At 67.5% G+C, this 55,327-nt stretch carries 53 protein-coding genes and 2 tRNA genes (1 of these 55 cut by a window edge); 29 read left to right on the plus strand and 26 right to left on the minus strand.

Annotated elements, in window-relative coordinates:
* From ACXJKJ_RS19215 to ACXJKJ_RS19225, 3 genes are all read right to left on the minus strand, one after another.
* Nucleotides 1-183: zinc-ribbon domain-containing protein (locus tag ACXJKJ_RS19215; protein WP_457391669.1), on the minus strand; the 183-nt coding region annotated here is incomplete at its 3' end.
* Between the two features lie 72 nt (nt 184-255).
* Nucleotides 256-1,428, minus strand: coding sequence for a glycosyltransferase family 4 protein (locus ACXJKJ_RS19220; RefSeq protein ID WP_457391670.1), 1,173 nt, complete (start codon nt 1,426-1,428; stop codon nt 256-258).
* A gap of 73 nt (nt 1,429-1,501) precedes the next feature.
* Nucleotides 1,502-2,584: a DNA topoisomerase IB gene (locus tag ACXJKJ_RS19225; protein ID WP_457391672.1), complete on the minus strand. Its 1,083-nt coding sequence runs from the start codon at nt 2,582-2,584 to the stop codon at nt 1,502-1,504.
* 52 nt (nt 2,585-2,636) lie between these two features.
* Between ACXJKJ_RS19225 and ACXJKJ_RS19230 the strand changes: the two genes are divergently transcribed.
* Together ACXJKJ_RS19230 and ACXJKJ_RS19235 are read left to right on the plus strand one after the other, a co-directional pair.
* Nucleotides 2,637-3,869: a glycosyltransferase gene (locus tag ACXJKJ_RS19230; protein WP_457391673.1), complete on the plus strand. Its 1,233-nt coding sequence runs from the start codon at nt 2,637-2,639 to the stop codon at nt 3,867-3,869.
* A complete protein-coding gene (locus tag ACXJKJ_RS19235; protein WP_457391675.1) occupies nt 3,866-4,750 on the plus strand; it encodes a DUF2334 domain-containing protein in 885 nt (294 codons plus the stop codon). Before ACXJKJ_RS19230 ends, ACXJKJ_RS19235 begins: the two co-directional genes overlap by 4 nt.
* Here the strand turns inward: ACXJKJ_RS19235 and ACXJKJ_RS19240 are convergent.
* Both ACXJKJ_RS19240 and ACXJKJ_RS19245 read right to left on the minus strand, forming a co-directional pair.
* On the minus strand, nt 4,645-4,938 hold the full coding sequence (locus ACXJKJ_RS19240) for a hypothetical protein (RefSeq protein WP_457391676.1): 294 nt from the start codon (nt 4,936-4,938) through the stop codon (nt 4,645-4,647). The two genes, ACXJKJ_RS19235 and ACXJKJ_RS19240, sit on opposite strands and share 106 nt — an antisense overlap.
* Before the next feature lie 61 nt (nt 4,939-4,999).
* Nucleotides 5,000-6,484 carry a sigma-54-dependent transcriptional regulator gene (locus tag ACXJKJ_RS19245; RefSeq protein WP_457391678.1) on the minus strand — a complete coding sequence of 495 codons (1,485 nt, stop codon included), beginning with the start codon at nt 6,482-6,484 and terminating at the stop codon, nt 5,000-5,002.
* Nucleotides 6,485-6,670: 186 nt separating this feature from the next.
* On the opposite strand from ACXJKJ_RS19245, the gene ACXJKJ_RS19250 reads away from it, so the two are divergent.
* The 3 genes from ACXJKJ_RS19250 (at nt 6,671) to ACXJKJ_RS19260 (ending at nt 9,074) form a co-directional block, all read left to right on the plus strand.
* Nucleotides 6,671-6,880, plus strand: coding sequence for a hypothetical protein (locus ACXJKJ_RS19250; protein ID WP_457391680.1), 210 nt, complete (start codon nt 6,671-6,673; stop codon nt 6,878-6,880).
* 142 nt (nt 6,881-7,022) lie between these two features.
* Nucleotides 7,023-8,522, plus strand: coding sequence for a phospholipase D-like domain-containing protein (locus tag ACXJKJ_RS19255; RefSeq protein WP_457391682.1), 1,500 nt, complete (start codon nt 7,023-7,025; stop codon nt 8,520-8,522).
* Nucleotides 8,523-8,579: 57 nt separating this feature from the next.
* The gene (locus ACXJKJ_RS19260) at nt 8,580-9,074 is read left to right on the plus strand and encodes a hypothetical protein (protein WP_457391684.1); all 495 of its coding nucleotides are present in this window, start codon (nt 8,580-8,582) and stop codon (nt 9,072-9,074) included.
* Here the strand turns inward: ACXJKJ_RS19260 and ACXJKJ_RS19265 are convergent.
* The 3 genes from ACXJKJ_RS19265 to ACXJKJ_RS19275 all read right to left on the minus strand — a co-directional run bounded on the left by ACXJKJ_RS19265 (nt 9,017) and on the right by ACXJKJ_RS19275 (nt 11,961).
* A complete protein-coding gene (locus ACXJKJ_RS19265) occupies nt 9,017-9,703 on the minus strand; it encodes an N-acyl amino acid synthase FeeM domain-containing protein (RefSeq protein ID WP_457391685.1) in 687 nt (228 codons plus the stop codon). The genes ACXJKJ_RS19260 and ACXJKJ_RS19265 overlap by 58 nt on opposite strands.
* 219 nt (nt 9,704-9,922) lie before the next feature.
* Nucleotides 9,923-10,657: a SapC family protein gene (locus ACXJKJ_RS19270; protein WP_457354441.1), complete on the minus strand. Its 735-nt coding sequence runs from the start codon at nt 10,655-10,657 to the stop codon at nt 9,923-9,925.
* A complete protein-coding gene (locus ACXJKJ_RS19275; RefSeq protein WP_056198781.1) occupies nt 10,654-11,961 on the minus strand; it encodes a hemolysin family protein in 1,308 nt (435 codons plus the stop codon). Before ACXJKJ_RS19275 ends, ACXJKJ_RS19270 begins: the two co-directional genes overlap by 4 nt.
* A gap of 288 nt (nt 11,962-12,249) precedes the next feature.
* Here ACXJKJ_RS19275 and ACXJKJ_RS19280 point away from each other — a divergent pair, with 288 nt between their 5' ends.
* From ACXJKJ_RS19280 to ACXJKJ_RS19290, 3 genes are all read left to right on the plus strand, one after another.
* On the plus strand, nt 12,250-13,074 hold the full coding sequence (locus ACXJKJ_RS19280) for a symmetrical bis(5'-nucleosyl)-tetraphosphatase (protein WP_457391687.1): 825 nt from the start codon (nt 12,250-12,252) through the stop codon (nt 13,072-13,074).
* A gap of 30 nt (nt 13,075-13,104) precedes the next feature.
* A tRNA-Ser gene (locus ACXJKJ_RS19285) sits at nt 13,105-13,194 on the plus strand.
* Nucleotides 13,195-13,360: 166 nt separating this feature from the next.
* The gene (locus ACXJKJ_RS19290; RefSeq protein ID WP_056198788.1) at nt 13,361-13,786 is read left to right on the plus strand and encodes a PH domain-containing protein; all 426 of its coding nucleotides are present in this window, start codon (nt 13,361-13,363) and stop codon (nt 13,784-13,786) included.
* 14 nt (nt 13,787-13,800) lie between these two features.
* Here the strand turns inward: ACXJKJ_RS19290 and ACXJKJ_RS19295 are convergent, their stop codons facing one another.
* Nucleotides 13,801-14,175 carry a nuclear transport factor 2 family protein gene (locus ACXJKJ_RS19295; RefSeq protein ID WP_056198791.1) on the minus strand — a complete coding sequence of 125 codons (375 nt, stop codon included), beginning with the start codon at nt 14,173-14,175 and terminating at the stop codon, nt 13,801-13,803.
* Nucleotides 14,176-14,278: 103 nt separating this feature from the next.
* On the opposite strand from ACXJKJ_RS19295, the gene ACXJKJ_RS19300 reads away from it, so the two are divergent.
* Nucleotides 14,279-15,223 carry a LysR substrate-binding domain-containing protein gene (locus tag ACXJKJ_RS19300; protein WP_457391689.1) on the plus strand — a complete coding sequence of 315 codons (945 nt, stop codon included), beginning with the start codon at nt 14,279-14,281 and terminating at the stop codon, nt 15,221-15,223.
* 97 nt (nt 15,224-15,320) lie between these two features.
* Here ACXJKJ_RS19300 and ACXJKJ_RS19305 read toward each other — a convergent pair whose 3' ends face one another.
* Genes ACXJKJ_RS19305 through ACXJKJ_RS19320 form a run of 4 tightly spaced genes read right to left on the minus strand, consistent with a single transcriptional unit; the run spans nt 15,321 to nt 18,306 of the window.
* Complete coding sequence (locus ACXJKJ_RS19305) at nt 15,321-16,358, minus strand: amidohydrolase family protein (RefSeq protein ID WP_457391690.1); 1,038 nt, start codon at nt 16,356-16,358, stop codon at nt 15,321-15,323.
* 19 nt (nt 16,359-16,377) lie between these two features.
* Nucleotides 16,378-17,073 (minus strand): type 1 glutamine amidotransferase domain-containing protein, encoded by a 696-nt coding sequence (locus tag ACXJKJ_RS19310; RefSeq protein WP_457324433.1) that lies wholly within the window; start codon nt 17,071-17,073, stop codon nt 16,378-16,380.
* A 15-nt stretch (nt 17,074-17,088) separates the two neighbouring features.
* Nucleotides 17,089-18,000 carry an alpha/beta hydrolase gene (locus ACXJKJ_RS19315; protein ID WP_457391692.1) on the minus strand — a complete coding sequence of 304 codons (912 nt, stop codon included), beginning with the start codon at nt 17,998-18,000 and terminating at the stop codon, nt 17,089-17,091.
* 6 nt (nt 18,001-18,006) lie between these two features.
* A complete protein-coding gene (locus ACXJKJ_RS19320; RefSeq protein ID WP_056198805.1) occupies nt 18,007-18,306 on the minus strand; it encodes a hypothetical protein in 300 nt (99 codons plus the stop codon).
* Nucleotides 18,307-18,440: 134 nt separating this feature from the next.
* On the opposite strand from ACXJKJ_RS19320, the gene ACXJKJ_RS19325 reads away from it, so the two are divergent.
* The 3 genes from ACXJKJ_RS19325 to ACXJKJ_RS19335 all read left to right on the plus strand — a co-directional run bounded on the left by ACXJKJ_RS19325 (nt 18,441) and on the right by ACXJKJ_RS19335 (nt 20,611).
* Nucleotides 18,441-19,349 carry a LysR family transcriptional regulator gene (locus ACXJKJ_RS19325; protein WP_457391694.1) on the plus strand — a complete coding sequence of 303 codons (909 nt, stop codon included), beginning with the start codon at nt 18,441-18,443 and terminating at the stop codon, nt 19,347-19,349.
* A 192-nt stretch (nt 19,350-19,541) separates the two neighbouring features.
* Nucleotides 19,542-19,946, plus strand: a complete 405-nt coding sequence (locus ACXJKJ_RS19330; RefSeq protein ID WP_457391696.1) for a putative quinol monooxygenase — start codon at nt 19,542-19,544, stop codon at nt 19,944-19,946.
* A gap of 170 nt (nt 19,947-20,116) precedes the next feature.
* Nucleotides 20,117-20,611 carry a nuclear transport factor 2 family protein gene (locus ACXJKJ_RS19335; protein WP_457325283.1) on the plus strand — a complete coding sequence of 165 codons (495 nt, stop codon included), beginning with the start codon at nt 20,117-20,119 and terminating at the stop codon, nt 20,609-20,611.
* 29 nt (nt 20,612-20,640) lie between these two features.
* Here ACXJKJ_RS19335 and ACXJKJ_RS19340 read toward each other — a convergent pair whose 3' ends face one another.
* Nucleotides 20,641-21,819: a lipoxygenase family protein gene (locus tag ACXJKJ_RS19340; RefSeq protein WP_457391698.1), complete on the minus strand. Its 1,179-nt coding sequence runs from the start codon at nt 21,817-21,819 to the stop codon at nt 20,641-20,643.
* A gap of 294 nt (nt 21,820-22,113) precedes the next feature.
* Between ACXJKJ_RS19340 and ACXJKJ_RS19345 the strand changes: the two genes are divergently transcribed.
* Nucleotides 22,114-22,410: a hypothetical protein gene (locus ACXJKJ_RS19345; protein WP_457391700.1), complete on the plus strand. Its 297-nt coding sequence runs from the start codon at nt 22,114-22,116 to the stop codon at nt 22,408-22,410.
* Nucleotides 22,411-22,413: 3 nt separating this feature from the next.
* Here the strand turns inward: ACXJKJ_RS19345 and ACXJKJ_RS19350 are convergent, their stop codons facing one another.
* A complete protein-coding gene (locus ACXJKJ_RS19350; RefSeq protein ID WP_457391702.1) occupies nt 22,414-23,277 on the minus strand; it encodes a CPBP family intramembrane glutamic endopeptidase in 864 nt (287 codons plus the stop codon).
* Between the two features lie 176 nt (nt 23,278-23,453).
* Between ACXJKJ_RS19350 and ACXJKJ_RS19355 the strand changes: the two genes are divergently transcribed.
* Both ACXJKJ_RS19355 and ACXJKJ_RS19360 read left to right on the plus strand, forming a co-directional pair.
* A complete protein-coding gene (locus ACXJKJ_RS19355) occupies nt 23,454-23,630 on the plus strand; it encodes a hypothetical protein (RefSeq protein WP_457391704.1) in 177 nt (58 codons plus the stop codon).
* A gap of 415 nt (nt 23,631-24,045) precedes the next feature.
* A complete protein-coding gene (locus ACXJKJ_RS19360; protein WP_457391705.1) occupies nt 24,046-27,516 on the plus strand; it encodes a TIR domain-containing protein in 3,471 nt (1,156 codons plus the stop codon).
* A gap of 225 nt (nt 27,517-27,741) precedes the next feature.
* Here ACXJKJ_RS19360 and ACXJKJ_RS19365 read toward each other — a convergent pair whose 3' ends face one another.
* The 7 genes from ACXJKJ_RS19365 to ACXJKJ_RS19395 all read right to left on the minus strand — a co-directional run bounded on the left by ACXJKJ_RS19365 (nt 27,742) and on the right by ACXJKJ_RS19395 (nt 37,817).
* Nucleotides 27,742-29,553, minus strand: a complete 1,812-nt coding sequence (locus ACXJKJ_RS19365) for a putative bifunctional diguanylate cyclase/phosphodiesterase (RefSeq protein ID WP_457391706.1) — start codon at nt 29,551-29,553, stop codon at nt 27,742-27,744.
* Nucleotides 29,550-30,110 carry a YfiR family protein gene (locus ACXJKJ_RS19370; RefSeq protein ID WP_457391708.1) on the minus strand — a complete coding sequence of 187 codons (561 nt, stop codon included), beginning with the start codon at nt 30,108-30,110 and terminating at the stop codon, nt 29,550-29,552. Before ACXJKJ_RS19370 ends, ACXJKJ_RS19365 begins: the two co-directional genes overlap by 4 nt.
* An 8-nt stretch (nt 30,111-30,118) precedes the next feature.
* On the minus strand, nt 30,119-32,089 hold the full coding sequence (locus tag ACXJKJ_RS19375) for a TonB-dependent receptor plug domain-containing protein (protein ID WP_457391710.1): 1,971 nt from the start codon (nt 32,087-32,089) through the stop codon (nt 30,119-30,121).
* A 125-nt stretch (nt 32,090-32,214) separates the two neighbouring features.
* Entirely contained in the window at nt 32,215-34,128 is a 1,914-nt protein-coding gene (locus ACXJKJ_RS19380; protein ID WP_457391711.1) for a hypothetical protein, read from the minus strand.
* 75 nt (nt 34,129-34,203) lie between these two features.
* On the minus strand, nt 34,204-35,772 hold the full coding sequence (locus ACXJKJ_RS19385; protein WP_457391712.1) for an ABC transporter substrate-binding protein: 1,569 nt from the start codon (nt 35,770-35,772) through the stop codon (nt 34,204-34,206).
* A gap of 54 nt (nt 35,773-35,826) precedes the next feature.
* Nucleotides 35,827-37,032: an HD-GYP domain-containing protein gene (locus ACXJKJ_RS19390; protein WP_457391714.1), complete on the minus strand. Its 1,206-nt coding sequence runs from the start codon at nt 37,030-37,032 to the stop codon at nt 35,827-35,829.
* A 140-nt stretch (nt 37,033-37,172) separates the two neighbouring features.
* Nucleotides 37,173-37,817: a c-type cytochrome gene (locus tag ACXJKJ_RS19395; RefSeq protein ID WP_056198843.1), complete on the minus strand. Its 645-nt coding sequence runs from the start codon at nt 37,815-37,817 to the stop codon at nt 37,173-37,175.
* A 110-nt stretch (nt 37,818-37,927) separates the two neighbouring features.
* Between ACXJKJ_RS19395 and ACXJKJ_RS19400 the strand changes: the two genes are divergently transcribed.
* The 11 genes from ACXJKJ_RS19400 to ACXJKJ_RS19450 all read left to right on the plus strand — a co-directional run bounded on the left by ACXJKJ_RS19400 (nt 37,928) and on the right by ACXJKJ_RS19450 (nt 52,862).
* Nucleotides 37,928-38,782 (plus strand): AAA family ATPase, encoded by an 855-nt coding sequence (locus tag ACXJKJ_RS19400; protein WP_457391716.1) that lies wholly within the window; start codon nt 37,928-37,930, stop codon nt 38,780-38,782.
* A gap of 76 nt (nt 38,783-38,858) precedes the next feature.
* On the plus strand, nt 38,859-39,083 hold the full coding sequence (locus ACXJKJ_RS19405; RefSeq protein ID WP_457391717.1) for a hypothetical protein: 225 nt from the start codon (nt 38,859-38,861) through the stop codon (nt 39,081-39,083).
* A complete protein-coding gene (locus tag ACXJKJ_RS19410; RefSeq protein ID WP_457391719.1) occupies nt 39,080-39,676 on the plus strand; it encodes a GNAT family N-acetyltransferase in 597 nt (198 codons plus the stop codon). Before ACXJKJ_RS19405 ends, ACXJKJ_RS19410 begins: the two co-directional genes overlap by 4 nt.
* Nucleotides 39,673-41,655, plus strand: a complete 1,983-nt coding sequence (locus tag ACXJKJ_RS19415) for a S9 family peptidase (RefSeq protein ID WP_457391721.1) — start codon at nt 39,673-39,675, stop codon at nt 41,653-41,655. The genes ACXJKJ_RS19410 and ACXJKJ_RS19415 overlap by 4 nt, the downstream gene beginning before the upstream one ends.
* Nucleotides 41,656-41,815: 160 nt before the next feature.
* On the plus strand, nt 41,816-43,480 hold the full coding sequence (locus ACXJKJ_RS19420; protein WP_457391723.1) for a serine/threonine protein kinase: 1,665 nt from the start codon (nt 41,816-41,818) through the stop codon (nt 43,478-43,480).
* Nucleotides 43,477-44,712, plus strand: a complete 1,236-nt coding sequence (locus ACXJKJ_RS19425) for an OmpA family protein (RefSeq protein WP_457391724.1) — start codon at nt 43,477-43,479, stop codon at nt 44,710-44,712. Before ACXJKJ_RS19420 ends, ACXJKJ_RS19425 begins: the two co-directional genes overlap by 4 nt.
* A 213-nt stretch (nt 44,713-44,925) precedes the next feature.
* Nucleotides 44,926-46,116 (plus strand): vWA domain-containing protein, encoded by a 1,191-nt coding sequence (locus ACXJKJ_RS19430; protein WP_457391726.1) that lies wholly within the window; start codon nt 44,926-44,928, stop codon nt 46,114-46,116.
* Nucleotides 46,113-47,927: an autotransporter assembly complex protein TamA gene (locus ACXJKJ_RS19435; RefSeq protein WP_457391728.1), complete on the plus strand. Its 1,815-nt coding sequence runs from the start codon at nt 46,113-46,115 to the stop codon at nt 47,925-47,927. The genes ACXJKJ_RS19430 and ACXJKJ_RS19435 overlap by 4 nt, the downstream gene beginning before the upstream one ends.
* Nucleotides 47,928-47,935: 8 nt before the next feature.
* A complete protein-coding gene (locus ACXJKJ_RS19440; RefSeq protein ID WP_457391730.1) occupies nt 47,936-51,820 on the plus strand; it encodes a translocation/assembly module TamB domain-containing protein in 3,885 nt (1,294 codons plus the stop codon).
* A 337-nt stretch (nt 51,821-52,157) separates the two neighbouring features.
* Nucleotides 52,158-52,460, plus strand: coding sequence for a hypothetical protein (locus ACXJKJ_RS19445; protein ID WP_235532010.1), 303 nt, complete (start codon nt 52,158-52,160; stop codon nt 52,458-52,460).
* Nucleotides 52,461-52,538: 78 nt separating this feature from the next.
* Entirely contained in the window at nt 52,539-52,862 is a 324-nt protein-coding gene (locus ACXJKJ_RS19450; protein WP_056198872.1) for a hypothetical protein, read from the plus strand.
* A 4-nt stretch (nt 52,863-52,866) separates the two neighbouring features.
* Here the strand turns inward: ACXJKJ_RS19450 and ACXJKJ_RS19455 are convergent, their stop codons facing one another.
* Nucleotides 52,867-53,214, minus strand: coding sequence for a GFA family protein (locus ACXJKJ_RS19455; RefSeq protein ID WP_056198875.1), 348 nt, complete (start codon nt 53,212-53,214; stop codon nt 52,867-52,869).
* A 101-nt stretch (nt 53,215-53,315) separates the two neighbouring features.
* Here ACXJKJ_RS19455 and ACXJKJ_RS19460 point away from each other — a divergent pair.
* Nucleotides 53,316-53,390, plus strand: a tRNA-Arg gene (locus ACXJKJ_RS19460).
* A gap of 26 nt (nt 53,391-53,416) precedes the next feature.
* On the opposite strand, the gene ACXJKJ_RS19465 is transcribed toward ACXJKJ_RS19460, so the two are convergent.
* Together ACXJKJ_RS19465 and ACXJKJ_RS19470 are read right to left on the minus strand one after the other, a co-directional pair.
* Complete coding sequence (locus tag ACXJKJ_RS19465) at nt 53,417-53,632, minus strand: DUF3563 family protein (RefSeq protein ID WP_457391731.1); 216 nt, start codon at nt 53,630-53,632, stop codon at nt 53,417-53,419.
* Between the two features lie 97 nt (nt 53,633-53,729).
* Nucleotides 53,730-53,861: a hypothetical protein gene (locus ACXJKJ_RS19470; RefSeq protein WP_255355184.1), complete on the minus strand. Its 132-nt coding sequence runs from the start codon at nt 53,859-53,861 to the stop codon at nt 53,730-53,732.
* Nucleotides 53,862-53,937: 76 nt separating this feature from the next.
* Here ACXJKJ_RS19470 and ACXJKJ_RS19475 point away from each other — a divergent pair, with 76 nt between their 5' ends.
* Nucleotides 53,938-54,435, plus strand: coding sequence for a DUF7482 domain-containing protein (locus ACXJKJ_RS19475; protein WP_057295972.1), 498 nt, complete (start codon nt 53,938-53,940; stop codon nt 54,433-54,435).
* A gap of 12 nt (nt 54,436-54,447) precedes the next feature.
* Here ACXJKJ_RS19475 and ACXJKJ_RS19480 read toward each other — a convergent pair whose 3' ends face one another.
* Nucleotides 54,448-55,191 (minus strand): helix-turn-helix domain-containing protein, encoded by a 744-nt coding sequence (locus ACXJKJ_RS19480; RefSeq protein ID WP_457391733.1) that lies wholly within the window; start codon nt 55,189-55,191, stop codon nt 54,448-54,450.
* A 51-nt stretch (nt 55,192-55,242) separates the two neighbouring features.
* Between ACXJKJ_RS19480 and ACXJKJ_RS19485 the strand changes: the two genes are divergently transcribed.
* Nucleotides 55,243-55,327: the 5' end (the start) of an aspartyl protease family protein gene (locus tag ACXJKJ_RS19485; RefSeq protein ID WP_457391735.1), read on the plus strand. Its footprint extends 1,766 nt past the window's final position; the window shows 85 of its 1,851 coding nt (coding positions 1-85); it begins with the start codon at nt 55,243-55,245; the stop codon falls past the right edge of the window.

Consider the following 55,327-nt stretch of genomic DNA (forward strand, 5'->3'; position numbering starts at 1 on the left):
GCCTGAGCGCGGTGCCGCCTCCAGCGCCAGCAACTGGCCCCGAGCGGGGGCATAACCCAGTGGCCGGTGGCAGGCCAGGCATTCGCTGTTGCGGAAGAACACCGGCCGGCCGCAGGCGCAGCTGAACGCCCGCGGCGTCGTCGGCGATGGCACGGCGTGCCGCGTGGCAGCAACGGAGCTCACCAGGCGCTCCAGCACAGCATCAGGCCAGCCGTTACGCGCAGGTCCAGCTCGGCGCTGCGCAGGCGATCGGCATCAAGCCAGGGCGGCATAGCGCGGCACGGTCCGGGCGGCCGCAGCCAGTTGCAGCAGCTGCTGCTCGAAGCGGCGCTGCACGCTGCCCCAGTCGGCCTGGAGGGCGTCCAGCCGCGCTTCCATGCGCAGCAGGCCGTCGGGCGCGGAGGCATCCAGGGCGCGGGTGGCCGCATCCAGGAAGGCATCGGCGGCGTCCAGGCCCTGGCAGACCGGTGCCAGGCAGCCACTGACACCGTCGCGCACATGCTGGGCGGCGGCGCCGGTGTCGAACGCGGCGACGGCCAGGCCGCTGGCCAGGGCTTCGAGCGTCACATTGCCGAAGGTCTCGGTCTGGCTGGGAAAGAGGAAGACGTCGGCGCTGGCGTAGTGGCGGGCCAGCGCGAGGCCCGTCTGCATGCCGACGAAGCGCGCCGTCGAGTGAGTGCGCTCAAGCTTCGCGCGCAGCGGGCCGTCGCCGACCACCACCATGCGCAGCCCCGGACGGCGGGCGCTCAGGCGCTCGAAGGTCTGCAACGCCAGGCTCGCGTTCTTCTCCGGCGCCAGCCGGCCGACATAGAGCATGACGCGGTGATCGTTGCCGATGCGCCATTCGCGGCGCAACCGCAGGTCGCGGCGATCAGGCGAGAACAGCTTGGCGTCGACGCCCCGGCCAAGCACCCGCAGGCGCTCGAAGCCATGGGCGGCGAGTTCACGCTGCAGCTCCGTGGTCGGCACGAAGTTGAGGTCGGCCATGCCGTGCAGGCGCTTCAGATAGCCCAGCACGACGGTCTCCAGCCAGCCCAGGCCGTAGTGGCCGCAATAGGCGTGGAAGTTGGTGCGGAAGTCGGCGCTGCGGGGAACGCCCTCGGCGTGCGCAGCGCGCAGCGCGGCCCAGCCCAGCGGGCCGGGGGTCGTCACATGCACGACATCGGGCGGACCGCCGCATTCGCGCCACAGCGCACGCAGCCCCGCCGACGTGGCCAAGCCGTAGCGCAGCTCGGGATACATCGGGATGGGACCGCCGCCGCAGCGCCATTCGCGCTCGTCACGGCGGCCCGCTTCACCCGGCTGGCGCGGCCGGATCAGCTGCACCTCGTGCCCGACGTCGCGCAGATGCCGCAGGGCGCGCTCGGCCGTCAGGGCCACGCCGTTGATCTCCGGCGGAAAGGTCTCGGTGACATAGGCGATGCGCACGACGCTTCACTCCGGCTGTTGCATTCCGCCGTCATGGCAAGTGGAATGCCCGCCCCTTCCTGGCCCTTGCTGCTCAGGTCGACCGAGCTGCCGCCCGGGAGCGCAGCAGGGCCATCAACTGGCGCTCGGCGGCGCTCAGGCCGGACCGGGCCGAAGGCGCCGCCGCCCACGGCTGAGCGCGCAGCGCGGCGCGGGCCGCCTCATCGCTCAGCGCGTCGCCCAGGGCCAGCACGCGGGGGTGGATGTAAGCCTTGCGGCAAACCGCTGGGGTGTTGCCCAGGCGCTTGGCCACGGCTGCCAGCAGTTGCTGCGGCCGGCAGGGCTCGGCGCCCTCGGCACAGGCCTGCAGCGTCAACTGCAGGGCCAGCACGCTGCCATGCCAGGTGCGAAAGTCCTTGGCCGTCACGCGCCGGCCGGCGGCCTCGGCGAGCCAGGCATTGACGTCCGCCGAGTCGACGGCATGGGTCTGGCCGCCCTCGTCGAGATAGCGGAACAGCTCCTGGCCGGGCAGCTCGCGGCAGCGGCGCACGATGCGGGCGACACGGCGGTCGCTCACGCTGACCGAGTGGCGCACGCCGCTCTTGCCGACAAAGGACAGCCGGATGGCGTCACCCTGCACGCCGGCATGGCGGTTGCGCAGCGTCGACAGGCCGTAGGAGCCGTTCTCGCGCGCATAGGCACTGTTGCCGATGCGCAGCCAGGTGGTGTCCAGCAGGCGCACCAAAGTGGCCAGCACGCGCTCGCGGGTGGGCTCGCCCTGCCCCGCCAGCGCGCGCTGCACGCGTCGGCGCAGCCGTGGCAGCACGGCGCCAAAGCGCAGCAGGCCGTCGAACTTGGTCTGGCCGCGGTCGGCCATCCAGTCGGCGTGATAACGATATTGCTTGCGCCCGCGCGCATCGCGGCCGGTGGCCTGCAGATGGCTGTCGGCATGCGGGCTGATCCAGACCTGCTGCCAGGCCGGTGGAATGGCCAGCTTGCGGATGCGCGCGAGCGTGGCGTCGTCACGGACACGCCGGCCGCGGGCGTCCCGGTATTGGAAGCCGCCGGAAGTCACCGGCTCGCGGCGGATGCCGGGACCCGTATCGCTGAGCCAGCGCAGGCCGGCCTGGCGCGCCTGGCGAACCTCCGGGGCCCGGGATGACGACGGGTTGGGCATGCCGTGCCCAGGCAGGCGACGTGCCAGGCATGCCGATTGCCTCCGCGCCGCAATGCATGCGAACCACGCCGCGCCCGAGCAGCAGGTCCAGGAGACGCGTCCTGGTGCGGGCCCCCATCTGCTGGATGTATCGATGTTCTGGGGCGCCACGGGCGGCGTGCGGCGCGTGTTGACGGCCAAGCATGAGCGGCTGCGCCCGCTGGGCTGGCGGCACACGGTCATCGCGCCCGGCGCCCAGGGTCCCGGCATGGTGGACTGTGGCGGCATGCCCCTGCCCCGCAGCGGCGGCTACCGCATGGTGCTGGGCCGGGGCCGTGCGCTGCGGCAGATCGAATTCGTCGCGCCCGACATCGTCGAATCCGCCGACCCCTATGTACTGGCCTGGGCGTCGCTGGCCGCGGCGGAGCAGTTGCGTATCCCGGCCGTGGCCTTCTGCCACAGCAACCTGCCCCAGCTGGCGGCGCGCCTGGCGGGCGGCCCCGAAGGCACGCGCCTGGGGCGCGGCGCCGAGCGCTGGGCCCGGCGCTATCTGGTCAACCTGTACCGCCATTTCGATCTCGTCATGGCCCCCAGCAGCGGCATGGTGCAGCTGCTGCAGTCCTGGGGCGTGCCGCGCGTGACGCTGCAGCCCCTGGGCGTGGACTGCTCGGCCTTCACGCCCTGCGCGCGCGACGCCGCCTGGCGGGTGCAGTTTTGCAGCGACCACGGCCTGGCGCCGGATACGCGCCTGTTCATCTACACCGGCCGCTTCGCATTGGAGAAGAACCTGCAGCTGCTGGCCGATGCGGTCGCCCTGCTGGGCCGCGGCCATGTGCTGCTGGCCGTGGGCGACGGGCCGGCGCCGCCGCTTGGCGAACAGGTGCTGGTGCTGCCGCCGGAACACGACAGCCGGCAACTGGCTCGTATGGTGGCCAGCTGCGATGCTTACGTGCACGCCGGCGACCAGGAGACCTTCGGCCTGGGTGTGCTCGAGGCCATGGCCTGCGGCACGCCGGTGGTGGTCGCCAGTGCCRGCGGCCTGGCCGAACTGGCGCGCGACGCGGGACTGCTGGTGGACCGGCCGCGGGCCGGCTCCTGGGCCGAAGCGATGGACGCCAGCCTGGACGGCAACCAGGCGGTTCAGCGCCGCAACGCCCTGGCGCGCGCCCAAGCGCAGGACTGGCCGCACGTGATGGCGCAGATGACGCGGCGCTACACCGCCCTGCTCGGCCGCCAGCCCACACTGGTTGCGCCGGCCCGCAACCCGGCTCTGCCGCTGGCCAATCGGCTGGCACGCCAGCGTTGACGGCGCCGACCCGAGCGGCCGGCGCCGTGTGCGTCGTGCTGCACGACGTGTCACCGGCGCGCTGGGACGGCTGCCTGCGCGTGCTGGCTGAACTACGCCGCTGTGCCAGCCATGCCGGCGTGCGGCTGCCGCTGTCCCTGCTCGTGGTGCCCCGCATGCACGGCGATGCGGAAGTGCCGCCGCGCTATCTGCGCTGGTTGCGCGGCATGGCCGGCGCCGGCCATGAACTGCTGCTTCACGGCCTCACCCACAGCGACGAAGGCCCGCCGCTGCGCGGCCTGGGCGACTATCTGCTGCGCCGCCACTACACGGCGGGCGAGGGCGAGTTTGCCGCCCTGTCCCACGCGCAGGCCATGCAACGGCTGCGCGAGGGCCGTACCTGGGCCGGCGACCACGGTCTGCCCATGGACGGCTTCGTCGCGCCGGCCTGGCTGCTCGCCCCACCGGCGCTGCAAGCCGTTGCCGACGCAGGCTTTCGCCACACCTGCACGCTGACCGAGGTCATCGCCCTGCCACACCGGCATGTGCTGCCGGCGCCCAGCCTGGTGTTCAGCACACGCACGGCCTGGCGCCGCGGGCTGTCATTGGCCTGGAACAGCCTGCAGGCGCGCCGCGCCCGCGAGGCGCCGCTGCTGCGCCTGGAGCTGCATCCGGGCGACGCGGATCACCGCGCCGTGGTGCGCTGCTGGACGCGGCTGCTCGACGAGGCCCTGCGCACGCGCACGCCGCTGCGCCTGGCCGAGGCGGCGCAGATGGCGCGGGTGCTAGCGGGGCATCAGCGGGGGCTGCTGCGCGAGCTCAATAGGTGCCACAGCGCAAACACCAGTGTGCCGACCGCCGCCGCAACGAGGGCGGAGCGCACCGGCTCGTCGCGCACATAGCCCACGGTCCGCTCGCGGACCTGCGAGACGCCGGAGCGCATGTTGCGCAGTACCGGCGCCATGGCGTCGCGCGCTTCGCTCACGCCGTCGGCCAGATGGTCCAGGCCGCGCCGCGCGGCGTTCTGCGCCTTCTGCAGGCCATGCCGCGAAGCATCGGCCGCATCGTCAACCCAATCTGCGTGACCCATGGTGCTTCCTTCATCAGAGTGTCGGAATGCAGTTGGGGCAATCCGCGCGCCGTGCCCGCGCTCAGTCGCGCTGCGGGGGGCCGCCGAGATCCGCAGCCGCGCTGCCTTCGGCTGCATATTCCTTCAGCCGGTTGTACAGCGTCTTCAGGCTGATCCCCAGCACCGCAGCTGTGCGTTCCTTGTGGTGGTTGAAGTGGCGCAGCGTGGCCAGCATCAGCGCGCGTTCGGCCTGCGCCACGCTGGAGCCGATGGGCAGGGTGATGAAGGGCATGTCGGCATCGGCGTTCAGCATCTCGGGCAGCCGCGCCGGCGACGGCGGGATACCGACCGGCGGCGCCGCTGGCAGGTCTTGCGGCCCCTGGCCTCCCCAAGTCGAAGTGACTCCCGTCTCTTCGCTGCCGGGCAGCCAGGTCTCATCGATCAGCTCGCCCTGGGCCATCACATAAGCGCGCTGCACGACATTGCGCAGCTCGCGCACATTGCCCGGCCAGGGGTAACCCACCAAGGTCGCCAGCGCCTCGGGCGAGAAGCGGCGCACGGTGCCCTCCTGCTCGCTGATGGCGGCCAGGAAATGGTTGGCCAGCAGCGGGATGTCGGCGATGCGGTCCCGCAGCGGCGGCAGCGCGATCGGGAAGATGTTCAGGCGATAGAGCAGGTCTTCGCGCAACTTGCCCGAGGCCACCGCCTGGTAGGGCAGGCGGTTGGTGGCCGCGACGATGCGCACGTCGGTCTCCTGGCTGGTGGTGCTGCCCACGCGCATGAAGCGCCCGGTCTCCAGCACGCGCAGCAGCTTGACCTGCAGCTCCAGCGGCATCTCGGTGATCTCGTCCAGGAAGAGAGTGCCACCGCTGGCGCGCTCGAAGAAGCCCTGGTGCTGGCGCTCGGCACCGGTGAAGCTGCCCTTCTYGTGGCCGAAGAWCTCGCTYTCSATCAGGTTGGGGCTGATGGCCCCGCAGTTCACGGCCAGGAAGGGGCGCTTGCGACGGCGGCTGAGGTCGTGCACGGTTTGCGCCACCACCTCCTTGCCGGTACCCGACTCGCCCGTGATGAAGACCGACACGCTGGTACCCGCCACGCGCGAGATCTGCTCGTAGATGCGCTTCATCGGCGCGCTGCGGCCCCAAAGATGGCCGAAATGACCGGACTCGTCCAGATTGGCAGTCAGATCCTCCACCTCGGCCTGCAGGGTCGCCGGCTTCATGATGCGCGACAGCACCCCTTGCAACTGCTTGAGGTTGACGGGCTTGACGAGATAGTCGGCCGCTCCCAGGCGCAGCGCCTGGATGGAGGTCTCCAGATTGGCGTGGCCAGTGCAAAGCACGACCTCCGAATTGGCCACCAGCTTGGGGTCGGCCAGCAGGTCCATGCCATTGCCGTCGGGCAGGCGCAGGTCCAGCAGCAGGATGTCGGGCTGCTGCAGCGAGAGCTGCTTGCGCGCATCGCGCAAGTTGTGAGCGACCGCCACGGTGAACTGCTCGCCCGCGATCAACTCGCGCAGGGAGGCGGCTGAATCGTGGTCATCGTCCACTACCAGGGCATGCGGCATCGTTTCCTTCCAGCTTTGTTACGGTGACCCAGGCGCTACGGGAGCAGTCATTTTCAACACATTCCACCCCCGTCAGAAAAACTTTGCCCGGCCGGGGCGTGTATCCACCAGTAATCCCCGTCAGGCATGCCAGCTGCCCTCAGCTGGCCGCCCACCGTAACGTTATGCCCGCCCATGAGCAACCCCTTGTTACAAGACGCTGATTGCCATGATCCCGCCGGTCTCTCGTTGACGCGGTTGCTGGACGCGCTGGCACTGGGTGCCGTGCTCGTGCTGGCCTGGCGAGCCTGCCATGGCCACCACCACCGCCGTCGCAGGGCCCATTCGGCGCGAGCACCGGTCGCCGTGCAAACCTGGGAAGGCGAAGGGGGTCGCCCGACGCCCACCGACGCCTGAGGTCGTGCCGCCAGCATTGCTGCAACTTCTACCGGTTGCTCCGCCCCCTGCAGCCGCTTGACCTCAACGGCCTCCGCAAGCTGGGCCTGGGCGGGCACACCGCCTGCCCTGCAAGCTCAACATTGGTGCATTGGCGGGCCTCATGAAGCAATCTCGCGGCTGGCACCTCGGCGGCTGGGCTTGGGCCCTCGCGGTGGTGTTCTCCCTGGCGGGCACGGTGGCCTGCGGCACCTTGCTGGAACAGGAGCCTCAGGTGCAGCCAGCGTCGGCGCGCCTGACCGCAGACCGCGTCACCCTGCAGGGCCGTGACGGCCCCGTCTCCGATGCCGTCGAGGCCAGGGACCTGGCCCGGGTGCGCGACGAGGGCAATGGCGCGCTGCTGGAACGCCATCTCGGCGCGCTGGCAGCCAGGGGCGACACCCAGCTGCTGCGCGGCAACACGGCCAGGCTGCTGGTCGACGGCCCCGCCACTTTTGCAGCGATGAAGGCGGCCATCGCCGCCGCCCGCCACCGCCTTCTCGTGGAGTTCTACATCATCGAGGACGAGGGCGTGGCCGCCGAGATCGGCGAGCTGCTGCTGCGCAAGGCCGCCGAGGGCGTCAGCGTGGCGCTGATGTACGACAGCCTGGGCTCGATGGGCACGGACGGCGCCTTCTTCGACCGCCTGCGCAAGGGCGGCGTCGCCGTGTGCGCCTTCAACCCGATCAATCCGCTGGAGCGACCGGGCCACTGGGGCGTGCTGCAGCGCAACCACCGCAAGATGCTGGCCGCCGACAGCGACGTGGCCTTCACCGGCGGCATCAACCTCAGCAACGTCTACGCCGAAGGCTCCTTCAGCAGCGCCCGGCGCAGGGGCCCCGCCCGGCCGCCCGAAGGGGCTCCGCTCCCGCCTGGCGGGACAGCGCGCAGCGCGAAGGGTGCGCCAATACAGCCGCCGGCCGACGCCGACAAGCAGGGCTGGCGCGACACCCAGGTGGAGCTGCGCGGCCCCGTGGTGTCGGCTCTGGCCGTGCTGTTCCGCGAATCCTGGGCCCTGCAGGGTTGCCCCGGCGAACTGGCGCCCGCCCCACCGCCCCGCGTGGCCACACCCGGGCAGCGCGTCGTCAAGCTGGTGGCGGGCGATCCAGCCAATGGCATCAACCCCAGCTACACGGCGCTGCTGCACGCCATCGATGCCTCGCAGCGCAGCGTGCAGCTGACCATGGCCTATTTCGCACCCGGGCCCGAGCTCATCCGGGCCCTGTGCGACGCGGCCCGCCGCGGCGTGGCCGTCTCGCTCGTGTTGCCGGGCCGCAGCGACGTCGCCATGGTGCTGCACGCCGCGCGTTCGCGCTATGCCCAGCTACTGGAAGCCGGCGTGCAGATCCACGAAATGACGGAGTCCGTCATGCACGCCAAGACGGCCGTCGTGGATGGCGTTTATTCCAGCGTCGGCTCGAGCAACCTCGACTGGCGCAGCATCGTCGGCAACAACGAGGTCGACGTCATCGTCCTCGGCGACGACTTCGGCCAGCAGATGCAGGCGCTGTTCGCCCGCGACCTGCAGGTATCTCAGCACATCGACGCGACGCAATGGGCCAAGCGCGGCCTGGGCCAGCGCCTGCTGCAGGGCTTTGCCCGCCTGGTGGAGCCATTGCTTTGAGCTGGCATCCCGTTTGCCACAGACCGGCGGGTTTATTCAGCAACTCGGAGTTCTGCGATGACGATTGACCTCATGGGCACTTCCTCCATGACCGAAGCCACCGCCATGGGCGCGGCCGGGCGCTTCCTGAACGACATGCGCCTGGAGCGCGCACGCCGGCCGGGCGGTAGCAGCACGGGCCGGCTGATGCGGCGCAGCCGCACACGCACCGCCGGCATACGCTTTGAATGGGTGACACGCACGATCGGACCGGTGCTGCGCGTCGTGGCCACCTGGACCGACCAGCATGGTCAGCCTCACCACACCTCGTTCTCGGTGCAATGCAATGGCCTGGAAGGGGCGTTGGATCGTGCCATCGCGGCACGCACGTCCTGCGGTGCGCCGCCGCCGGATCGTGAGGATCTGCTGCAGCGCCTGCAGCAGGAATTCGCCACTGCGCCGCTTGCCGCGGAGCAGCTGGCTGGCATGGCGCCAGGGCGGACCTTGCTGACCGCTCAGCTCAACTTGGCCAGCATGGAGGCCTCGGTGGCCTCGTCCCAAGCCAACGGATAAAGGCAACGGGCCTGGGTCAGCAGCTCAGGCCGGCCGCCCCACAGCGCGATCTGCTCGCGCACGGTCGCCAGATCGATGCTCATCAGCACAGCCGGCGCGTTCACGCGCGGGTTGTGCCGGGCCGCCGTGTAGGGCAGCAGGCCCAACCAGCGACGGTAGAAGGCGACGTGGCGCGGGTTGACCTCGATGATGAGGCGCTCGCAACGCGCGCGACGGTGGGCGTGCAGATAGCCGAGGTGAAACACCTGGGCCAGCACCCGCTTGGGCTCGAAGGCATGTTTGTCCACAGCCAGCCGGCCGAATTCGCAGAGCTTGATGCCGGCGGAACGCCATTCGGCCAGCTCGGATTCGAAGAGCAGGTCGGCGTGCAGGCCGCCGGCACCGTCAAAACGCACCGACAGCGTGCCGATGATGTTGTCGCCGTTGCGCGCCGTGCAGATGATGTCGCCATCTTCCTTGCGGCTGGTGTAGGTCTCCCGCTTCACCGCCAGGCCGCGATCGCCGTAACGGCGTTCGACGAGCTCGTAGGCGTCACCCTCCAGCGCTCCGAAATCGCTGTTGAGCTCCAGCGGCGGTCCGCCGAAGGGGTTCAGCGGCGTGCGGCGGCTTTCTTCGAATATGGGCGTCATCGACTACATCCTTGGTGCCCAACGCACCGAGCGGCGGAGTCTAGGGATTGAAATGACGCATTTCATTGAAGCTCACAGACCGATACATCTAAATCGGGGGCGCCAGGGATTTCCCTGTCGCCGAGATATGCGACAACGGCCCCTCGCTGGTAGCCAGGGAGCCGCGGCAAGAAAGAAGGCCACGCGCGGCGTGGCCTCGGGAGCGAAGGCGCTGCGGGATCAGACCACGTACTTGCCCACCAGGCGGTTCATGTTGGTCAACGACAGGCGGTGCATCTCGATCATCGCGATGAGGCCGTTGCGATGCAGCTGTAGCACCTTGTCGTCGGCCAGCTCGGCGTACTTCTTCTCGTCCAGGGCCATGAAACCCTCGACGTCGAGCTTTTCTTCGTTGGGCAAGGTCGCCTCGAAGCGCATGTCCTGCAGCAGGTCCATCTCGACGAGCAGGTTGCAGATCAGGCGGGTGCGCTCGGCTTCCTGCTCAAAGTTCTCCAGGAAGGCCTTGGCGTTCAGCAGGAACTCGGTCGGCTGGCCGTCCTTGAACAGGGCCTCGCCGGTCGTCTCGTTGAAGGCCGGCCACTTCATGTCGTAGCAGACGGCCATGCTGTTCGAGCTTTCGTCCATGCGGGCCATCACGAAGGGATAACGGCGTACATAGGCGGGCACGTAGCCACCGGTCCACTTGTCGCCCTCGACGAAGAGGTTGGAGCCCGCGCGCAGGCCCAGCACGGCCAGAGGCGCGACGGGCTGCTTGCCATCCGGGCCGGGGCTGCCGGCGCGCACGAAGACGATCGGGTATTCCTTGCAGGCGTCGGCAAACTCGACGGCGGCGAGGAAGACCGAGTTCTGATCGGCCACGCGGCTCACGACGGACTGGTCGGTGTCCAGCTTCAGGTTCTTGTGGACGTCACGATCCAGCGGCTGCATTTCGCCGTACATCGGGGGGTTGCTCATGTTTCTCTCTCTCCAGTTTCCTCGGCCAGACGACTGACCAGCACTTTGTCTACACGCTTGCCATCGAGGTCCACGACCTCGAATCTCCACGCGTCCCACTCCACGACATCGGTCGTGCGCGGCAAGCGCCCCAGCAACAGCATGATCATGCCGGCCAGGGTGTTGTAGCGCCCACGGTCCTCTTCGGGCAGTTCCTTCAGCTCCAGGCGGTCCTTCAGCTCGGGCACCGGGATCAGGCCGTCGATCAGCCAGCTCCCGTCCTCGCGCTGCACCGCCCAGGCGTCGCCATCGCTCGGGGCATTGAACTCCCCGGCAATGGCTTCCAGCACGTCACGCACGGCGATCACGCCCTGCACCTCGCCGTACTCATCGACGACGAAGACCAGGGGCGCGTCCGACACGCGGAAATGTTCCAGCAGCTCCATGCCCGACAACGTCTCGGGCACGAACAGCGGCGGCTCCAGGCCCGCCATCAGGTCCAGCGGCAAGCCCTCCAGCATGCCGGCCAGCAGCGCCGGCGCATTGGCCACGCCCAGCACCTCGCCCAGGCCACCGCGGCAGACCGGGTAGCGGTTGAAGCCATGCTCGCGCAAGACGGCCAGCACCTCGGCCGGCGTCGCATCAACCTCCAGCCAGGCAATCTCGGCCCGCGGAATCATCATGGAGCCGACCTGACGCTCGTCCAGGCGGAACACGTTGCGCACCATCTGGTGCTCATGCTCCTCGATGACACCGGCGTCGCGGCCTTCTTCCAGGCTGGCGGCGATCTCCTCTTCCGTCACACCGCGCTGGCCCTTGTTGCGCAAGCCCAGCAGGCCCAGCGTCGCCTCGGTCATGAAGCTCAGCGCCTTCACCAGCGGGCGCGCGGCCATGGAGATGAAGTTCATCGTCGGCGCGACGAGGCGGGCCACCGTCTCCGGGTAGATCTGGCCGATGCGCTTGGGCACCAGCTCGCCGAAGACGATGGTCAGCAGCGTGATGATGATGACGACCAGCGCCGTCGCGGCGATGTCGGTGGCATGCGGGTTCAAGCCGAAGCTCTCAGTCAGCCAGCGCGACAGCGGGCCGGAGAAGGCCGCATCGCCGACGATGCCGTTCAGCACGCCGATACCGGTGATGCCGATCTGCACCGTCGACAGGAATTTGGTCGGGTTGTCATGCAGGTCCATCGCGGCCTGCGCACCGCCCTCGCCACTCTCCACCATCACCTGCAACCGCGCCTTGCGGCTGGCGGTCAGCGCCATCTCCGACATCGCGAACAGGCCGTTGATCAGGATCAGAAAGAGAACGAGAGCGGTATCCATCGAAGGCGCCAGACCCCGGGGAAAACCCCAGGTGGCGCAAGGCAAAAACGAAGCCCGGGAGACTATCAGAAGGCCATGACCAAACCCACCGTGCGATCCCTCGCTTTGGGGTCTGCGCGGCAGAGGGCGTRGCYCGCGCCGGGGCGAGTTGCGGGGCCAGGCTAGGCGTCGGCGAGGCCGTGGGGCGAGCCCCACTACGAGCCGGCAACGATGCATGGCCCCGCAAATCGCCCCGGCGCGRGCYACGCCCTCTGCCGCGCAGAGCCCCAGGACCGGGACAATCCGCACATGAACTACCTGATCGGCGACCTCCAGGGCTGCTGCGACGCGCTGGAGCGCTTGCTGCGGCAGATCGATTTCTCCCCGTCACGCGACCGCCTCTGGCTGCTGGGTGACCTCGTCAACCGCGGCCCGGCCTCGCTGACGACGCTGCGCCGCCTGGCCGGCCTGGGCGAGACGGCGACCTGCCTGCTGGGCAACCATGACCTGCATCTGCTTGCCGCCCACCACGGCGTGCGCCGCCCGCACCGGGGCGATACGCTGGACGACATCCTGGCCGCGCCCGACCGCGAGGCGCTGATGGACTGGCTGCGCCAGCAGCGCATGGCCGTCTACGAGGCCGGCTGGCTGATGGTGCACGCCGGCGTTGTGCCGCAATGGAGCCGCGACGACACCCTGGCCCTGGCGGCCGACGTCGAGGCCGTGCTGCGCGGCCCTGCCCTGCCCGACTTCCTGCACGCCATGTACGGCAATGAGCCGGCGCGCTGGGACCCCGACCTCGCCGGCACCGCGCGGCTGCGCTTCACGGTCAACGCGCTGACAAGGCTGCGCTTTTGCAGCGCCGACGGCGAGATGGACTTCAAGACCAAGGACGGCGCCGGCGCGGCACCTGAAGGCTTCATGCCCTGGTTCGACGCGCCGGGCCGCAAGACCGCCGACACGCCCATCGCCTTCGGCCATTGGTCGACGCTGGGGCTGCTGGACCAGCCGCACCTGCTTGGCCTGGACACGGGCTGCGTCTGGGGTGGCAAGCTGACGGCGGCGCGGGTGGACGGCCTGCAGCGCGAGATCATCCAGGTGGACTGCGAACAGGCGCAGCAGCCGGGCGGCTGAGCCAAGGCACCGTAGAATGCGCGTCCCGCTGGAAGCGTGGGAGAGTGGTTTAATCCAACGGTCTTGAAAACCGTCGAAGGTGTGAGCCTTCCGTGAGTTCGAATCTCACCGCTTCCGCCAGGTTTTCGTGAGTTCGGCAAGGCCGCGCAGCGGCCTTGGACGCACCGCCAGGTGCGGCAATCTCACAGCGTCCGCCAGCTCGAGAAGCAAGAGCGCGATGCATGTTCCTTGCATCAATCGGCAGGACTCGCGTCCAATCCGCGATGCCAACTCACCGGATCTCGCCATGTCACGTTACGTCGATCAGGTTCTCGTGCCCGGCGAGCGAGTCGTCCATCTGGGGCGCACCAGCCTCTGGTCGGTTTGGCACTTGCTGTTGTTCGGCCTGCTCTTGCTGCCCGCCTTTGGCCTTGGGCTCATCCTTTGGGTGGCCGCCTACGTTCGCATCAGGTCAACCGAGCTGGCCGTGACCACCAAGAGAGTGATCGTCAAGCACGGATTCATCCGCCGCCACACGATCGAGATCAACATCAACAAGGTGGAGAGCATTCAGGTCAATCAGTCCCTCATGGGCCGAATGCTCAACTTTGGCACCCTCGTCATTGCAGGCACCGGTGCATCCCATGCGCCCATCGACGGCATCGCAGAGCCGCTTGTATTCCGCCGTGCCTTCGTCGAGGCCCAGGACTCGGCACAGAGCAGCCAGGCATAGCGTCAAGAGACGCTTCAGTCGAAGGTGCCCGCCACAAAGGATGCCTTGACCGTGATCAGCCAGCTGCCCTCCACCTTGTGCAGGACGAAGTGGTCGTTGAACAGCTTCTGGCCGATCCGCACCCTCACGTTCGCTGTTGAAAGGCTGTCCGAGATGTGCTCGACCGAGAGGATTGCTTCGTCCCTCGGCGCACCCGTCGACTGGGGGCTCGGCCTTCCATGGATGAGCGCCGCATAGTCCTGTGAGGACAGCATGTTCAACCGCCCCCCGTCAAGCCACTGCACAAAGCAGTTCGGGTGGAAGACCTTGTTGAAGTCACGACTCTTCGGCTCATAGGCCAGGTTGAAATAGTCCTCGATCAGAGTGGCTACGGCTTGGGTCTGGGTCATCGCTGGCTTTCATCAATGGGCGAACGATTCGTATAGTGAGGAATCCTTCCGCGCCCGGCTACAGCGAACTGGTTATCGCTGCCATTACCAGAACACATCGACCATGGATGACCTTGATGGCGCGCTTGTCATCGGCCTGCTGGCGCTGAATGCGGTCGCCGAATCGAAGAGCTTCGGTCGTGCGGCTTCTCGGCTGGGCAAGACACAGCCTGCGGTGAGCCGCTCGATCCAGCGCTTGGAAGACCGCCTCAGCGCCAAGCTCGTGCATCGCACAAGCCGACACGTCGAAGTGACGGATGCGGGGCATGCATTGCTCTCCAAGGTGCTGCCCCTGCTGCAGGGAATAGAGGATGCGACGGCCGCCGCCTCTGGCCAGGCCTCGGCCGTCAACGGCACGCTGCGCGTCGCCTGCGATGCCCGGTTTGCCGGCCTCGTGTTGGCGCCGGAGCTGGCGCAGTTTCTGAAGGCCCACCCGTCTCTTCAACTGAGGCTGGAGACCAAGAACGGTCTCTCGGACCTGGTGAGCGACGGATTTGATCTCGCCGTCAGGTTTGGGCCTCCATCCATCTCGACCCTGGTCTGCCGCAGGCTCTACAGCCCGCGCGTTCTGACCGTTGCCGCGCCGTCCTATCTGGCGCGCCGCGGTCGACCCAGGTCGCCGCAGGATCTGGTGGGCGACGATCATGAGTGCATCGTCGCCATCGATCCCGCCACCGGCAGGCCCTTCGAGTGGGAGTTCTGGCGTGGCGATGAGAAAGTGAAGGTGGCCGTTCGCGGCAACCTGACGGTCACGGACGCCGGAATCAAGATTGGGGCCTGCCTCGCAGGCCACGGGATCGCCCAGGTGATCGACCTCGGGGTCGACTCGCATCTGCGAGCGGGCACGCTGGAGCCCGTCTTGCCGGACTGGGCTGACGAGACATTTCCCCTCTACGTCTACTACCCCAGCCGGACCCACGTCCCGGCCAAGGTCAGAGCCTTCATCGACTTTGTTGTGGGCATGATGCCGGTGCTTCAGCCGGCCGGCCAGGTCGACCTTCGGCCATGAATGGGCTGATCAGCGCCATCAGCTCCTACCGCGGCACCACGCAGTCAATCTCTTCGAGCCCCGCGCCGATTCGTGCGCTTGTTCGACTGTCCTGGGCCTAGCTCTCCAGGCCAAACAGGCGCTCGGCGTTGCCATGGGCGATCAGGGCCTTGTCCGCGTCGCTGACTGACAGGCCCTCGATGAAGGCGCGCGCGCCGTCCAGGCTTTGGTAGGGGTAGTCGATGGAGTACAGGATGCGCTCCGCACCCATCAGCGCATGGATGAACTGGAAGTGCGGCAATGTGAGCATGCCGCTGGGCGACACGTAGACGTGCTCGCGGTAGGTCCGCGCGATGGGGCGCTTCAGGCCGGAGGCTTCCTGAGGGATGGCGTCCTCCAGCCTTTGCAGGAAGAAGGGCACCATCTCGCCCCAGTGGCCGCTGATGACCTGCAAGCGGGGGTAGCGGTCGAACACCCCGGCGAGCAGCATGCGCACGACCTGGATGCCGGCCTCGTTGTGCCAACCCCAGGCGAACATCGACAGGCGTGCGCTGAGTTCGCGCTCGAAGCCGCCGTAGTACGGCGCCTGCACGGCCGGCAGCGGCAGGCCGGGGTGAACGTACAGCGGCACGTTCAGCTCGTCGAACGCAGCCAGCACGGGGGCGTAGCGCGGGTCGTCCAGGAAGGTCTCGCCGGGGCGCCCGCTGATGAGCGCACCCTTGAGGCCCAGCTCCTTCACGGCCCGCTCCAGTTCACGCGCGGCGGCCTCGGGCGCCTGCCAGGGCAGCGTGGCGAACCCGGCGAATCGCGAAGGGTGGGCCTGAGCGGCTGTGGCCAGCTTGTCGTTGGCGGCGCGGTTCAGGGCTATGGCCTGGGCGGCCGGCAGCAGCTGCGGGAAGCCGCCGTAGGAGAGGACTTGCATGGCTATGCCTACCGCGTCCATGTCGGCCAGGCGGGCCGCGCCCATGTCCAGCGCCTTGCGCGCCGACTCGCCGGGTGCGACGACATGCGGGCGGCTGAGATCGGCGACGTGTTGGCCGTCAATGACGCGGCTGCCCCAGTCAGCGAGATAGGGCGCCTCGGCACGCACGAGGCTTTGCGACGCCGCACCGATGGCAGCATCCAGCACATGCTCTTCGACGCAGATCAGCTTCATGTCGCGCCCCGGCCGCCGATCACGCCAGCAGCGCGTCGCGCAGCGCTTCGCCGAGGCTGGCGGCGGACTGCGGGTTCTGGCCCGTGATCAACCGGCCATCAACCTCCACCTTGTTGGACCAATTGGGCGAGTCCTGATGCAACGCGCCGCGCTCGTTGAGCGTGGAAGCCAGCAGGAAGGGCACGACGTGGGTGGACTGGACTTCCTCTTCCTCGCTATCGGTGAAGGCCGCCACGCGCTTGCCCGCCACCAGCAGGCTGCCGTCGGCACGGCGTGCATTGACCAGGGCCGCCGGGCCGTGGCACACGGCGCTGACGATGCCGCCAGCCGCGTCGATCTCGCGGATGAGCTTCTGCGCGCCGGCGCTGTCGGGGAAGTCCCACATCGTGCCGTGGCCGCCCGCGAACATGACCGCCGAGTAGCGTGCAGGGTCGGCGTCATCGATGCGCAGCGTGTTGGCAATGGCGTGGCGGAAATCGGCATCCGCCCAATAGCGGGCGACCACCGGGTCCTTCATGTCCTCCAGCCCGTCGAGCGGCGCGGCGCCGCCCTGGATGGAGGCGATCTCGACGCGGATGCCGGCTTGCTGCAGCTTCTCCAGCGGGTGGGTGACCTCCGCCAGGTTGAAGCCGGTGGGGATGCCTGTCGCCCCCTTGACCGGGTTGCTGGTGACGACGAAGAGGATGGGCTTGAGTTCAGAAGCTTGTCGGGTCATGGGCGATGGCTGTAATCACAGGTTGCTGAAGAAGGGGACGAGCTTGGCAATCGCCTGATCGACGTATTCAGGCCGGTCGTAGAGCGCGACGTGGGTGGCGCCTTCGATGACGAACAGCTCTTTCGGGCCTTTCGACAGCGCGAACGCCTGCTCGCTGTAGACCTTGGTGTCGGCGATGCTCCCGGCGATCAGCAGCAGCGGCTGGGTCAGTAGGTCCGGAATCAGGTGGAAGACCGTGAAGGCCAGCATCTTGTCGAGGCTGGTCATCAGGAAGCGGCCCTTGGAGTTGGGGTGCTGGCCCCGCGGTGTGCGGTAGTAGTCGTAGGCTTCGCGAAGAAAGGTCGGCGTGTTGTCGTCGATGTCTTCCAGCCGCTCGGGAACGAACGGGGCGTAGAGGGGCTCTGCACCCCTGGCTTCGGCCGTGCGCTGCTGCGCCGCCGCTTGCAGGGTTCCGATCAAGGCAGCAACGGGGATGGGGTTGCCAACAATGGTCCTGGCTGCCTCGCCCATCGGCGTGGCGCTGACGACGCCCACCGCCTTGAAGCGGCGCTCCGACTGGGCAACGGCGAGCGCGTATCCGCCTCCGGCGCAAACACCGAAGACCCCCATGCGCTCCACGTCGACGTAGGGAAGCGTCGAGAGAAAGTCCGCGGCAGCGCGGGCATCTTCCACGCGCGCCGACGGGTCCTCCAGCAGGCGGGGTTCGCCGCCGCTCGCACCCTGGTAGGACGCGTCGAAGACGACAACGACGAAGCCATGCGCCGCCAGCCTCCTGGCATACAGGCCTATCGTCTGTTCCTTCACGCCACCGGCGGGGTGAATGCCGACGAGGGCGGGGTATTGCCTGTCTTCCCGGAAGTCGTCCGGCAGGTGAAGGTGACCTGAGAGCTGGATCGCTCGATTCGGAAACGAGACGGCTTGGAGCATGAGGAATCAGGCGTTGCCGGCGGCGAAAAGCATTTCCCAGTTCAGGAAGGGGCCCAGCGGAATGACGTCCCAGCCGATGAGGCCGGCCTTGGCCAGCGGGAACTCGGCCAGGGCCTTCCTGGCGGCTTCCACGGACTCGGCCTCGGCGAGGATGGCGACGCCCGGCCGGTCCTGGCGGAAATAGATGTCACGGACGATGCCGCTCTTGTAGAGCTGCCAGCCGTGGCGGGCTTCGCCGTGCAGGTGCGGTTGGTACTGTTCCAGCGTGGCGCCGGGCTGGGGGATGTCGAGGCAAAGCAGTTTCATGAGTGGTCTTTTGTAGAAGAACGGATCAGGCCGGTCCCCGTGGCGGGGCGCTCGCGGCATGCTACGGTTTCCATTAATTCGCCAGTGGCGCATTAACGTCTTGGTTATGATTCCGAAAATTCGACAATAGAACGATGCTGGACAGACTCGACGGCGTGGCGGTTTTTGTGGAAACGGTGGATGCCGGTGGCTTTGCGCGCGCCGCAGAGCGGCTGGCGTTGACGCGTTCCGCTGTCGCCAAGGCCATTGCACGGCTCGAAACCCGGCTGGGCGTGCGGCTCTTTCACCGCACGACGCGGGCGCTGAGCCTGACCGAAGACGGCCAGATCTATTACGAGCGCTGCGTTCGCGCCATGGATGAGCTCCGCGAAGCGGAGGCGCTGCTTGAATCCGGCCGGCACGAGGTCAGCGGGCGGCTGCGCGTCGCGATGCCCGTGCTGTTCGGTCGGCTTTGCGTGGCACCCATCCTGCTGGAACTCGCGCGCGAACACCCGAAGCTGGAACTCGACCTGTGCTTCAGTGACCGCCCGACGGACATCGTTGCCGAGCGCATCGACCTCGCGATCCGCAACGGCAAGTTGGGGCCGGCGACGGGGCAGCTTCGCAGCCGCCGGCTGAGTAGCCAGAGAAAGGTGTTGTGCGCCTCGCCGCACTACCTCGCGGCGCGCGGCCATCCCGCCGACACCCAGTCGTTCGAAGGGCATGACGCCCTGCTGTACTGGCGGGCCGACTATGTGCAGCCCTGGACCCTGCCGGACGTCGAAGGCAAGCTGATTGAGGTCACCTTGAGTTCCCGTTTCCGTTTTGATGACCTTGCCGTCGTTGCCGACGCGGCTGCCGCCGGGCTCGGGATCGCATGGCTGCCGCATTGGCTCGTTCGGGACAGTCTGCAAGGCGGTAGCCTCGTCGCGCTCTTCGAGGAGCGCCCGCATGCGTCGGTTGAATGCCATGCGCTTTGGCCGGTCAGCCAGCACATGCCCTTGCGTCTGCGCCTGGCGATCGACACGCTGGTGTCCAAGCTTCCGGGCGCCGTCGAAGGCTAGCGCCTCTTGAGCGTTTGAAGACCCAGACCTTGTAGAAGTGGCGGCGCATCAGCCGCGACTTTCCTTCTCCAATGGCTTCGCGGGTGGCCACCTACGATTTCAGTCCGCTGAGGTCGCCCGTTGACATGAGTTCCGAGCGCTGAACGCGCAGGCAGAACGCCAACAGAAGGGATGAACTCCGTGTGGACTCGCATGTCATCACTCACGAGCACGCGCGCCGCCGCGATTGCCGTCGCATCGACACTTTCCATGCTGATCCTTTCGAGCGTCGCAAACGCCGTGGAGTCGAAGATGCCCTTCATCAGAATCGCCGAGCTTGAGATTGATCCGGCGCAACTCGAGGCTTTCAAGGCAGCCATCGCGGAGGGCGTCGAAGCCGCTGTGCGGACCGAGCCCAAAGTCCTGGCCCTCTACGCCGTGGCCGAACGGGACCGGCCGAACCACATACGCGTCTTCGAGATCTATGCAGACGAAGAAGCTTACGCACAGCACATCCAGACCGCGCACTTCAGAAAGTTCTTTGAATCGACCTCGCCCATGGTGGTGTCTCGCCGCCTGATCGACACGGTGCCGGTTGTGCTCGGAGCCAAGCCATAGCGCGAAGCGCGTTGGTGGCGCTGCCGAACGGATGGAGCGTTGCACGGCACGTTTCGTCGTGCCCCATCGACGGCCTGTCGGCGCCCTGCCACCGACTGTCGCAGCATGATGGCGGAGCCGGCAGGCCATCGCGAGGATGCGGCCTTCTTCACGCGTCCCAAGGCAGACCGATGAACTCTCTACGCCACCGCTTTCTCGCTTGCGCGCTCGCTGGCGTCGCCATGGCCGCCCACGCGGCGGAGCCCTCGCCGGCCGAGGCCGATCTCAGCGCCACGATCGCCGTGCTCGACACCGCGGCCTTTGAGGCCTTCAACCATTGCGAGGCACCCGGCCAGCTCGACAAATACGCGAGCTTCTTCGACCCTGCCGTCGAGTTCTATCACGACCTCGGCGGCGTCACGTGGACGCGCGACGTGATGATCGCGCAGACCCGGGCCCATGTCTGCGGCAAGTTCCAGCGCGAACTGGTGCCGGGCACGCTGAAGGTGTGGCCGATCAAGGGCTTCGGTGCGCTGGCCCGCGGCGAGCATCGCTTCTGCCACTACAAGCCGGGCGGCACGACGCATCCCTGCGAGGGCCGCGCCGAGTTCACCATGCTGTGGCGCCAGCAGGGCAATGCCTGGACGATCACGCGCGCCTTCAGCTACGGGCACGGGTCGAACTGACGCGACGCCCGCGACCGCCTCGCGTCACGCTAAATGTTGGTGCTCGACGGGATGCGGCTCGGCAGCAGGTGTTCATACGGCCGCGTGCGCGCCAGGTTGCGCTGCCGGATGGTGTTCTCGACGCCGGCCAGCGCGCTGCGAAAGCGCTCCAGCGGGCCGCCGGGCCGGGTGATGGCGGGGTCGAGCAGCACTGGCGGATACGGGGGTGCGTTGTCGCGGTATTCGCCCAGCATGCGGTAGTACACGCCGCCGAGGATGTGGAACAGCAGGATCTGCTCCTGCGCCGCGAGCCGGCTGGGCAGCATCTGCGACCAGGTGGCCTCGCTCTGCCCCACCGCGCCGGCAGGCGCCCACGCGCCGCCCATGCCGGCGTAGAACGGGGCGTAGGTCATCAACGAGGACTGCGGGAAGTTGACGGCCGCGTGCTGGGCGCTGGCATTGAAGATGATGGCCGTCACCACCAAGGCAAGCTGGCTGCGCGTGGTGATGGGCCGGAAGCCCTTGACCTTGCCACTCACGGCCAGCTCGCTGGCCCAGGCCTTGAGTTCGTAGTCGCTCGTCACGTCGGCGTCGCTGGCGTAGTACACGGCGAGGTATTCGCTCACCCATTGCTGGATGGCATTCCAGACCAGCAGCGCGTCGTCGCGGTAGGGGTAGTCTGGCAGCCGGCCGGCGTCATCCACGCCGCGTGCGCGCAGATCGTTCGGCAGCATGTTGTCGTAGAAGTCGAAGGCCAGCCGGTCCCGCCCGCATTCGCGCTGCAGCGTCTCGATGGACGCGGCCAGGATGGTGTCGCCCGTGGTGAGCGGCCCCATGATGACCAGCGCGGCCGCATCGTTGATGAACAGCGTGCCCTCGAGGTGGGGCGCGAGCAGCCGGTTCAGCGGGTGCACGACCGCGAGCTGGCGCTGCGTGGCCATCGCGAAGGCCTCGGACATCAGGTGCGTTCGGCCCAGGTGCACGAACATCTCGTGCACCACGGCCGCCATCGGCACGCCGGCGAGGTTGAGGTGGGATTCTGTCCAGAGATACAGCGCCTGCTGGCTGACGAGCTGGAGCCGGCGGGCCGCCGCGCTGAGCAGGTCCGCCTTCTGCGGCAGCGTGGGCTTGGGAACGGGCAGCGCCGCCGATGCTGGTGAAGGCGTGCCGCCAATCAGGCTCAGGCCGCCCGCCGAGGCGGACCATTGGAGGATGTCTCTGCGTTTCATTGGATTTATCCGGAAGCCGGTGCGCCCATGAGCCTAGCCAGGAAACGGGCCGCACGAGGGGCCGTACACATCATTTCGTGCAACCGGGCGTCACGCACAGCGTTTCGCAGCGGCCTCCTACATACGCCGCCCAACCACGGAACCAAACTTGCCGCATAGCAACTGCCGGTGCGGTGCCCCATGAGATTCGTCTTCGACTCCCTCCTCGGCGGCATCCTGGCAACGGTCGTCGCGGGTGCCGCATGCGCTCAACCCGCCGCGCCACTGCCGGCGTCTGCACCGGCTTCGGCGCCCATGACCGCAGCCTCAAGACAGGTTCCGACCCGCAACGCGGCCATCACGGCGTCCGAGAACGCCAAGGAGCCCGGCAACCAGCGCCCCGAGGAACGGGTGATTCCGCAGATCTCCATCCCGCTCAGGAACAAGAACGTCATGCCCCTCGCTGCCATTCCCGCATCGGCGCCTATCGGCAGCGTGCCCGGTCGTGTGAACGAGGGCGCTGCTCGATGCCTGGCAATCAGCAGTGCAACGGAGAAGGCTGCGTGTGAGGGGGGGTTGGCGGCATCGGGGCCGGTGAAATCCGAGCGCTGACGCTCAAGCCGCCACCGCGGACGGCCTGCGCGCCATGCCCTTCCACCGGCACAGCAACAGCACCGCGGCCAGGTCAACCACCACGGCGAAGACGCTCGCCTCCGGTCCGAAGGTGCCACCGCTGAGCCATTGCGGCCGGTCGAGCAGTTGGGGGTGCAGCCATCCGGCCTGGGCCAGGCCACTCACGTCCAAGCCCAGCACCGAGCCTTGCATCCAGTTCCAGCCGAAGTGGATGCCGATGGGCAGGGCGAGGCTGCGGGTGCGCAGCCAGGCCAGGCCGAGCAGCAGGGCGCCCAGCGCGTTGTCCAGCGTCGCCGTCGCGACCGTGATGCCGTCCATGCCTGGGTTGCCCAGGTGGGCGACGGCGAAGAGCGCGGCCATCAGCGCCAGCGCCCAGCGCGCCCCCAGGCCCTCCACCAGGCGCTGCAGCACGAAGCCGCGGAACAGCAGCTCCTCCAGCACGGCCACACACAGGAATACCCAGGCGCCATAAGCCAGCGCCGCGAGGCTGCGCGCCGGGTCCAGCTCGAAGCGCACGCCGCCCGCGAGCAAGATCAACGCCGTGACCGCCGCCATCTGCGCGGCCCCGAAAGCCACGCCCAACAGCAACTGCCGCCCCCACGACCCATCCAGCGCCAGCCCCACGCCCGCCAGACGCTGCCGGCGCAGCCGCATGCAGATCCACGTCACCCCCAGCAGAAACACGACCGGCAGCGGCGACAGCCACGCCTTGGCGACGCCGATCTGCTGCAAGCCGTGAGACACCGGCCGGTACACCCACTGGCTGGCCATGAACACGGCCACGAAGACGAGGATCCACCAGCCACTGCGAATCTGGCCGTGGTCATTGCGTAGCAGCTTGTTCAAGTGCGCGCCCCTTCTTGTTGATTGGCCGGCATTCTCTGGAGGAGGGCTGTGCGGCCACAACGGCCACGCGACGAGCCGCAGATCGCCGGGGACAGGCGACATGCGCAAGGGTGGAGGCAGCGGTGAGAGGCCGCTCAGGGGAGCGGCGCTCCAGGCCATGAGTCCGCTACCTCGGCGTGGATGACGCTGAGCACCCGCAACAGCTTCTCCCTCTTCGCGGCGACTTGATCTCCGCGGGCAAGCGGCGGCTCAGCCAATGGCCGTCGGAGCCGACCGGCAAGGATTTCGTGGCCGTGGTGCGACTTGGCTATGGCTGCTTCATCTACGACGAGCGACTTCGCTGGTGGGATTGAGTTCTGCTCCGACGTGGTCGTTGGTGGCTGGATGACCTGGGACTGGGGAAAAAATGCCACTGCTCAAGCAAACCTCACCAGATAGCCAGCCGTGGCGTGAACTTGAAGGCGCTTGGCCAGGCAGTTGGTTCGCGCCACCTGAGATTTCGGGTTTGTCGGGGTGGGAGTGTGCTGCCCATGCATGGCAGCATGCGCAAGAGGTGTTGCCGGCCATGCATGGCGAACGATGCACCGTACTGTCGGGCTTACCGAATTTTGCGGTTGCGATAGGTGACACCGAACTTAACGAAGCTGCGCCATGTCAAACGCTTGGATTCGTGCTGGCGCTGGAGCGGGAGCAATAACAGGGGCGCTTGGACGCAGTGGCTCGCCGTAAATAGAAACGTTGTCTAGGACACCTGATGAAGCACCGAACATGAACGAGCAGTTCCCATTCGATGTGTTCCTTAGCCACAGTTCGAAGGATAAAACTGTCGTGCGGGCGGCCGCTGAGCAGTTACAGCAGGACGGGCTCAAGGTGTGGTTCGATGAATGGGTATTGAAACCAGGCGACAGCATTCCCGCCAAGATCGAGGAAGGGCTGGAGTATTCGCGCGTGCTGGTGCTCTTTCTATCAGCCCATGCATTCGGGTCAGACTGGGCGCAATTGGAGGCTGGCACGTTCCGCTTTCGCGACCCGTTGAACCGAGAGCGCCGCTTCATTCCTGTGCGTCTCGACGACGCCCCTATCAGGGGCTCCTTGGCCCAGTTCCTTTACGTCGATTGGTGCCTGGCGGACCATGCTCAAGAGTACGCAAAACTCCTTGAAGCCTGCCGGCCACCGGCAAAGCCGATCGTTTCGAAACCGCTGGTCGCGTCGGATGGGATCGCCAAAAAACACGGCCGACTGTATGAGGCGGTCACACGGGCCTGGGCGCCTAGCCTCGATGGAACTTTCTTCATCACTGGGGCTGATGACGCTACCGTGCGGACATGGGATGCGGCAACTGGGCGGTGCCTGCACGTCCTCGAAGGACACACCGAAATAGTCTGGGCCGTGGCGTTGAGCGCAGATCAACGCCGCGTTTTATCAGCCGCGGATTTGGCCTTACGGCTTTGGGATGTAGAGACTGGGCGTTGCTTGCGAGCTTTCCAAGGACACACCGCAGCGCTCAAAGCTGTGGCATGGAGCCCCGATCAACGTCACGCTCTATCGGGTGCGGACGACAAAACCGTGAGGCTTTGGGATGTAGAGACGGGACGGTGCCTGCGCGTGCTCGAAGGTCACACTGGAAGCGTCTGGGGCGTAACGTGGAGCCCAGATCAACGGTGCGCCTTATCAGGAGCGGCGGACAAGACTGTGCGAGTTTGGGATGTAGAGACCGGACGGTGCCTGCGTGTGCTCGAAGGTCACACAGATTTGGTAAGGGCCGTGGCATGGAGCCCAAGTCAGAGCCGCATTCTGACCGCCTCCGACGATAGAACTGTCCGGCTCTGGAATGCGGAAACAGGGCGTTGCTTGATGGTGTTGAACCATCACTCGGATTGGGTCCGGTGTGTAGCTTGGAGCGCCAACGAACGCCTTGCGTTGAGTGGCACTGACGGCACGCCAAATGTGTATCTATGGGATGTAGAGACAGGACGCCTCCTTCAAACGTTTGCTGGCCCGGCAAACGGGGTGTACTCCGTCGGGTTTAGCGACGATCAAAGAAACGCGATAGCAGGCGATGGCAGGTCCGGATTCTGGGTTTGGGACGTAGCAGCATTCCTTGAGGAAGTGCAGGCACCGAAGGACACGTTGCTAGCTCCGCCGCCCCCACCGGACCAAGTTCAATACACGAATGCCAAGGTCCTGCTCGTCGGCGAGAGCGGTGCGGGCAAAACGGGGCTTTCCAAGCGGCTAGCTTTGGATGCCTGGGAACCAACCGACTCAACGGTTGGCGCTTGGGCAACCCGGTGGAAGTTGCCCGTCGCGTCCGGCAAGGGCGTCGAGAGAGAAATCTGGCTCTGGGACTTTGGCGGTCAGGCAGACCAGCGGTTGATCCATCAGCTTTACATGGACGAGACCGCACTGGTCGTGCTGGTATTCGACGGCCAGAAGGACGATCTGTTCGAGACGCTCGGTCAGTGGGATCGCGATCTCGCCCGCGCCTCGCGCAAGGAATTCGCCAAGCTGCTAGTCGCCGGACGAGTGGATGCAGGTGGACTACGCGTCAGCCGGGGCGAGATCGAGAAATTTGCGGCAGAACGCAAGTTTCTGGGGGTTCTGGAGACAAGCGCGAAGCGGAACCTGGGCTGTGAGGAACTCAAGCAGGCCATTCTCGCCAGCATCGATTGGGACGAGATTCCTTGGCGCACCACGGAAGCACTGTTCAAGCGGCTCAAGGAAGAGATCATCCGCCTCAAGGATGAAGGCCGCGCGTTGATGCGGTTTAACGAACTGCGCGAGACGCTTCAACTGCGGTTATCCGGCGACTTCAGGCGATTCGTCGACGAGGAACTGCGCGCGGTGCTGACGCTGCTGGCTGGTCCGGGCGTGGTGTGGGAACTAGCGTTCGGCAGTTGGGTGCTGCTCCAACCTGAGCGCATCAACGCTTATGCGCAGGCTGTGATTCAGACGTTGCAGGCAGACGAACATCAGCGCGGCTGCCTGATAGAGGAGCGGGTCTTGAAGGGAGACCTTGCGTATGAATCCTCGATGTCGCGGCTGGTTGGCGACGACGAACGATTCGTTCTGCTAGCCATGCATCAAACGCTAGTTGAGCGCGGGTTATGCCTGCGCCAGCCGACTGCCAAGGGAACCCTCCTGGTCTTTCCCAGCTACTACCGCCGCGAGCGGCCGGACATGTTGAAGTACCCGGCGGTGCTGGTGAACTATCGGTTCACGGGGTTTCTGGATGAGATCTACGCCACGCTGGTGGTGCGGTTACATCACACTGAGCCGTTCCAGCAGGATCAGCTCTGGCGCTACGCCGCCGATTTCAGGACGAACACCGGGAAGCAACTTGGCGTGAAGCTGACTCGACGCGCGCTGGGCGTTGCTGACCTAGAGGTGTACTTCGATCCGGCAGTGGCCATCGAGGAGAAGATCACCTTCAGCAAGTACGTCCATGAGCATCTGCTGCAGCATGCGAGGGACGTGGAGCGGTTGCGGCACTACATCTGTCCGCATTGCGGTACGTCGGTGGGCAATCGCGAAGTGGCGATGAATCGGCTCAACGACTGGCTACAAGGTCGACCTCCCAAGCCCGAGCCGACGCGCGGCTTCAAAATCCTCAAGGGGAAAGACGAGTCGCCCAGCATCATCTGCGTGGGCTGTGAGCGGCGAGTGCCGCTTTGGGATGAAATGGAGCGGTGCTTCGCGAGCCCTGAGATTCAGCAACGCGTGCGGGACATGCAGGAAGAGTCCAACTTCGTTCTGGACAACGAAAGCAAGGAGCGAGCACTCGTCGGAGAAGTGATTTCCACCGTTGCGTTGGCTGGACAGATCGGCCGCGAGTTCAATGTGAGTGATCACGGCATCGACATGGAGATCGAGTTCAAGGACGACGCCTATGAGGCCACAGGCGCGAAGCTCTACCTCCAGCTCAAATCAGGCGATTCCTATCTGCGCACACGTAGGGCCGACGACGCAGAGATCTTCACAATTAAAGACGAACGCCACGCACGCTACTGGATGGCCCAGATGTGCCCAGTGCTGCTTGTGGTAAGGAACGCTGAAGGCGAGGTTCGCTGGATGGAAGTGCGAGATTGGCTGAAACGGGCCAGTGAAGGCGGTAAGAAGCCTGTGAAGCGAATTGTTTTTGAGGGCGAACGCTTTGATGTGATGAGCGTGCGACGCTGGCGTGAGAGGGTCATGTCCGGCCATTCGTTTCAAGCAAGCGCTGAGGGCGCGGATGACGTGTGATGCAGCGGACCAGCGGCATAGCAACTAGGCGCAGCAGCCAATTCGCTATGCGGCCTGTCGCTGAACTGGAGCGTTGGGTGCCGCAGCAGCAGCTGGCGGGTGATCGGCTGGAAGCGATTCGATCACACCACGGCGGGTTCGCCATCCGACTGGCATCGCCGCGCGGCGATCTGCGGCCACCTGACGCAAATAGGCAGCGCGACGGAACGCTGACGGTCGCGCGGATCAGTCGACCGACAGCAATCCTGGCATCTCGTCCGGCGGCACCGGCCTGCAGAAGCCAAACCCCTGCATCAGGTCGCAGCCCATTGCGATCAGAGCCGCCTCGTCCGCCGGCAATTCCACGCCTTCGGCCACGACGACCATGCGCATGGCGTGCGCGACACGCACCATGGATTCGACCAGCATGTGGGAGTCGGCATTGCCAGACAGCCCGTGCACGAAGAGGCGGTCGATCTTGAGCTTGCGGCAGCGGATGCGGCGCAGATAGGCCAGCGAGCTGTAGCCCGTGCCGAAGTCGTCGATGGCCAGGTTGTAGCCCAGGCCCTGCAAGGTGAAGACGAAGGAATCCGGCTTGTCGATGTCCTCGAAGCCGGCGCTTTCCGTCAGCTCGAATTCGATCTCGTCCGGCCCCAGCTGCAGCGTCTTGAGCTGCTGCAGGAAGCGCTCGCGGTGCTGGGGCTTGCGGCATTGCTCCCAGGACAGGTTGACGGCCACCGGCGGGCAGGCCAGGCCTCGGGCGCGCAGGCCGTCGAGGTCGCGGCGCAACACGGCCAGCAGCGCCAGGCTGAGCTCGACGATCAGGCCCGAGTTCTCTGCCACCGGGATGAATTCGGCCGGCGGCACCCAGCCCCGCTGCGGGTGGTGCCAGCGCGCCAGCGCCTCGAAGCCGTGGATGCGGCGCGCGGCGTCATATTGCGGTTGGTAGGCCAGGCAGAACTGCCCCTGCGCCAGGCCTTCGCGTATATCGTGCTCCAGCGCCAGCCGCAGGCGCAGGGCCTCGCCGATCTGCGGCGTGAAGAGCTGGAAGCTGTCCTTGCCGATCTGCTTGGCATGCCGCAGCGCGGCATCGGCACTGCGCAAGGCCTCGCTCGCATCACGCGCGTGCTCGGGCAATGAGACGCCGCCACTGGAGACATGCAGGCGCAGCCAATGGCCGTCGTGCAGCACCGGCTGCGTGAGTTCGGCCTGCAACTGGGCGACATGGCTGCGCAGCGCCTCGTCTTCCAGGCCCGGCACCAGCAGCAGTGCGAATTCGTCGGCGGACAGGCGGGCAATCTGGTCGCCGGGCCGGCGCAGCAGCCTGAGCCGCTGGCCAATGGCCTGCAGCACGGCGTCGCCGGCGGCGTGGCGATGCTGGTCGTTGATCCGCTTGAAATCGTCGAGATCCAGGATCAGCAGGGTGGTGCGGCCGTGGTGGTGCAGCACACGCTCCAGCAGCCCGCGCATGTGCTCACGGTTGGGCAGGTCGGTCAGTGCGTCGAAGCGCGCGAGATAGCGAGTGCGGCGCTCGACCTCCTTGATCTGCACCCGCAGCCGCTTGGACAGCCACCAGGCCAACCCGGCGGTGGCCAGCAGGGTGCCCATGGTGGCGGCGAGGAACTGGGCCACGTCCATCCACATCGGCAGGCGGCTGGCCTCCACGACCAGCATGCCGACTCGCCGGCCGTCGGCCATGACCGGCACCTGCACGCTCGCCGTGCCGGCGGCCTCGTGCAACCAGGTGACCTCGGCCGCGGTGCGCGAGAACTGCGTGAAGACGGCGCCGTCGCCCTTCAGCAGCCGGGCATGCACGATGGACGGGCTCTGCTGAAGGGCAGCCAGGCTTTCGCCGGCATCGCTGCGGCTGTCGAAGACCAGCGCCGCCGAGACCGTCTGCGCGACGATGTCGGCCTGGGTGCGCAGGTCCTCGAGCTGGCGGTCATGCAATCGCCAGTACTGCAGCACGCTGAGCAGCAGTGCGAAGACCAGTAAGGCGGCCAGCGCGACCACGAGTTCGCGCAGGCGATCGAAGGCATCGGCAAATTGCGGCTTCACGGCGATGTCGTCTGGTGGCGAACGTAGCGGGCCAGGCGCAGCAGCTTGGTGCTGATGGCCAGGCCGACGCGGCGCGCGGCGTCGAGATCCACGTCGAAGACGATACGGCCGTCTTCAATCTGCAGGTTGATCATGGCACCCTGCTCCAGCATCACCGCCACATCCGATATGACGAGCACCGGCAGGTCGGCCAACACCGGGCGCAGCGCCGGCTGCGGCGTGGGCAGGTAGAGCAGATGGCAGCCGGCAAGCTGGTCGGCGCGGGCCTGATGGCGCACATCGACGGTGAGGTGCCGGATCGGTCGACCCGCCAGGGACTGAAGCGCGCTGTCCATGCGGCCCTCGCCGACGGTGCACAGCTGCAGCGGCCGCCCCGCCAGCTCGCGGTCGGCGGGCCAGGTGACGAACATCAGCAGGCGGTAGACAACCTCGGCTTTCAAGGCTTCCGGGCTGGCGCTCTGCGCCGCGGCCGGCTGGGCCGACAGCAGGCCGAGCAGGATCGCGCAGCCGGCACGCCAGCCCGCCCATCCCTTCCCCGCTGCTCGACTGCCGCGCATGGCCAGGCTCAGAGCGTGAAGCGCCAGTCCAGGCGCCAGGCACGCCGGGGCTGAGGGATGGCGCTCAGCGACGTGTCGGGGGTCGACGGGTCGAAAATGCGGCGGTCCAGCGCGTTGCTCAGGTGCAGGGCCAGGCTCTGGCGCGGATCGACGTGATAGCGCAGATGGGCGTTGACGAGGGCGCTGGTCGGCACCTCGACGCGGCCGCTGCGGCGGCCGAGCAGGTTCCACTCCGTGCCAAGCTGCCAGCGCTGCCACACCGGTGAGACGAGGTCGCCCTTGAACATCCACGAGGGCGAATTGCTCAGGCGCTGGCCGGCGTCGTCGCGGCCGTCCATCCAGGACGCACTGATGTGCCAGAGCCAGCCGTCCGTCGCGCGCCTTTCGACGCCAACGTCCACGCCCCGCAACCTGACGCTGCCGACATTGCGGTACTGCACCACCGCCTCGCTCTCGCTGCCGACGGGCTGCTGCTCGATCAAGCGGTTCATGCGCGTGTAGTACGCGTTGGCGCTGAGCGCATGTCCGCTGTGGAGCACGTACTCCCAGGCAGCTTCGACGGAGTTGAGGCGCTCGGGCTTCAGGTCGTTGCTGCGCAGCTGGGAAACCCCGCCGTCGTCGTAGAAGCGCTCGTACAGATTGGGCGTGCGAAAGGACTGCGCCCACATCAGCTTGAAGGACTCCCGCTCGTCGGGCCGCAGCGCCAGCACGGCGCGCGGCGACATGGCTGGCGCGAAACCGCGCACATGGTCCAGGCGCAGGCCGGTGGTCAGCTGCAGCACCGATGAAAGCCGCCACTGGTCTTGCGCGTAGACGCCCGCGGCGTCCTGGGTGACGTGCGAATCCAGGCGCAGCGCATAGGGGTCGACGTCGTAGTTGCGCTGCAGGCCCTGGGGCGAGGTGCGCAGCTCGGCGCCGAACATCAGCTGATGGTTGAGCAGCCCTCGCCAAAGCACGCGCGCCTCCAGCGTCGTCCATTGGGCGCGAGCCTCGTCCTTGTTGACGAGTTGAGGCGCCGGCCCGAAGACATAGCGGCCACGGAATTCATAGCCCGCCACACTGAGCCGCGCCGAGCGGCGTACATCGCCCTGCCAGCCTTCGTCGTAGCTGAGCTCGCCCAGCACCAGGCTGTCGGTGTAGTGGGTGCCGGGCACACCGGGCTCGGTGCCGTAGGGTGCGGTCGGGGCATCCTTGTCGCGGCGCACCGCGTTCAACGCGACCCGCCAAGGGCCGTTGCGGTATTTGGCCAGCAGCGCCACCTGCCGCTCGCCATCAAGACCACGCACCCAGCCATCGGCCGTTCCGAGTTCGGGCAGGAAGAGGTCCTCGCCGGCGGTGCGCTGCAGGTTGAGGCCGATGAACAAATCACTGTCCGCGGCGGCGGCACCGTAATGCATCTCGGCGCGGCGCGTGCCGTTCTCGCCCACACTGCCCTGGGCCGTCAGGCCCGGCGCGTCAGCGCCGTTCAGCGTCACGACGTTGACGACGCCCAGCAGCGCATTGCTGCCGTAGATCGAGGAGCCCGGGCCGTGGACGAGTTCCACCCGCTTGACCCATTCGGCGACGATGGGCAGCTCCAGCTGCGGCAGCCCCTGGTCAAAGATGGCGTCATTGACGCGCTGGCCATCGATGGCCATCAGCAGGCGGGCGCTGTAGTCGCCCGGCCGGTTGAAGCCGCGCAGGCCCAGGGCGCTGTAGGTGCGCGAGTTGCTGAGGTAGACGCCCGGCAGGCGGGCCAGCTGGTCACCCACGGTCTGGTGGCCAAGGGCATCGGACACACCCCGCTCCAGCACGCTGACCGATGCCGGCGCGTCCATCAGGCTCTGGGCATAGCGAGACGGACCCTGCACTTCCCGTTTCAGAAGCGCTTCGAGCGCCTGGTCGTCCGAGGCGTCGGCGGCGGCAGCTTGAGCGGCTTGAGCCGCTGGAGTCAGGGCCAGCGTGGACAACCACGCCAGCGCAATTAGGCGGCTTTTCACGGGAGCGGTCGCCGGCAGACACCGGCGGCGATGGGAAACGGTGCCGAAAGCTTAGCTTTGGCCCCGTCCGCAGTCGCTGTCACATTTCACAACAACGCCGGTTGCGAGCCGGTCCGCGACTCAATTCACGGTTTGCCGGTGTAACGGGTATGGAAACGTCGCCCCTGCGCGTCCATGGCCTGCAGCCACAGCTCCGACGTGACGCTGCCCACCGGCGTGTACGCCGTGCTCAGCGTCGCCGCCGTCTTGGGCGGCAGCGGCACGCTCGTGTCCAGCACCGTGGGCGCTCCGCCGGCGGTCGGCGTGAAGACGCGCTTGATCTCGATGAGGCGCAGGTCGGGGTTGGCAGCGGCCCAGGCGCCCCAGTTGATCACCAGGCTGCCGCTCTGCAGCGAGGCGGCGGACACCGGGCTGGCTGCAGACACGCTGTCAACACTCGGGAAGCGCGTGGCAGCCGGCTCGCCGAGCACGTCGGCGCGCAGCCAGGCGTTGCGCGTCTCGGCCACGCCGGAAATCGTGTAGCTGGCGATGAACTTGGCACCACGCACGCTGTCCGCGCTGCCGATCCAGCCGACCGCCGAGCGTTGGATGGCGATGTCGCCCACGCCGCCCGTCGGGATCAGGTTGGTGGCGCCCGGCGTGGACGACACGCACAGCAGGAGCCGGTTGCAATAGCCGAAGGGAATGCTGAAGCCGCCGGGCAACTGCACCGTGGCCGAGCTGAGCAGCTGCGTCGCCGGAATGCCGGGCACGGGATCGGCCGTCTGCGCCTGGACCTCGACCTGCAGGCCGATGCCCGGGTTGGGCACCACGGCACTGCTGGCCGTGCCATCGGCATTCAGCGCCAGGAAGCCCAGCGGATACACACCGACGGCCAGCTTCTTGCCGTTGCCGATCAGGTTCCATTTGTTGGTCGTCGTGGCCGACTTGTTGTAGCTGACCGCGTCACTGAAAAGGTCGACGACTGCACCGGTGGAATCGCTGATGACGGCGCCCACCAGCACCTTGGCGCAGTTGCCGGCGGTCGGTGCATCGTCGGCGCAGCCCAGCAGCTGGAAGCGGCCAAACTGGCGGTTGCCCGTCGTGTAGGTCGACAGGATGCCGGCGATGTCGGCCTTGCTGCGGCCGTTGTGCTTGTCGTAACCGGTGACGAGGACGGAGTTCAACAGCGTGCTGACGTCGCGCCCCTGGGCGATGAGCTGGTTCAGCGCCGCGCCGAGGTCATCCAGACCTGACAAGGTGCCGAGCAGCGTCGTCGCGCTGGTCGCGGCCTTCAGCGTGGAGGTGATGGCGGTGGCCGGCGTACCGCTGGCCTTGAGCAGCTCGGTCTGCGCCGTGGGCAGCTCGACGACGACTTCGGCCGTCGGTGCGGCGAGGAATTTGTTGCCGATCTGCAGCACCGGCACGTTGAGCTTGGAGCGTGCGAGGTCGATGCGCACGCTCTCGATGAGCAGGTCGTGGGCGCCCTTGTTGGCGGCAAAGGTCGAATCCGCCAGCAGGTCCAGGGCCGTGGCGTCGGTGATCTTCAGGTCGCTGACCTGGGTCTTGACCAGGGTTTTCAGGAAGGTGCCTGCAGCGGCCGCGGCGCTGGCCATCTGGGTCAACTGGCTGGTGCTGGTGGCGGCGGCCGTGAATACCGGCGCCGGCTCGGTACCCAAGGACAGCGCGACGACGGCGTTGGTCAGTGGCGTCACGTGGCCGACCATGGCGGCGCTGATGGTCGGCACGGTGGAATGCAGCACCTGCATGGTGCCGGCGGCATCCATGCCGCGCGCCTGGATGAACAAGGGCGCGGCGGGGCTGCTGGTGCTCAGCGTCAGGCTGTAGCTGCCGTCTGCGCCATGGGTGGTGGCCGTGCCGACGGCCTTGCCCTGGCCATCGACGACGCTGATCTGCGCATTGACCAGAGGCGCGCCCGTGGCGGCAACGCCGCGCAACGTGGGCGGCTTGTCCAGCACAGGCGTGTCCGAACCGCCACCGCCGCCTCCGCAGGAGGCGAGCAGCAGGGTCAGGGCAAAAGCAGCAAGGCGGTACAGCATGGTGCGGGCAGGAATCTGGCTTGAGCCAGTTTGCCGCGCCAGCCCACCGGGTGGTGGGCCGTTAAAGGGCCGAAATCAGCGGCTGATCTGCACCCAGGCGAGTTCCAGCCAGTTGTCGGGCCGGTGGATGGCCGTGACATTCGCACGCGCGGCCCACGGCACCACCTGGCGGTGCAGCGGGATGATGTTGACCTGCTCACGCAGTTCGGCCAGCGCGCCGCGGATCTGCTGCTCGCGCTTTTTCGGATCGGGCTCGACGCTGGACTGCGCCGCCAGCGCGTCCGCCTTGTCGTTGCGGAAGCCGCCGAAGTTGTAGTTGCCCACACCCTTGTCGCCGCGCGTGCGGTACAGCGGCGTCAGGATGCTCTCGGCATCCGTCACCGAGCCGCCCCAGCCGTACATATAGAGGCTGGTGTCGTACTTCTCCAGCTTGGGGAAGTAGATGACGCGGGGCATGGCGTTGACCTTGACCTTGATCTTCAGCTGGGCCCACATCGAGGCCAGGGCCGTGCAGATTTCCTCGTCGTTGATGTAGCGGTTGTTGGGGCAGTCCAGCGTCACCTCGAAGCCATCGGCATAGCCCGCGTCGGCCATCAGCTTCTTCGCGCCGGCCAGGTCGTGCGGCAGGCGGGCCTGCAGGGCCGGGTCGTCGAAGGAGGCGATGCCGGACGGCGTCAGCGCGCCGGTGGGCACCGACAGGCCGCTCATCAGCTTGGTCCTGAGCGCGTCGATGTCGATGGCCTGGTACAGCGCCCGGCGCACGCGCACGTCCTTGAAGGGGTTCTTGTCACCGGGGACGTTGCCGTAGAGCAGCTTGTCGCGCGACTGGTCCATGCCGATGAAGACGAGGCGGTTCTCCGGGCCTTCGATGACCTTGACGCCAGCGGTGTTGCGCAAGCGCGCAATGTCGCGCGGCGCGGGGTCGAGCACGAAATCGACCTCGCCCGACACCAGCGCGGCCAGGCGCGTCGCGTCGGTCGCGATGGGCGTGTAGACGACCTCCTGCACATTGCCCTCGAACTTGTTCCACCAGTTCGGGTTGCGCTTGAGCACGGTCTTGATGCCGGGCTGGCGGCTGGCCAGCATGAAGGGGCCGGTGCCGTTGGTGTTCAGCGCCGTGAAGCTCTCTTCCTTGTTCTTGAAGTCCAGCGGCTTGGTGGCCTTGTGTGCCTCGCACCACTTGCGGCTCATGATCCACAGCTGGTCGATGTGCTGCAGGAAGATGGGGTTGAAGGTGGTCAGCTGGAAGTCCACCGTCAGCTCGTCGACCTTTTTGGCCGTGCCGACRGCATTGGCCCAGACGGCGATCTGCGAGGTGGGCTCCTTGGCGCGCTGTACCGAGAAGACGACGTCATCCGCCGTCAGCGGCGTGCCGTCATGGAACTTGACGCCGGGGCGCAGCTTGAAGCGCCAGGCGAGCGGCCCGGTCTGCTTCCATTCCGTGGCCAGGCCCGGCACCAGGCTCAGCTTGGCATCGCGATTCGTCAGCCTCTCGTAGATCTGGCCGTTGACCATATTGGTCAGGCTCTCGTTCTGAGAGTCCGGGTCCATGGTCTGCGGGTCGCCCTGGCTGGCCCAGCGCAGTGTCTGCGCGGGCACACCACAGGCCCATGCCAAAAGAGCTACACCCAGCCATCGCTTCATTGCCATCTCCCAACTGCAGGGCTGGCAGTTTAGGAGGCCGTCAAAGCCCCTTCGTTACCGTTTGGCGTTCGGGTTCCAGAGCTCGTCGAGATGGGTGAAATTCCAGTCCTCGGGCGGCTCGCGGCCGGCGATGCGGTCGGTGGACGTGGCCAGGTCGATGACTTGCAACGGGATGGGCATGCTCGACTTGGTCGAGTAGAAGACCTTGACGCGCGGCGCGACCAGTGAAGTGGCGTTCTGCTCGACAACCACCGCCAGGCGACCCGACTGCAGGCGCACCAGGGTGCCGGTCGGGTAGATGCCGACGCTCTTGACGAAGGCCTGGAAGACGGCCGGGTCGAATTGCCCCTTCCACTGTGACATGCGCTGCAGCGAGCCGGCCGGGTCCCAGGCGTTCTTGTAGGGCCGCGTCGAAGTGATGGCGTCGTAGACATCGCAGACCGCGCCCATGCGCGCCAGTAGGCTGATCTGGTCGCCGGCCAGCTTGTGCGGGTAACCGCTGCCGTCCATCTTCTCGTGGTGGTGCAGGCAGACGTCCAGGGCGGAAGCCGGCACCTTGGCGCCGTCCTTGAGCAGGTCGAAGCCGCGCTCGGGGTGGCCGCGCATGACGTCGAATTCGGCGTCGGTCAGCGCACCGGGCTTGTTCAGCACCTCCATGGGCATCTGCATCTTGCCGACGTCGTGCAGCAGCCCGGCCAGGCCAGCTTCACGCACTTCGGCATCGGACAGCCCCATCTGCCGGCCCAGAGACACCATCAGGCCGCAGACGGCGACCGAGTGCATATAGGTGTAGGTGTCCTTGTCCTTGAGCCGCGCGAGGCTGAGGAAGGCCGACGGGTTGCGCGCCAGCGAGGACGTGACCTCGTCGACGATGGGCAGGCAGACCTCGGTGTCGATGGCCTTGCCCAGCCGCGCCTCGTTGAACAGCGCCATGACGGCCACCTTGGCCCGGCCCAGCACCTGGGTGGCGCGGTCGAGCTCGGACTCCATGCTGACGCGCGGCTGAGGGGCGGCTGTGGCGGGCGGCGTGGGCGGGGAAGCGACGGTCACGGCGGCGATTGGCGCAGGCGCAGCCACATCCCCGCCCTTGCTGACGTCGATCCAGACGGCCGACACGCCGCTGGCCTGCAGGGCGGCAAGGTCGGCGGCATCGGCCAGCACGAACTTGGTCTTCCAGAACGGATGAGAGAGCCAGGCCCCCTCCATCGCCTGGAGATACATGCCCAGCCTCACGTCGGAGGTCGAGATCTTCTTCAACATGACAGCGTCGTCTATGCGCACCAGTATCCGTGCGTGACGCAGGCAAGGCCGTGCAACGATCGTGCAGCCCTGCACGCTTTTGCCGCGGGCAACAAAAAGCCGCCTTGAAGGCGGCTCGGTCGGGCGGCGGTCGCGCCGGGTCAGCGGAACTTGCCCTGCGGCACGGTGGCCAGTTCGGTCGGCAGCGTGCTGATGTAGCTGGCGATGGCCTTCAGTTCGGCGTTGCTGAACTGCTTGACCTGGCCGGCCATGACGCCGTTGCTGCGGCCCACCCCGGGGTTCTTCTCGGTCTTGTAGGACTTCAGCGCGACGGTCAGGTAGTCGGCGTGCTGGCCAGCCAGCTTGGGGTAGCTCGGGTCGATGGGCTTGCTGAAGTTGGCGCCGTGGCAGGACACGCAAGCGCCCTTGGTCAGCAGCTCGGCCACATTGGCCGGCGCGGCCGGAATGCTGTCGGCCACCGCCGGCAGCTTGGCCTGCTGCTCGTAGAAAGCGGCCACGTCGTTCATGTCCTGCTCGCTCAGCGAACCGGCAATGCCGCGCATCGTCGGGTGCTTGCGGTCGCCCTTGGCATAGGCCTGCAGGGCCGAGACGATGTACTTGGCGTTCTGGCCCGCGATCATCGGCACCTTGTGGATCTCGGGGAAGCTGGCCTGGTAGCCGACGATGCCATGGCAGCCAATGCACATCGCGACCTTGGTCTCACCGGCCTTCACGTCCTGGGCCTGGGCTGCGAGGGCAGCAAAGGCGGTGGCCAGGGCGAGCGAGATCTGCAGCAGTTTTTTCATGGTCCCAAGAGGTTCGGGTTGGTGTCGTGTTCCGGAGCRGCGGCGATTATAGGAGGCCTCCTATACTGGTCCGGCCCCTCTTCAGTTCGGGTTTTGCCCCGGTTTTCCCAATGAAATTCCAAGGTTCCGACCAGTACGTCGCCACGGCCGACCTGATGCTCGCGGTCAATGCCGCGGCCACGCTGCAGCGGCCGCTGCTCATCAAGGGCGAGCCCGGCACCGGCAAGACCATGCTGGCCGAGGAAGTGGCCGGCGCTTTAGGCATGCCGCTGCTGCAGTGGCATATCAAGAGCACCACCAAGGCCCAGCAGGGCCTGTACGAGTACGACGCCGTCAGCCGGTTGCGCGACAGCCAGCTCGCCGGCATCGAGGGCAGCGAGCGCGTTCGCAACATCGAGAACTACATCGTCAAGGGCGTGCTGTGGCAGGCCTTCGAGGCCGACGAGCCGGTCGTGCTGCTCATCGACGAGATCGACAAGGCGGACATCGAGTTCCCCAACGATCTGTTGCGCGAAATCGACCGCATGGAGTTCTATGTCTATGAGACGCGCCAGCTGATCAAGGCCAAGCACCGGCCGCTGGTCTTCATCACGTCCAACAACGAGAAGGAACTGCCCGACGCCTTCCTGCGCCGCTGCTTCTTCCACTACATCAAGTTCCCCGACGCCGAGACGATGAAGAAGATCGTCGATGTGCACTTCCCGACCTTGAAGAAGGACCTGCTGGCCGCCGCGCTGAAGAACTTCTACGACGTGCGCAACCTGCCCGGCCTGAAGAAGAAGCCCAGCACATCGGAGCTGATCGACTGGCTCAAGCTGCTGCTGGCCGAAGACATCCCGGTGGACGCGCTGCAAGCCAAGGACGAGAAGGTCAGCATCCCGCCGCTGGTGGGGGCGCTCCTGAAGAACGAGCAGGATCTGACGCTGTTCGAGAAGCTCGTCTTCATGCAGCGCAACAACAGATGATGCAGCCCCCACGCGTGCTTACGCCCGCTGCCCCCCGAGGGGGCGCCCAGCGGCTCCGGACGGCCGAGCGCCGCTGATGGCTCAAGACTTCGACCGCGCGATGCGCGAAGGGCTGGCGGACGCCGTCGGCTTCGTCCTGGGTGCGCTGGTCGGCTGGTGGCTGGGCCGGCAGTTCGGCATCGACTTCATCGCCAGCACCGACTGGAATGCGCAGCAACTCATCGGCCTGCTGCTCATCGTCGCCGGCTGCGGCGGCGGCCGCTTACTGGCGCGGCGGCTGATGCTGAAGGACAAGCCATGAAACCCGTCCTGCCCGTGACGCTGGCCGCCGGCCCCATCCACCTCGTGCCGCTGACGCTGGGCCATGTGCCCGGCCTGCAGGCCGCGGCCGCGGACGGCGAACTGTGGAACTTGCGCTTCACCAGCGTGCCTGCGCCCGACGAGGCCGTCACTTACGTCGAAGCGGCCATGGCCGGGCAGGCCGCCGGCCACCGCCTGCCCTTCGCCGTGCTGGATGCCGCCACCGGCGAGGTGCTGGGGTCAACGAGCTACCACGACATCGTGCCGGCCATCGAGCGCGTCGAGATCGGCTACACCTGGTATGCCCAGCGCGTGCAGCGCAGCGCCGTCAACACGACCGCCAAGCTGCTGCTGTTGACCCACGCCTTCGAAACCCTGGGCGCCAAGCTGGTGGGCTGGCGCACCGACAACTTCAACCACGCCTCGCAGCGCGCCATCGAGCGCCTGGGCGCCAGGCGCGACGGCGTGATCCGCCACCATGCGCTGCGCCGCGACGGCACGGTGCGCGACACCGTCATGTACAGCCTGACCGTGGGCGAATGGCCCGAGGTCAAGGCGCACCTGAACTGGCAACTGACTCGACAGCGAACATGAAAAGACAATCCAAGGCCTTTGACGTCGATGCACTCTGGGCCCTGGATCGCATCGGCGAGCCCAGCCTCAGCCCCGATGGCGCCCAGGCCGCCGCCGGCGTCACGCGCTACTCGATGGAGGCCAATCGCGCGCAGAGCAGCCTATGGTTGTTCTCGACACTGGGCGGCGAGCCGCGCCGCCTGACCGAAGCGGGCGAGAAGGACGGCAACCCGCAATGGAGCCCGCGTGGCGACCTGATCGCCTTCACCGCCAAGCGCGAACAGGCCGGCGTGAGAGACGAGGAGACGCAGCTTTATGTGATCCCGCCGGACGGCGGCGAGGCGCGCCGCGTCGGCCAAGTGCCCACGGGCGTCGAGTCCTTCAAGTGGTTCCCCGACGGCCGGCGCATCGCCTTCGTGTCCTGGGTCTGGCCCGATCTGAAGGGCGCAGCCCAGGCTGCGCGGCTGCGCGACTTCAAGAGCCGCAAGGAAAGCGCCTACGTCACCGACGAGGCCTTCTACCGCTTCTGGGACCACCACCTGCCGATGGACCGTGTGCCGCATCTGCATGTGATGGACGTCGAGACGGGCAAGGTGCGCGACCTGTTCGAGGGCACGGCCTGGGAGCTGAGCCGCGCCGAGCCGGATGTGAATTGCTTCGACGTGTCGCCCGATGGCCGGCGCATCGCCTTCGCGTTCGACCCCACCGCCGAGAAGAAGCTGGACGGCCGCTTTGCGCTGGCCGAGATCGACGTGAGAACGCGCCAGGGCCAGACGCTGCTGCAGGACGGCGACTGGGACTTCGCCGCGCCGCGCTACAGCCATGGCGGCGCTCACCTCGCCTTCCTGGCCAGCCACCAGGCCCTGGGCCACAACCATCCGAACCAGCTCGCCGTGCTGGACCAGCAGGGCCGCTGGGCCGTCTTCAGCGAGGATTGGGACCATGAGGTCAGCGCACCGCTGCGCTGGGCCGAGGACGACCAGGCGGTGTACTTCGCCGCCGAGGAGCGTGGCCGTCGCCACCTCTGGCAGTTCGCGCTGGGCGACCGCACCGCCGAACGGGTTTTCGAGGGAGGCCATGTCGGCAGCTTCGCGCTGTCGGCCGGCTTCCTGGTCATCAACCACGACGGCATGGCATTCCCGCCGCGGCTGTCGGTGCTGGGCGACGATGGCCTGCGCCGCATCGAGTCGCTGAACGACGAGCGCCTCGCGGCCCACAGCTTCGGCCGCCACGAGGAGGTCACGATCCAGGGTGCGCGCGACGACGACGTGCAGATGTGGCTGACCTACCCGCCGGGCTTCGATCCGAAGAAGAAGTGGCCGGTCATGCACGTCATCCACGGCGGCCCGCACACTGCTTTCGGTGACAGCTGGCACTGGCGCTGGAACCATCAGGTGTTCGCCAGCCAGGGCTATGTCGTCGCCTGCGTGAATTACCACGGCTCATCCAGCTTCGGCCACGAGTTCCTGGACAGCATCACTGGCCACTGGGGCGAGTACGAGTTGCAGGATGTCGAGGCCGGCACTGACTGGCTGCTGAAGAAGTCATGGGTCGACCGCAAGCGCGTCGTCGCCGCTGGCGGCAGCTATGGCGGCTACATGGTGGCCTGGATGAACGGCCACGTGAAGGCCGGGCGATACCAGGCCTACGTCTGCCACGCCGGCTGCTACGACTGGCAGGCCATGTACGCCGACGACGCCTACAGCTGGCATCGCAAGGAGCTGGGTGCGGCCTATTGGGATGACCCGGCCCGCGTCGCGGCACAAAGCCCGCATGCCTTTGCCAAGCATTTCAAGACGCCGACCCTCGTCATGCACGGCCAGTTGGACTACCGCGTGCCCGATGCCCAGGGCCTGGCCTACTACAACACACTGAAATCGCTGGGAGTGCCTTCGAGGCTGGTCTGGTTCCCGGACGAGAACCACTGGGTGCTCAAACCGCGCAACAGCCGGCTCTGGTACGGCGAGTTCTTCAACTGGCTGGCCCGCTACACCGCCTAGGACAAGCCCGACGTCCAGCAGGCGGGCGAGACGGTGTCGGCTCTGCATAATCCGCAGAACTTCGATCCCGGCCCTGCTCCATGCTGTGCTCCATGCTGATCCAGTTCTGCTGCACGCTGCCTGCCTTGCATGAAGCGCCGCCGTCCGGTCGCCCGCAGCAATGAGCGAAGCGGCTGGCGGTCCACCCGGGCGCAAAACCCCAGAAGACCCGGTAGAGCCCACCATCGCCGTGGAGGTCCAGCTGACGCCGGGCCACACCCTGCCGCCCGGCACGCGCATCCACGACTACCGCATTGACCGGGTGCTGGGAGAAGGCGGTTTCGGCATCGTCTATCTCGCCACCGACGTCGCCCTGGAGCGGCAGGTCGCCATCAAGGAATACCTGCCCTCGTCGATGGCAGCACGCGCCGGCAATTCGCTGACAGTGCTGGTCAAGTCGCCCAACCATGCAGAGACCTTTGCAATCGGGCTGAGGAGTTTTGTCAACGAGGCCAAGCTGCTGGCCCGCTTCGACCACCCGGCGCTGCTCAAGGTGCATCAGTTCTGGGAGGGCAACGGCACCGCCTACATGGCCATGCCCTACTACCAGGGGCAGACGCTGAAAGAGGCGTTGACAAGGCTCGGCCGGCCGTCGACCGAAACCGAGGTGCGCGCCTGGCTGATGCCGCTGCTGGATGCGCTGGAAGTGCTGCACAACGAGCACTGCTACCACCGCGACATCGCGCCGGACAACATCCTGCTCACCGACCACGGGCCGCTGCTGCTGGACTTCGGCGCCGCACGCCGCGTCATCGGCGATCTCACGCATGCGCTGACCGCCATGCTCAAGCCGGGCTTTGCGCCCATCGAGCAATACGGTGACATGCCCGGCGTCACCCAGGGCCCCTGGACCGACATCTTCGCGCTGGCCAGCGTGCTCTACGCCGCCATCAGCGGCCGCCGCACGGTGGCTTCCGTCGAGCGGCTGCTCAATGACCAGTTGCAACCGCTGGCCACCGTGGCGGCTGGTCGCTGCGGCAACGCCTTCCTCGCGGCCGTCGACCGTGCGCTGGCCATCCACCCGAAGGACCGCCCGCAATCCATTGCCGAGTTCCGGACCCTGCTCACTGCCGGCGACACGCAGGTCATCGATCTGCTTGAGCTGCAGGCCTTGGGCCTTCCGACTGGCGACGAAACGGTGCTGCTGCCGGATTTCGACCCGACCCAGGTGGCACCCAACAACCCGCTGCTCGCGCCGCGGGAGCCGACACGCCCCGAACCACCGCCGCCGCCCGCCGTGGCTCGCACGCCGCCGCCTGCGGCGCCGCCGCCCCCGGTGCTGCCCGCTCCGCCCCCATCGACAGCTCTTCCAGCGTCCAGCGCCGTGCCTGCACAGGCGTCCGTGCCGGCCCCGCCGCGCCGCGCTCTCCTCCTGAGCGCGGCGGGCGTGGTGGGCCTGGCCGCGGCCGCCTGGGGCGGATATGCCCTGCTCTGGGCACCGGCGCCCGCCGAGCTGGCGCCGCCACCCGCGCCGGCGTCGGCCGCCGCTGCGGCTCCAGCTCCAGCGCCGATCGCTTCCAGCCCAGTCCAGGCTGCCTCGGCGGCCTCTGCACCGGACACGCCCGCCTCCACCGCCCCCGTGCCACCTGCTCCCGCGCCGGCACCCACAGCCTCGGCGCCGACGCCCATCGCCGTGGCGCCGGCCGCACCCAAGCCGCGCCCTGCCGTGACCGCTCCTGCGCCCTCCGAGGCGAAGGGCGCAAAGTGCAGTGATATTCTGCAAAAAGCCTCACTGGAACCGCTGACGGCGAGTGAGACCGCTTACCTGAAAAAGGAATGTCGATGAGTAGCGCTGGCCACACGAATCGCATCAATTTTTCAGTGCAACTGGGGCGTGCCGCGATGCTGGGCTGCATGGCCCTGCTGGCCGGCTGCCTGGAGACGGCGCCGAAACAGCCGACCGTCTCGACCAACGAGTTGTCCTTCAGCGAAGCTGTCGTCGTCGCCACCGATGGCCTGGTGGGCCAGACTCAGAAGCTGCCCGCCTTCCTGGCAAAGGTGGAGTCCAAGATTGCCAAGAAAAGCGTCGTCGTCGATCCCATGATCGACGCGACAAGCGGCCAGCAGACCCAGACCACGCAGTTGCTCGAACGCCGCATCGCCGAGCGCCTGGCGGCGCGCAAGGAAGGCAGCTTCGACCTGCTGCCCTTCAGGACCGAGAACCTGTCCAAGGTCCAGTATCTGCTGACCGGCACGCTGACGCGCCTGCTGGGGGTGCCGGGCAAGAAATCCTTGCAAATCAACCTGGCCCTGGTGGACATCAAGACGGGCCAGGTGATGGCCCAGGCCTCGGCGCTGGCCCGCGACGACGGCCTCAACCACACACCGCTGGCGATCTACCAGGACAGCCCGGTGCTGGTGAAGGACAAGGTGGTGGACGGCTACATCAGCACGGCGCTGACAGCGCCTGGCAGCTCGGCCAACAGCGTCTACATGGAACGCGTCGCGGTGGCCAGCGTCATCAACGAGGCCGGCTCCCTCTACAACGCCGAGCGCTACCCGGAATCGTTGACCAAGTACCAGGAGGCCCGCAATCAGACGGGCGGCGAGCAGCTGCGCACACTCAACGGCATCTACCTCAACAACGTCCGGCTCGGGCGCACCGCCGAGGCAGAGGCCGCCTTTGGCCAGATCGTGGCCTACGGGCTGCGCGCCAACAAGCTGGACGTGAAGTTCCTCTTCAACCCCGGCAGCACGGAGTTCTGGTCCGACCCCAAGGTCAGCGGCGCCTATCCGATGTGGCTGAGGCAGATCGCCAAGGAAGGCGCCGGCGCCCGCGTCTGCATGGTCATCGTCGGCCACACCAGCCACACCGGCTCGGAGCAGACCAATGACGCGCTCTCGCTGCAACGCGCCACTTTCATCCAGCAGCGCCTGGCGGCCGAAGCCTCGCCCCTGGCCCAGCGCGTCAAGGCCAGCGGCATGGGCTGGCGCGAGAACCTGGTCGGCAGCGGCAGCGACAACGCGGTGGACGCCCTGGACCGGCGTGTCGAGTTCCGCGTGGTGCCCTGCAACTGATACCCCTCGTCCAGCCGCACCCCGCTGAACGCGGTGCGTCTGACCGGTCCCCCGAGGGGACGGCGATGCTTGCGGCATTGAGCCGCAAGCACATCGCCAGCGCGGGCCGGCTAGGGAGCGGCCCGGCGCTCGGCCCGAAAGACGGCATCCCTAACTCCGGCGAGACTCGCGCTGCATAATCGTTTTCGACCTGCAGTCCCCGAGTCCGCACCGATGCTGATCCAGTTCTTCTACACGCTGCGCGCCGCCAAGCTCAAGGTGACGGTGCCCGAGTACCTGACGCTGCTGGAAGCCTTGGAGGCGGGCGTCATCGGCGGCCCCGACAACGGCGGCACGGCCAGCATCGACGACTTCTACCACCTGGCCCGCACGTCCCTGGTCAAGGACGAGACCCAGTTCGACAAGTTCGACCGCGCCTTCGCCGCCTACTTCAAGGGCGTGGAGATGCTGACCGACTTCACGGCCGACGTGCCGCTGGAGTGGTTGCGCAAACAGCTTGAGATCCAACTCTCGCCCGAGCAGAAGGCTGCCATCGAGAAGATGGGCTGGAACGAGCTGATGGAAACGCTCAAGAAACGCTTCGAGGAGCAGAAGGAGCGCCACGAGGGCGGCAACCGCTGGATCGGCACCGGCGGCACCAGTCCCTTTGGCAACAGCGGCTACAACCCGCAAGGCATCCGGATCGGCGGCTCTGGGGGCAACAAGAGCGCCGTCAAGGTCTGGGAGCAGCGCGCCTACCGCGACTACGACGACACGCTGGAACTCGGCACCCGCAACATCAAGGTGGCCCTGCGCCGCCTGCGCCGCTTTGCGCGCGAGGGGTCGGAGCTGGAGCTGGACCTGGACGGCACCATCCACGGCACCGCCGCCAACGCCGGCATGCTGGACATCCGCATGCAGCCCGAGCGCCACAACAAGGTCAAGGTGCTGCTGCTGATGGACGTGGGCGGCACGATGGACGAGCACGTGAGCCGCGTGGAAGAACTCTTCAGCGCCGCCAAGACCGAGTTCAAGCACCTGGAGTTCTATTACTTCCACAACTGCGTCTACGACTTCGTCTGGAAGAACAACCGGCGGCGCTTCGCCGAGAAGCTCAACACCTTCGACCTGATCCGCAAATACAACCGCGACTACAAGCTCATCTTCGTCGGCGACGCGACCATGAGCCCCTACGAGATCCTGCAGGCCGGCGGCAGCGTCGAATACAACAACGACGAGCCCGGCGCCGAATGGATCCAGCGGCTCACCCACGCCTTCCCCAAGTACGCGTGGATCAACCCCGAGCCGCAAGGCGTCTGGCAGTACCGGCAGAGCATCGCGCTGATCCAGCAGCTGATGCAGCAGCGCATGTTCCCGCTGACCCTTTCCGGACTCGAAGGCGCGATGCGGCTGCTCAGCAAATGAAGCGTCTCTTTGCACTGCTCGTCGCAGTGCTGCTGAATGCCTGTGCCACGCAGGCTCCCCCGCAGGCACCCGCCCCACCGGCGCCGGACATCCCCGCCGACGCACCCGCCGTCTACAGCGTCGACATCCGCATCGACAGTGAAAGCCGCGAGGCCACGCGCCTGCGCACGCTGCTGGCCCAGAACCTCGACCTTGCCCGCTACCGCGCCAGCGAGGCGGCGCTGAGCCGGGTGGAGCTGGCCCGCCTGGCTGCTGCCGCGCCCGCCCAGGCCGAGACGCTGCTGGAAACCGAGGGCTACTTCAACGCCAAGGCCGACGTGGACCGCGACCCGGCAGACGAAACGCGGCTGTTGCTCACCGTCAAGCCGGGGCCGGTGACAAGGGTCGACAAGCTCGAGCTCGAGTTCACCGAAGGCCTGGCCGACGCGCAAGCCCAAGCCCTGCGCGAGGTCCTGCGCAGCGCCTGGACGCTGAAGAACGGCGCCGCCTTCACGCAGTCGCAATGGGCCTCGGCCAAGAGCGATCTGCTGCTGCGCGCGCGCAATGGCGGCTATCCGCTGGCGCGCTGGGCCGAGACAGCCGCCCGCGTCGATCCCGACACGCAGACCGCCGAGCTCCACCTCGTGCTGGCCAGCGGCAACCGTGCGAAGCTCGGTGCGCTGCGCATCGAAGGGCTCAAGCGCCAGAGCCGCAATGCCGTCGAGCGCCTGGCCGGCTTCGACACCGGTGATGACTACACCGAGCAGAAGCTGGCCGAGTTCCAGGAGCGCCTGGCCAAGACCCAGCTCTTCGACGCCGTGCGCGTGCAACTGCTGCCCGAGGCCCCGAACGCCGACGGCACCACGCCCGTGCAAGTCACGCTGACCGAGTCGGCCCTGCAACAGGCCACGGTGGCGGTGGGCTATCACAGCAACACCGGCCAGAGCATCAGCGTCGAGCATCTGCACCGCCGCCCCTTCGATCTGCCCGTGCGCGCCCGCACCAAGCTGCAATTCAGCCGCGACCTGCGCGGCGCCGAGCTGGAACTGAGCTCCCACCCCCAACCCGACCTGAAACGCAACCTCGCCTCGCTGCAGTACGAGCAGGACCGCACCGGCGACACCATCGCCACCAACCTGGGCGTGCGCCTGGGCCGCCTCTACGAGTCGACGCGCGACGAGCGCCTGAGCTATGTCGAGCTGCTGCGTGCCCGCGAGACCGCCGGCAGCGAGGTCAACACCAACCTGGCCCTTTCCATCAACCAGCAGTGGATACGCCGCCGCCTGGACAGCACCCTGCTGCCCACCGACGGCCACCAGGCCCTGGCCCTTGTCGGCTTCGGCTATGCGAAGGGCGGCGGCACCGACGACAGCGGTCCCTTCGGCCGCATGCAGTTCAAGCTGGGCGTCTACAAGCCCTTCGGTGGCTGGTTCGCGTCGGCGCGCGCCGAGGTGGCGCAGGTGGTATCGAAGGAACAGGTCGGCGTGCCGGAGAAGCTGCTCTTCCTGGCGGGCGGCGACGAGTCGGTGCGCGGCTATGCCTACCGCAGCCTGGGCCCGCAGAAGAACGGTCTGACCGTCGGCGGCCGCGTGCTGGCCACCGGCAGCCTGGAAATCGCGCACCCCATCATGCCGAGCTTCCCCAGCCTGTGGGGCGCCGTCTTCGTCGATGCCGGCAATGCTGCCTCGCGCTGGCAGGACTACCGCGCCGCCATCGGCTATGGCGCCGGCGTGCGCTGGCGCAGCCCCGTCGGCCCGCTGCGCGTGGACCTGGCGCGTGCGCAGGAGACGGGCAAATGGCGGCTGCACTTTAGTGTGGGGATCACGCTGTGAGGCGATCCTTGCGCATCCTGCGCGCCGGCTTGATCGCGCTGGCGCTGGTGCTGCTGCTGGTCGCGGGCTTCATCGCCTGGCTGCTGCAGCGCCCTTCCGGTGGTGCCTGGCTGCTGGCCCATCTGCCCGGTGTGCAGATCGAGGCCCCCGAGGGCTCCCTGATGGGCGAGTTCAGCGCGCGCCGCCTCATCCTCACCTGGGCCGGTGGCTCGGCCGAATTGCGCGGACTGCGCTGGAAGGGCCTGGGCGTCAGCCCCAGCGCCGGCCTGCTGCTGGCGCGCGAGCTGGCCGTGGACGAGGTCGTCATCCGCAGCCAGGCCAGCGACAAGCCCATCGTCCTTCCGCCGGACCTCACACTGCCACTGGGCGTGCAGATCGCCAGTCTGCGCATCGCCAAGCTGAGCTGGGCGCCCGATCAGGCACCGTTGCTCGGCCTGGACGCCCAGCTGGACCTGCCCCGCCGCGGCACCCATCGCATCGAGCTCAAGGCTGCTCGCTGGCAACACCTGACGCTGGCCGGCAAGGCCCGCATCGAGAGTGCCGCGCCGCTGCAGACCGACGCGACGCTGCGCGTGCAGCAGGCCGAAGCGACCGACCTGCCGTGGTCAGCCGTCGCTGCAGTCACCGGCCCATTGGCCAGGCTCAAGGCCAAAGCCGAACTGGAAGCCGCCCACCAGACGCTGAAGGCCGACGGCGAGGTCCAGCCCTTTGCGCCCTGGCCCGTCAACGCGCTGCAACTGAAGGCCGACAAGCTCGACCTGGCGGCCCTCATGCCTGGCCTGCCACGCACGGCGCTGAGCGGCGACGCCCAGCTGAAGGCGCCCGTCCGCGACGCCGAAGCCACGCTGCAGGCCGACCTGCACAACGCCGCTGCCGGCCGATGGGACCAGGGCGCCCTGCCCGTCAACCGCCTGGTCATCGCGCTCGCCGGTCGGCCTGACCAGCCCACCAGCCTGCGCCTGACCGCGCTGGACGCCGAACTGCCCGGCGGTGGTCGAGTGCAAGGCAAGGGAGCGCGTGAGGCCGATGGCCGATGGCAGCTCGACGCCCGCGTGCAGGGCCTGCGCCCCGAAGCGCTGGACGCGCGAGCCACGCCGGCGCGCCTGGATGGGCCGCTCACGCTCGCGGGCGGCAAGGCCGGCCCCTTGAGCGCCAGGCTTGACCTCGCCGGCACGGTGCAGAACCGCCCGCTGCGCGTGAAGGCCAAAGCCCGGGGCGAGGGCACGAAGTGGCAGATCGAGGACGCCCAACTGGCCAGCGGCGACGCCACGCTGCAGGCCAGCGGTCGCGTCGACACCGCCGGTGCCGCGCAACTCAAGGTTCAGCTACGCCAGTTCGACCCGCATCTGCTGTGGCGCGGCGCACCCGGTTCGGCCTGGGCTCGCCTGCCCGGCCCGACACGACTCAGTGCCGAGGCCGATGTGGACGTGCGCGGCAAGACCCTCGCCACGCTCAGTGGCAACGTCTACGCCCGCTTGCTGCCCAGCCAGTTCGCCGGCCTGCCCCTCGAAGGCCGGATCAAGCTGCAGCGCGAACGCGCCGCCGACCCGGCGGCCTTCGACATCGATGGGCGCCTGGGCAACAACCGCGTGCAGACCAGCGGCCAGGCTCGGGCCGAAGCCATCACCGGCACTGCCGCACTGAAGGCCGGCGCGCTGGCCGAGCTGAACCCGCTGCTGGCGCTGTTTGACCAGCAGCCGATCGCCGGCCAGGGCGAGGGTGATGGCAGCTTCCAACTGGTGCGCGGCATCAAAGGCTGGCAGGTCGGCGGCAGCGGCAAGCTGTCGCTGGCCTCCGCCAAGGCATTGGGCACCAGCATCGCCGCCCTGAAGGCGCGCTGGGAATTGCCCCTGCCCGGCACCGATGGCGATGGCCCGGTCGCGCTGAACCTGGACATCAGCCAGCTGCGCGACCCGCTCGCCCAGCTCACCAGCGCCAAGCTCGACTTGCAAGGCCGGCGCAGCGCCCACGATGTGAAGGCCGAGGTCAGCGGCAAGATCATTCGAGATGCATCGGCGCGCGACTCGCAAGACCTGACGCTGAACGCCCAGCTCCAGGCCCGTGGCCGCTGGGATGGGCAGGCCTGGAGCGGCCGCGTTGCGCGCATAGCCATCGGCCCGCTGCGCCCCAACACGCCGCCACTGCTGGCGGCCAAGGACATCGGCCTGCGCTGGGCCAGCGACGGCCCACGCCTGCAGGCCGAGCCCGGCCGCGCCGAGGTGGGCGGCGCCTTCGTGCGCTGGCAGGCCCTGAGCTGGACCGGCGGCGAACGCCCCGAGGCCCGCGCCGAACTGCAGCTCGAGGACGTGGCCGCCGCGCCATTGATGGCGCGCTGGCAACCCGACTTCGGCTGGGGCGGCGACCTGCGCGTGACGGGCCATGCCTCGCTGCTGCTGAATGATCGGCTCACCGCCGAACTGCTCATCGAACGCCAGAGCGGCGACCTGCGCGTGACCGACGAGTTTGGCCAGCGTGCGCTGGGACTGACCGACCTGCGCCTGGCGGTGAATGTGCGCGACGGCCTGTGGCAGTTCGCGCAGGGTGTGGCCGGCAGCGAACTTGGCAGCCTGGGCGGCGCGGTGACGCTGCGTCCGGCCAAGCTGTGGCCTGACGCGCAGACGCCCGTGCAAGGCGTGCTGCAGGCCAATATCGCCAACCTCGCCACCTGGGGCAGCTGGGTGCCGGCCGGCTGGCGCCTGGGCGGCCGCGCGGCGGCCACCGTGCAGCTTTCCGGCCGTCTGGGCGCCCCCGACCTCAATGGCCGCGCCGAAGGCGAGAACCTGGCGCTGCGCCATCTGCTGTTCGGCGTGGATGTGACCGAGGGCCGCTTCACGCTCGACTTGAAGGGCCAGCATGCCGAGCTCTCCAAGCTCGAAGCGCGCGGCGGCGATGGCTGGCTGCGCGCCAGCGGCACGGCCGAGTTGGGCGCCCAGCCCAAGGCCCACATCGAGATGACGGCCGACAAGCTGCGCGTGCTGTCGCGCGTGGACCGCCGCCTCGTCGCCAGCGGCCAGGCGACGCTGGACCTCGACGCCAAGGGGCTCAAGCTGGAAGGCAAGCTGCGCGCCGACGAAGGCCTGTTCGACTTCAGCCGCGGCGACGCGCCCGCGCTGGCCGACGATGTGACCGTGCTGCGCGGCCCGCGCGACGCAGCACCCACCGCGCCGCCCGCACCCAAGGCCGCGCGCAACAGCGTCGTCAACGTCGCACTGGACTTCGGCCGCGACTTCAAGGTACGCGGCCGGGGCCTGGCGACGACGTTGCGCGGCCAGTTGCAGGTCAGCCAGAACAACGGCCCGCTGCGAGTGACGGGCAAGCTCGACGCCGACGGCGGCCAGTACGCCGCCTATGGCCAGAAGCTGGACATCGAGCGCGGCGACATCAGCTTCACCGGCGCCTACGACAACCCGTCGCTGGACCTGCTGGCCGTGCGGCCCAACCTCGATGTGCGCGTCGGCGTTTACGTGGGCGGCACGGCGCTGGCGCCGCGCGTGAGCCTGTACTCCTCGCCCGAGATGAGCGACACGGACAAGCTCTCCTGGCTGCTGCTGGGCCGCGGCCCCGATGGCCTGGGCCGCACCGACACGGCCCTGCTGCAGCGCGCCGCCCTGGCCCTGCTCAGCGGCGAAGGCGAAGGCCCGACAGGCAAGGTGCTGCGCAACCTGGGCCTGGATGAGCTCTCGCTGTCGCAGAGCGACGATGACACCAAGGCCACCATCGTGCGCCTGGGCAAGCAGATCTCGCGGCGCTGGTATGTCGGCTATGAGCGCGGCCTGAACGCAACGACAGGGTCCTGGCAGCTCATCTATCGCATCGCCCAGCGCTTCACGCTGCGGGCCCAGGGCGGGGACGACAACGCGCTCGATCTCATCTGGCAGTGGAAATGGGATTGATTTGGAGCCCCTCGTCCAGTCTTGCCGCTGAACGCGTGCAAGCCTGACCGGTCCCCCTAGGGGACGGCGATGCTTGCGGCATTGAGCCGCAAGCACATCGCCCGCGGGCCGGCTTGGGAGCGGCCCGGCGCTCGGCCCGCAGCCCATGCGCCACGAGCTCCAGCCTGTCAGACAAAGCCGCATCCGGGCCGGCTTTGTATCTGCTGAGAGCCAGCGGCCTCCTACAAGGCGACGCGATGGCGCACCCCTACGCCATCCCGGCCTGCCTACACATCTGAAACCCCGTTGAGACCAAAGTTGTTTCATCAACCCCTGTTGATTCCGATGGAGGTTCACCATGACCCAGGTTCAGCTCACCACGCCAACAGCACCCGCTTCGCTGCCGCTTCCTCAGTCCGCGCACAAGGCGACCATCGCCGAAACCCTGCGGGCTGAGCCAGAGCTCACCCATCTGCTGCACTTCGAGCCGCTGACCTACCAGGGCGCCGGCCTGGACATCCCCTGCGACCGCCAGGGCCGCGTCGGCCTTGATGCCCTCGGCGACAAGCTGCGCAACGACTACTTCTTTGCGCGGGCACTGATCGGCCGCCTGTTCGACAAACCGACCGTCAAGCAGGCCCTGCCGGTGATGCATTCCTGAGCAATCAGGCGCCGTCCTACAGCCCCACCCTGGTCTGCCCGACAGCGGGCGCCAAGACCCTCCGCGAGGATTCAGGCCATGTTCACAGACTCACTCTCTGCGCAGACCGTGCCCCATCTGCCGGTCGCCGCCGATCTTGTCGATGCCGATCTCGACGTCTCCCTCAGTACCCCGTCCACGCTGGTCGTTCACGCCAGCCTGGAACTGCAAGGCAGCGAGGCCATGGACCTCGCCCTGGTCATTCCCCGCTCGCGTTGCAATGGCGAGCGCCCGCTTCTCACCGCCCTGCTGGACGCCGTCCAGGCCGCCGTGGCCCGCGCGACGCGTGGCGGCACCCTGCACCAGCCCCGCCGCGTGCTGACACGGGTGGCCGGCCAGCCCCATCTGGTCGCGCAGTTCTAAAGGCCTATTTCGAGCGCCCGTCAAACTCCGTGACGGGCACGGCCTTCAGGTCGATGTCCTCCAGGCAGCGGATGTTGATGGCTGCCATCGCCGAGCCGTCCGGCCCCTTGCCTTCGCCATAGGGATGCATGCCACAGGTCGGGCAGAAGCGATGCTGGATGACATGCTTGTTGAAGGTGTAGCTGCTGGCGTTCTGCTCCGGCGTCAGCAGTTTCAATGCGCTGCGCGGCACGAACCACAGCAGCGATCCCTTGCGCTGGCAGATCGAACAGTTGCAGGACAAGGCGGAGCCGATCTCGCCCTCGACCTCGAACTTGATGTGGCCGCAGTGGCAACTTCCTTGGTGCGTCATGTCGCGTGTCTCCTTGAGTAGGCGGATGCTGCCAGAAAGCCCGCGAGACCCCATGCGAGAATGCGCGCCGCCTGCCCGGCGTCCTCACGGCGCCAACGGTGCTCTCCGTAGTTCAATGGATAGAACGGCCGCCTCCTAAGCGGCAGATACAGGTTCGATTCCTGTCGGAGGGACCACGAAGGCTCGACCTGGCAATGCGACCTCACAAAACGCCAGGCAGCGGGCCAAAGCGCTCTGAGCGGCCCTGTTCCAGGCGTCGCAGCCGTCTTTCCAGATCGGCGAGATCCCGGGCTTCGCTAAGAAAGCGCTCGTCGTCATCCCGTGTGAACGCGTCCCTCAGGTTCAGCAGCCATGCGCCCAAGCGCGACGTCGAGCCGGTGACGACAGATTTTGAAAACAAGGTGGCGGTACGTTGCATGGGTGCTCCTTCGTGAGGCTCGAATGCGATGAATCACGATAGGTACCGCCCACGCTGTTGCAAAGGCACAGAAGGGGCGTGAGTTCACTCGGCTGTATCAACGCAGCTGCAGACACAGCTGGCTGCCCGGGCCGCCGGGCATCGATGACAGGCGGCTCAATGCGAAATCCGCCGCTTGATGGGTGGGCAACTGATCCTCGTCAACGTGGGTGTTGAGATCGTCCGGCATTCTTGAGGTCCAGGCGCTCGATCAGAGCTGCCGCCAGTGCGCAAGAATCGCGTCTCGCCTTCTACGAGGAACCGCAATGCCTAAACCCGTCATCCGTGCACTGAGTGCTGCCCTGCTGCTGGGCGCAGCCACCAGCTGGGCAGCCGACGAAGTCACCCTGCCCCTGAAGGAAGCGTGGTTCGAGGGCGAGATCGTGCATTACGTCAGCACGGACATCTCCGACCCGGGCATCGCCAAGAAGCAGGGCATCAACTACGTGCCCGCCCTGGCCCAGACGCTCAAGCCCGGCATGCCCGTCGAGAAGGCCTACAAGTTCCCGGGCGACGAGCAGGCCACCGTGCTGCCCTCCATCCCGAGGCCCGTGGGCGGCGCCAATGCCGACGCGACCTACAGCCCGCTGTGGGTGCTGGTCATGGTGCGCTGGAAGCCCGGCGTCACACCGCACACACTCAAATCCGAGGAGGCCGTGCTGGCGGCCGAGGAAAAGGGCGAGGTCCAGCTGACTCCCACCAAGATCGTCGCGAACTGGCCCGTCGTGCGGGCACGTGGCGCCGCGCTACAAGGCGTGCGCTGAGCCAGCAAGGCATCATCCCTTCGGCCGGTCGCCCCCGCCACTGAGAGTGCCGCGCAGTTGGGAGGGCGCCAGCCCGGTCATGCGGCGGATGGCACGGCTCATGTGCGCCTGGTCGGCGAAGCGGCACTGGGCGGCCACGGCGGCCAGGCCGGCGTCGCCCCGGGCGATGTGGCCGAGCGCGCGATGGGTGCGCTGGAACAGGCGGTAAGCTGCCGGCGTCACACCGAAGACCTGGCGGAAGCCGCGCGCAAGGCTGCCCGGGTGCAGGCCGAGTTCGCGCGCCCACGAAGCCACCGGTGCATCAGGATCCTGGCGCAGCCGTGCCGCCAGCAGGTCGGGCCAGTCCGGAGCGGGAATCGGCAACTCCGTCAGGCTGGCGGTCAGCAGGTCCAGCGCCGCATCCAGGTCCCGTTCCGCCAGCCGGACCACCGCGTCCGGGTCGCTGGCGGCGGCATGGGTGGCACCTTGCCAGGCGGTGGGCAAAGGCAGGATCAGCACCTGGGCGCCACTGCCGGCCACTTCGTCCAGGTGGTACTCCCAGCGGCAGTGGGCGAGTACATCCCCCGCCCGCAGGTGGTGCCGCCCCGTGTCGCCCGCCTCGACATAGCCGCCGGCGAGCACCAGCGCGACGAAGGCTTCGTCATGCCGGTGCCGGCCCAGCCGCTCGCGCGGCGGATGGCGCATCGGCCCGGCGGTCAGCGGGCGGCAGGCGCCGGGTGCGCCGGGTGCGCCTTTTGGCAGGTGAATTCGGTTCAAGACAGGCTGTGCAATCGGCCACAAACTGGCCTCATTCTGAGGGATGCCTGCATGACCATGTTTTCGAGTTTGCGCGCCTGGTGGACAGCCGCCGCCCTGCTGGCCCTGCCATGCGTGTCGGCTGCAGCCACCGCAC

Source organism: Roseateles sp. P5_E1 (assembly GCF_054049335.1).

Coding starts and splice junctions, on each gene's coding strand:
- ACXJKJ_RS19225 (WP_457391672.1), bottom strand. CDS start 2,584: ATGCCCAACCCGTCGTCATCCCGGGCCCCGGAGGTTCGCCAGGCGCGC.
- ACXJKJ_RS19240 (WP_457391676.1), bottom strand. CDS start 4,938: ATGGGTCACGCAGATTGGGTTGACGATGCGGCCGATGCTTCGCGGCAT.
- ACXJKJ_RS19255 (WP_457391682.1), top strand. CDS start 7,023: ATGAAGCAATCTCGCGGCTGGCACCTCGGCGGCTGGGCTTGGGCCCTC.
- ACXJKJ_RS19260 (WP_457391684.1), top strand. CDS start 8,580: ATGACGATTGACCTCATGGGCACTTCCTCCATGACCGAAGCCACCGCC.
- ACXJKJ_RS19265 (WP_457391685.1), bottom strand. CDS start 9,703: ATGACGCCCATATTCGAAGAAAGCCGCCGCACGCCGCTGAACCCCTTC.
- ACXJKJ_RS19270 (WP_457354441.1), bottom strand. CDS start 10,657: ATGAGCAACCCCCCGATGTACGGCGAAATGCAGCCGCTGGATCGTGAC.
- ACXJKJ_RS19275 (WP_056198781.1), bottom strand. CDS start 11,961: ATGGATACCGCTCTCGTTCTCTTTCTGATCCTGATCAACGGCCTGTTC.
- ACXJKJ_RS19280 (WP_457391687.1), top strand. CDS start 12,250: ATGAACTACCTGATCGGCGACCTCCAGGGCTGCTGCGACGCGCTGGAG.
- ACXJKJ_RS19290 (WP_056198788.1), top strand. CDS start 13,361: ATGTCACGTTACGTCGATCAGGTTCTCGTGCCCGGCGAGCGAGTCGTC.
- ACXJKJ_RS19295 (WP_056198791.1), bottom strand. CDS start 14,175: ATGACCCAGACCCAAGCCGTAGCCACTCTGATCGAGGACTATTTCAAC.
- ACXJKJ_RS19300 (WP_457391689.1), top strand. CDS start 14,279: ATGGATGACCTTGATGGCGCGCTTGTCATCGGCCTGCTGGCGCTGAAT.
- ACXJKJ_RS19305 (WP_457391690.1), bottom strand. CDS start 16,358: ATGAAGCTGATCTGCGTCGAAGAGCATGTGCTGGATGCTGCCATCGGT.
- ACXJKJ_RS19310 (WP_457324433.1), bottom strand. CDS start 17,073: ATGACCCGACAAGCTTCTGAACTCAAGCCCATCCTCTTCGTCGTCACC.
- ACXJKJ_RS19315 (WP_457391692.1), bottom strand. CDS start 18,000: ATGCTCCAAGCCGTCTCGTTTCCGAATCGAGCGATCCAGCTCTCAGGT.
- ACXJKJ_RS19320 (WP_056198805.1), bottom strand. CDS start 18,306: ATGAAACTGCTTTGCCTCGACATCCCCCAGCCCGGCGCCACGCTGGAA.
- ACXJKJ_RS19325 (WP_457391694.1), top strand. CDS start 18,441: ATGCTGGACAGACTCGACGGCGTGGCGGTTTTTGTGGAAACGGTGGAT.
- ACXJKJ_RS19330 (WP_457391696.1), top strand. CDS start 19,542: ATGTCATCACTCACGAGCACGCGCGCCGCCGCGATTGCCGTCGCATCG.
- ACXJKJ_RS19335 (WP_457325283.1), top strand. CDS start 20,117: ATGAACTCTCTACGCCACCGCTTTCTCGCTTGCGCGCTCGCTGGCGTC.
- ACXJKJ_RS19340 (WP_457391698.1), bottom strand. CDS start 21,819: ATGAAACGCAGAGACATCCTCCAATGGTCCGCCTCGGCGGGCGGCCTG.
- ACXJKJ_RS19345 (WP_457391700.1), top strand. CDS start 22,114: ATGACCGCAGCCTCAAGACAGGTTCCGACCCGCAACGCGGCCATCACG.
- ACXJKJ_RS19360 (WP_457391705.1), top strand. CDS start 24,046: ATGAACGAGCAGTTCCCATTCGATGTGTTCCTTAGCCACAGTTCGAAG.
- ACXJKJ_RS19370 (WP_457391708.1), bottom strand. CDS start 30,110: ATGCGCGGCAGTCGAGCAGCGGGGAAGGGATGGGCGGGCTGGCGTGCC.
- ACXJKJ_RS19380 (WP_457391711.1), bottom strand. CDS start 34,128: ATGCTGTACCGCCTTGCTGCTTTTGCCCTGACCCTGCTGCTCGCCTCC.
- ACXJKJ_RS19390 (WP_457391714.1), bottom strand. CDS start 37,032: ATGTTGAAGAAGATCTCGACCTCCGACGTGAGGCTGGGCATGTATCTC.
- ACXJKJ_RS19395 (WP_056198843.1), bottom strand. CDS start 37,817: ATGAAAAAACTGCTGCAGATCTCGCTCGCCCTGGCCACCGCCTTTGCT.
- ACXJKJ_RS19400 (WP_457391716.1), top strand. CDS start 37,928: ATGAAATTCCAAGGTTCCGACCAGTACGTCGCCACGGCCGACCTGATG.
- ACXJKJ_RS19405 (WP_457391717.1), top strand. CDS start 38,859: ATGGCTCAAGACTTCGACCGCGCGATGCGCGAAGGGCTGGCGGACGCC.
- ACXJKJ_RS19410 (WP_457391719.1), top strand. CDS start 39,080: ATGAAACCCGTCCTGCCCGTGACGCTGGCCGCCGGCCCCATCCACCTC.
- ACXJKJ_RS19415 (WP_457391721.1), top strand. CDS start 39,673: ATGAAAAGACAATCCAAGGCCTTTGACGTCGATGCACTCTGGGCCCTG.
- ACXJKJ_RS19420 (WP_457391723.1), top strand. CDS start 41,816: ATGAGCGAAGCGGCTGGCGGTCCACCCGGGCGCAAAACCCCAGAAGAC.
- ACXJKJ_RS19425 (WP_457391724.1), top strand. CDS start 43,477: ATGAGTAGCGCTGGCCACACGAATCGCATCAATTTTTCAGTGCAACTG.
- ACXJKJ_RS19430 (WP_457391726.1), top strand. CDS start 44,926: ATGCTGATCCAGTTCTTCTACACGCTGCGCGCCGCCAAGCTCAAGGTG.
- ACXJKJ_RS19435 (WP_457391728.1), top strand. CDS start 46,113: ATGAAGCGTCTCTTTGCACTGCTCGTCGCAGTGCTGCTGAATGCCTGT.
- ACXJKJ_RS19445 (WP_235532010.1), top strand. CDS start 52,158: ATGACCCAGGTTCAGCTCACCACGCCAACAGCACCCGCTTCGCTGCCG.
- ACXJKJ_RS19450 (WP_056198872.1), top strand. CDS start 52,539: ATGTTCACAGACTCACTCTCTGCGCAGACCGTGCCCCATCTGCCGGTC.
- ACXJKJ_RS19455 (WP_056198875.1), bottom strand. CDS start 53,214: ATGACGCACCAAGGAAGTTGCCACTGCGGCCACATCAAGTTCGAGGTC.
- ACXJKJ_RS19465 (WP_457391731.1), bottom strand. CDS start 53,632: ATGCAACGTACCGCCACCTTGTTTTCAAAATCTGTCGTCACCGGCTCG.
- ACXJKJ_RS19470 (WP_255355184.1), bottom strand. CDS start 53,861: ATGCCGGACGATCTCAACACCCACGTTGACGAGGATCAGTTGCCCACC.
- ACXJKJ_RS19475 (WP_057295972.1), top strand. CDS start 53,938: ATGCCTAAACCCGTCATCCGTGCACTGAGTGCTGCCCTGCTGCTGGGC.